The sequence below is a fragment of the uncultured Porphyromonas sp. genome, from assembly GCF_900541275.1.
Taxonomy (GTDB): Bacteria; Bacteroidota; Bacteroidia; order Bacteroidales; family Porphyromonadaceae; genus Porphyromonas_A.
Genome location: NZ_UQJH01000008.1, coordinates 1 through 57,671, shown reverse-complemented (window position 1 = coordinate 57,671; position 57,671 = coordinate 1). Strand labels below are relative to the sequence as shown.

The following is a 57,671-nucleotide window of genomic DNA, read 5'->3' as shown; positions in this document are numbered from 1 at the left end:
TATTGGTCTTGAAGAGCAGCACGCTGTAGTGGGCCTTGGCCTCGGGGCTCTTGGCCCACTTCTCCGCTTTCTCCAGCTCGGGACGCAGTCTCTCGAGTGCGGCGAAGAAGTAGATGCTCGACCGGTCGATGTCCTCCAGCCGGATCTGAGGGTAGGGGCTTCGGGTCGGGTCACCGAAGGAGACCTCGGAGCGGTACCCCTTGAGTGCTGTGGGGACCATCACGGTGGGGACCTTGGTGTCGGTGACTACCGCCCGACCGAGGTTGATGAACCCTCTCTGCAGAAGGATCTCTGCTCGGGTGGGGTCGCGATGCTCGGTGAGCGAGGCAAAGACCTCCTTCGTCAGGTCCTCGAAGTACTCCTGCTGAGAGTAGCTGCCGGGGACGAGGTGCTCGGCCGTGAGGACGCGCATACGGGTGTTGTAGAGGTCATTGATCAGAAACTCGTAGAGCTGATCGTAGTAGCTGATGCGGATCTGACTCCTGCACTCAAGCTCTCGATTGGCATACTTGTCAAAGTCCTTGATCTGGTCCACCACCCACTTGAGTGAGGCTCTCTGAGTCTCGCGGGGGAGCACGGTGTAGATGGGGTGCTCCGCGTCGGGGATCGAGGGATTGACGTAGATGCCACCGATCTGGTGCATCACGTTCTTCACGAGGGAGTGGAAGGTCTGTGAGATGGCGAGGTCCAGCTTATCCTTCTTGCGGGTGTCCTCGTCATCGGTGATCCACTTGGGGAAGTCGTGAGAGATGCGGGCGAGATTTTTCATCCCATAGTCGCTGCTCTTGATCGGGTCGTCTCCCAGGTCGCCCGAGATAACCCGCGGATCGTAGACATTGGTCTGCTCCGGGAGGTAGCGGTAGATCGGGTCATTTGCCTTGGAGGAGACAAACTTCTCCAGCACCTCTGCCTGAGCGTAGATGTCCTGTGAGAAGAGGGGGAAGTAGCGGTAGAGCCACTCGACCACATAATCATCGTAAGGACCGATCTCGGGGAGGGTCATTGGGACATTGTCCCCCGGCTGTGCCACATAATTGAGCCGGACATAGTCCATGATGCTCGGGGTGACACCGTGAGCTTGTACGTAGGAGGCGCTCCTGAGGGAGTCGGTCGGGACAGCCGCCGTGGCGATCATATTGTGCGACAGACCGAGGATGTGCCCCATCTCGTGCTTGACGGAGAAGGTGAGCATCGCATCCCGCTTCTCCTTAGGGAGAGGGAAGTTGCGGATCGAGGGGTCTACAAGGGCACTCTGGGTGAAGTACCACTTGTAGAAGAGCTGCTCGATGTTATTGAAGATGAAGAGTGTCGAGCTGATGATCTCTCCCGTCCTCGGGTCGACCCACGAGGGGGCGTAGGCATTCTCTCCCTGATTGGGGATGTAGCGGATGCAGGAGTACTTGAGATTGTCCGGATCAAAGCCGGTAGAGGGGTCGGGGAAGTCCCTTACCTCGATGGCGTCCTTAAATCCGATCTTCTCAAAGGATGTATTCCACGCCAGGATACCGTCTCGGATCGGCTGCTTCCACTCCTCGGGGAATGCGGGATCGAGATAGAGGACGATCGGCTCCTTGGGCTTGGAGAGTCCACCGGAGGCGTAGGTGGCGGAGTCTGCCGGCTCGAGCCGCTGTCGGTGGGCGATGTAGATGTTGTCGGTCTTGTCCTTGAGAGTGGAGAAATTAAGCCGCCCGGTGGTGAAGGTCCCGACGCGGGTGTCGGCGATGCGTATCGGCATCGTCTCCTCCGGCAGTCGGAGCAGGGTAAAGGTCGCCTCGACCGTCGTCGGCACATCGCTCGCCACGGAGACCATGCCGAGGAAGGTGGCGGAGAGCTTGTAGTTAAGCTCCACACGCACCTGAGCATTGTCCTCATAGGACTTCATGCCCTTGATGAAGGAGAGGGAGGAGACCGGTGAGGCGCTCAGCTTGAGGTCGCCGGACTCCTTCGGGATCACCCGCACGAGTGTGCTCTCGCGCGCCATCAGAGAGGTGGCGTCGAAGACCACTGCGCTGCTGTCCGGTGTGAAGGCGAGGACGGAGTAGGCCGCTACGGAGGGGTCGCGGTAGCTGAGGGCGAGCGCCTGCTTCATCGGCTCGTCTGCCTCCTTGGAGTAGACGATCGTGTTATTTTTCTTGACCACCACGGTGCTGTCTTGCAGCTCGAAGCGCATCAGCAGGGGCTCCTCGCTGCGGTCGCCTATCGTGAGGATCGATCCGTCAGAGACACTGGAGAGCGTAGCTCCGAGGAGCATATCCCGCCCGATCTCCGAGATGGGCAGCTCCATGTAGAGCTTGTCTTCCACTTTGTGGAGGGTGACGAGGCCACCCTTGACGGTCTCGACCTTCTTGTCTCTGAAGAGCTGACTATACTTATCCTTGCTTGTCTTGGCGTAAGACTCGTGGATGGGTGCCAGTCCCAGCATCGGTAGGAGCGTGAGCAGTAGTAGTCTCCGCATCCATCGCTCCACTGGGATCTTAGGGGTTGAGTGCATGTCTGTTCCTTTGCAGTCTTGTATTAGTTATTGATCGGGTAATCCTCGCGGAGTGCGATGGCAGTGATGGGGAGGCGAAGGTCCTTCCACTCGCGTACAACGGGGTAGCTGTCCTTAGTCAGGTCTATCTGCCGGATGCTCGAGGTGGAGCCCGACCGACTATTCAGGGCAATGTAGAGGAAGTGGTCATCCTTGTCCACCACCATATCGACTACCACCTCGTCCTTGCTGAGTGAGATGAGGGGGGTGGTGGGGAAGTTGCCCTGCGACATGGTGTTGTAGGCATAGATGCCGCTGCCGTCAGCACCGCTGTAGAAGACTAAGTTCCGCGTCGGGGCAGAGGTCATCACAGAAGAGGCATCGAGGTGAGCCTCAGCAGGCACCTCCTTGGAGAGGAGGACCTCCTCTCGGACTCGCTTAGCCTTTGCTACATTGTGAGTACCCGGATTGATCAGCAGATGCTTGATCGTCTCGTCGCTCTTGCTCTTGAGGAAGAGTGTCACCCGTAGCCGGTCCCCGGTAAGGACCATGTGGGTCAGGCTGTAGCCCTTTGTCTCGTCGGGGAACCAGACACTGTACTTGGTCAGCGCCTCCTTGTATTTCGCCACGATCTTCTCAGCTCCGTTATCGTAGGCGAGATAGCCGTCGATCTTCTTCGGGTCATCCTTGTCGGTGAGCCAAGAGGCGGTCATAGGAGCCAGGCTGAGCTTCTCCCGTGCGATGCCCAGCTTCGACGCGATTGACTTAAGGTCGCTGTTGAAAGCATCTTGTGTACTGATATTGAAGTCTCCGAACCTGCCGTTGTAGAAAAATTGTCCCTTGGAGTCCGCCCATGTACCCTGTAGGGTGGTGATCTCCGACTTTAGGGGCAGAGTCGTGGCAAGCTCCATCTGATCAGGCTCGATCATATAGAGGTTGCTGCCACAGGCGAGTAGGAAGCCCTTATAGCCATAAGTGACATTGGTCACAAAGGCGAGATCGTGGGGTGTCCCTACAAACGTGCCGGCAGGATTATTGAGCGTCAGCACATCGTAGTCCACTTCCTTGTCGGGCTGCGAGGGCTCCACAAAGCCGATCGTGGCAGCATCGCTCTCCTCACCGAGGAGGTAGAGCCCCTGGCGGAAGCGGTACTGTACGTTGATCGTGGATCGCTGGACGAGAGTTGTCTCGCCATTGGAGATCAGGAGGCGCACCGGATAGAGACCCGCCTTGGAGCAGTGATACTTGAGCGTTGGCTCCGTCGATACCTCCTCATAGCCCACCTCCCAAGAGTACTTGACATCCTTGGATGGACCATTGAGTGTCAGCTTGGGTGCCGGTATCTCCAGCAGTCGCCCCTCATCGGCAGTGTAGACCTCCTTGAGTTGCTCAGAGGTTGTGATCTCGGTGACAGGCTGCTCCGGGTCGGTCGAGTGGTCCTTGAAGCACGAGGTGAGCAGCGAGCAGGTCAGTAGTCCCGGCAGGATAATCCGGGAGATCCTATATATAGTGTGTGTCATAATTAATTACTCCTCGAAGCTAATGGATGTAGATGGATCAAGGTCCGGTAGTGGCACCTCCAGCTCGGGGTGGGCCTTGAAGTAATCATACACCTTCTTGAAATTGACAAAAAGCTTGACGCTCTTTTTTGGATCACTGAGTGCTGCCTCCAGTACTGCCGGGTCGCTGTCGTAGTACTCCAGCAGCTTGAGGTACTTAAGACGGTGGTAGGGACCAAAATAATAGGTGTAGTAGACCCACCAGTAGGGCTCCGCAACATAGTTGTCGAAGGTGATCACCTGGAGGTTGTCTGACTCAAAGGCGATCTTCAGATCCTCACTGGACTTGAGTCTCAGCACAAGTCGTAGAGCCTCTGACTCCTCCGGTGATATGCCACTTCGGAGTAGCTCGACTCGGAGTGTATCAGTCACCGCACCGGAGCGGAAGTGGTAGGACGTCTCTATGGGCGTATAGTGTGCCCCTGACCGGGCGGTAGATGCCTCAGGGTCTGCCTCGACGTGATAGGTAAGGTCCTTGGTGGGGATATCACCGACGATGCGTAGAGGAATCTTGACTATATGCGTCTCCACCTCTGCAGGAAGTGGTCCGAAGGAATAAGCTTGCAGCGTGTCAGCCTGTTGCTTGTGGTCAAAGTAAATGGCTGAGGAGCCGATGTACTGACCATCGGGGGTGAAGTCCCCCTCGTATGTGATCCTATTGCAGCTCGTGCCAAGCAGCCCGAGGAGGGCGAGTGGGGCGAGCAGTCGTATGGCGCTTCTCATAAGATAATCCTTTTGTCTCATTTCTTATTGGTCTCAGCGGTGAAGCCAAATTCTCTCTCCTTCTCCGGCCACGGGAGGATGTAGATCTCATTAGAGGCCGGGATGGACTCCTTGCCTCTACGGTCGAGGATCGGCAGGTTGTAGTGCTTGTAGGCAAAGAAGATCTGTCCCTCGCCCGGCATCTCGCGCATCCGCTCTCGCATCATCTCGCTGATGTACTTCTCCTTGGTGTCCACCTTAGCCGGATCGATCTCGGCGAGGCCGCGGCTCTTGCGGACGGCATTGAGCAGCTCAAGAGACTGGGTGCGGTCGCTGTCGTAGAGACACTCGGAGAGTATGTAGTACATTTCCGGCAGGCGGATCAGGGTCAGACCCTCAAAGTCTCCCTTATTCAGCTCAGCCTCATTGGACAGCAGGCGGGTAAATGCAGTGAGTCCACCGGAGAGCTCCTTGTAGTAAAGCCCATACCGCAGGTCTACGCTGGTGGCGGTAAACTTGTCCGTCTCGTAGAGCTCCTTGAGGTCCGTCCTCGCCTCGGTGAAGCTGCCGGAGGTGGTATTCTGGAGGAAGGTCTCGTAGACGGTCTTCGCTATACGAGGCGCATAGAGACCGAAGAGCAGCTCTCCCTGAGCCGGATAGCGCTTCACTCTCTCGAAGTCGCCCTTCTCGGCCAGCCTGAGCTTCATCGTCCCCTCCGGTGCATCGGCAGTGGTGGCGGTGGCATCAATGACCTTGCGGGCGTAGGCGGCTGCCTCCGTGAGGTCTCCCATCGTGTAATAGATACGCGCCTTGAGTGCCGAGACGGCGTACTTATTGAGGTGCGCATACCGCTCGTCTAAGTAGACATCGACGGAGGTGCCCATCGGCAGGTAGAGGCTGACATCCGAGGCAAGGAGCTTCTCTGCCTTGTCGAGGTCGGCAAGGATATTCTTATAGCTGTCCTTGATGGAGTAGAGCTGCTTATTCTGCAGGTCGGCCTTGTAGGCATAGGGGATGCCACTCTGTCCCGCACGCTGAGCATAGTCGGCTGTATAGAGACGGAGCAGGTCAAAGTGGAGGAATGCCCGCAGTGCATACGCTTCGCCCCCGATCATATCGAGGGTGCTCCCCTTGAGATCCGTAGTCTCATAGGCATCGATCAGCTCATTGACATACGAGATCACTGCGTACTGATTGGTCCAGATCTGGTCGATCGTCGGACGTACCTTCAGATTCATGTAATCATACCGGAGGATATAGGTATCCTCATTCTCGGTATTATTGTACATAAACATCTGCCCCAGCTTGTCGACAAAGCCATAGGTGAGGTTGCCCCCATAGAGAGACGCATCCGCCATGGAGGCGTAGATGCCGTAGAGCGCATCCTTAAATCCCTGCTCATCCCGGAAGAGCACCTCCTTGGGCATCGTGCCCTTGGGCTGTATGTCGAGGAATTTATCGCAGCTGGTCGTCAGGAGTGTCACCGGCACGAGGGCGAGCATCGTCGCCAGCGCCTTAGATAGGATATTCTGTGTAGTCATGATTTCAGAGTGTAAAGCGGATGGTCATCTCGATGGATCGCGCGTAAGGGTAGGAGAGCCCTCGCTCCCTACGGATGGTGGAGAAGTGGTAGAGGTCGTTGGCAAGTAGCTCGAGCCTCATATTCTTCAGACTAAAGTACTTCAGGTCTATCGGCTTGAAGTCGTACGCCAGCGAGACAGAGCTCAGGTCGAGGAAGTTATTGACTGCCACGAAGCGGCTCGTCTGCATCGGCACGGAGGCATCGGCGATGTTCTTGTAGGAAGCATGATTTCCAGGCTGAGTCCAGCGGTCGGAGAAGACTCGCTGGTCGGCATTTTTCCTCGGGTCAGCTCCCTCGACACGGCTTGCGAGCGTCAGGTTGTAGTCCATGGCGCCGAGCTGGTAGCGCAGACCGGTGGTGAGGGTAAAGCCCTTGTAGGTGAGGTAAGAGCTGACCATACCGGTAGCGAGAGGGCTCGTGTCGCCAAAGGTGACCTTATCACTCGGGTCGTAGTCAAAGGTGTAGCTCCCGTCACGCTTGATATAGATCTCCCGACCTGTCGCCGGGTCGATACCGGCAGAGGGGACGACCTTCAGCGTCGTGAGAGACTCACCCTCCACGTAGATCGGTAGAGGCATGCGGCTGTTCTTATCTGAGAGGCTCTTCTCATTCTGTGCCTTGAGGGCATCGCTGATCTTGCGGATCCTATTCTTATTATAGGAGTAGGTCATGGCGACGGTCCAGTTCCAGTCCTTGGTCCTCACCGGCACGATCCGCGTGCTGAGCTCGATACCCTTATTCTCGATCTCTCCGACGTTTTCCTTAGCGGTTGCGACACCGACAGAGGGCGCCTTGGTGACATCGAGGAGGAGGTTGTCGGTGATCTTGAGGTAGAGGTCGAGCGAGAGGTCCCATCGGTTGTCGAGGACATTGAGGTCGAGACCGATGTTATTATTCTGAGTCCGCTCCCAGCGCAGATCAGGGTTCCCGATCGTGATCGGCACGGCGCCGGCACCCTTGACATACGTGAGGTCCTCGCCGTAGCGGTAGGTGGTCAATGCCTGATAGGGGGAGAAGGAGACATTGCCCAGGTAACCGGTGCTGAATCGGAGCTTGAGGAGATTGACATTCAGGTCCTTCATAAAAGGCTCCTTGTGGATGTTCCATCCGATACCGGCACTCCAGAAGGGGGCGAAGCGGGAGTTTTTCCCGAAGAGAGAGGACCCCTCGTAACGGTAGATGAAGTCGAGGAAGTACTTCTCCTTATAGATCGCATTGAGATTGGCAAAGAAGCCCACTCCGGCGATGATCCTATCCTCACTCACCGGACGACCACCGGCAGGGTAGCCGGAGGAGAAGCCGGGGTTGGGCAGCTTGTCTGAGTAGTACCCGACAGAGCTGTAGCGTGACATCTGGTAGGTGCGATACTCGATGTTGCTCCCCGCCATGGCGCTGAGGAAGAGGTCCTCGAGGACATTTTTATTGTATGACAGCATTAGCTTGCCAGAGAAGTCGCTCGACTTGGAGAAGGTCTCCGAGAGGCTTCCTCGCTGACTTAGCTTAGCCTTCTCGAGCTCCTTACCGGAGCGAGGGGAGACGAAGTTGATCCGCTCCGACTTCCCTCTCTGGAGAGTGGCGTCGGCATCGATCCGGAAGTCTGCCAGCCACATACGGAAAGTGAGGGTGTCGAAGAAGTCAAAGTCGCTTGACCGGCTGACGTTGCCAGCCGTCGCCTCGTAGAGCGGGTTGATCAGCTTGTGAGTCAGCAGATGGCGGAGGTTGCCGTCCTTGTCGTAGGGGCTGTCGTAGGGATTGGCGTCGACGAAGCTCTTGAAGTCTCCGTAGGGAGAGTCCTGGCCATTGACGAAGCTCACGCGAGCGAGGTTGGAGATGAAGAAGAGCTCGTCCTTGCTGTAGGAGAGCTTGAAGGTCGTATTGAGGCGATCACGACCGGAGCCGCGCATGACTCCCTGATCCTTGCCGTACCGCAGTCCGAGGCTGTAGCGGGCGTAGTTGTCGCCTCCGTCGATATTGATGTTATGGTTCTGAGACAGCCCGACGCGAAGTGGCTTGGCCATCCAGTCGGTATTTACCCCGCGGGCGATCTGCTCGCGGATGGCGGCATACTCCAACTCCTTCTTGTACCGCTCCTCGGGATTGTCGTCGGAGAAGACCCCGGCAAGGCGCTCATACTCCAGCTTCTGCTCCGCGTCCAGCAGGTGGTAGTCGGAGAGGTCCGGTATGGAGCTCCGGATGGTCCCATTGTACCTCAGCTTGAGCTTACCGCCCTCCATCGGGCGTGTCGTGATGACGACGACACCGGCAGAGCCCTTGGCTCCGTAGAGTGCGGTGGCGGAGGCGTCCCGGAGGACGGTGACGGACTGGATGTCATTCATATCCATATCGAAGACGAAGTCCGAGGTGACGATCGACCCGTCAACCACGAAGACAGGCATATTGGCCTTGCCCTCAAAGGTGGCGCGCCCGCGGATATTCAGCTCCGGCTTCGCATTGGGGTTGGAGCCCATCAGGGAGTTGTCTATCGAGACGACACCGGGGACGAAGGCCTCGATGCCCTGCATGATGCTCTGGGTCCCCATGGCCATCATCTTCTCCTTATCGATCGTGGTGGAGGAGCCGGTGAAGCTATTCTTGCTCTTTGTCTGAAATCCGGTCACCACCACCTCCTCGAGGAGCTCGGAGTCTTCCTTCATCACCACGGTGATGTTATCCCCCGCCTTGACCTTCACTTCCTGGGTCTTGAAGCTGATGTAGGAGAAGACCAGGGTGGCAGTCCGGGACTTGATATTGATCTCAAACTTTCCCTCTCCATTGGTGCCAAAGGCTCCCTCCTGTCCCTTGATGTGGATCCCGACACCGGGCAGTGTCTCACCGGTGGCATCCTTTACCACACCGGTGACGATAAACTTCTCTGCCTGGACCTCGCTGTCGGACGACGAGGTCTCTGCCACCTCCGCTCGCAGGGGAGTGCTGCCGAGCATCAGGGTGGCACAGAGAGCTGATAGAGTCAGCGACATACGGGCTGTCGCTCTGAGTGAATTGGTCATATCTCTATTACGTTGGTGACTGTATGGGTGTGAGTAGATGGGTGATGAGTAAGCGCAGCGGGGAAGCGTCTCAGGTCGGTCCTACGACGCTTCCCCGCTATTGCTGTGGTCCTACTCTACTGAAGCAGCAGATCAGTATGCGCGACGGACGATCCAGGCGTCGCTGAAGGCGGGCGCGTACTTCTGCATAATTGCATCACGCGAGCGGACAGCGGCCTCCTTGGTGTCGTGACCGGTGACGAGGACACGGTACATACCAGACTCGTTCTGAGCCAGGATCGCCTCGCCATATCCCTCACTGATCATACGCTCGCGGAGTGAGCGGGCGTTGGTGATGTTCTTGAAGCTGCCGATGCAGACGCTGAAGGTGCGGATGCCATTGGGGGCACTCTCGCCCTCGGGGACGGAGAGCTTCTCCTCCCGGACGTCCGAGTTGTCGGCTACGACGATCGGCTCCTCCTGAGGATAGGTGCTCTGCTGGGCCACCTCACGCTGCTTCGCTTTCTCATACATAGAGCGGTAAGCGCTCTTCTTGGGCTTGCAGGAGGTCATACAACTGCCGATGAGCAGGAGCCCGAGGGCTGCTACGAGTACATTCTTTTTCATCATGATTCTTATTTCTTTCTATTACTTGTTTCTGAAGCAGTCTACAAATGTACCTATTCTTAGGAAAGTTCACCAATTATTTTAGCTTTACTCGCTCATTTCTAATACCGATATTAGTCATCGCTAATACCGATATTAGTGTGTACTAATACCGGTTTTAGTTCGAGGGCTGGTCCTGAGGGCGCTTCTCTGAAGAGGGCTATTTGGGCTTATTTGAGAATTAAAACAATTGGTATCTTTGCCGTTACCAATGGCAAAGCCTTGGCGTGCTTTCACACTACTACTTACGCATGAGACAGCTTAAGATCCAAAAGTCTATCACTAACCGCAACTCGGATTCTTTGGAGCGGTACCTTACTGAAATCGGTCGGGAGAAGTTGATCACCCCGGACGAGGAGGTGCAGTTGGCCCAGCTTATTCATCGAGGTGGGCGAGAGGGGAGTCGTGCACTGGATAAGCTGGTGAGGGCTAACCTTCGCTTTGTCGTCTCTGTCGCTAAGCAGTACCAAAATCAAGGGATGGAGCTGCCGGACCTCATCAATGAGGGCAATATTGGTCTCATCAAGGCTGCCGAGAAGTTTGATGAGACTAAGGGCTTCAAATTCATCTCCTACGCCGTCTGGTGGATCCGCCAGAGCATCCTCTCGGCTCTTGCCGAGCAGTCAAGGATGGTACGCATCCCTCAGAATCAGGTCGGTAACCTATCCAAGGTGATCAAGGCGCGTAATGCCTTTGAGGCAGATAATCAGCGTAAGCCATCCGTCTCAGAGCTGGCTGCCGCCACCGGTATGGATGAGGATAAGGTCCGGGAGGTGTTGGAGCTGGATAGTCGCGATGTCAGCGTGGATGCCCCCTTTGAGCAGGGCGAGACAAGCAGTCTACTGGACGTGCTGCCGGATGATGACTCTCCTGTAGCCGACCACTCGCTGATGCATGAGTCACTGGCGACAGAGATCGAGAGCGCCCTCACCATGATCCCTGATAGGGAGGCTGAGGTGCTGAAGATGTTCTTCGGACTTGCCGGTCAGACAGAGATGACCCTCGAGGAGATCGGTATGAGGCTCAATGTCTCACGTGAGCGCGCTCGACAGATCAAGGAAAAAGGCCTCCGGCACCTCCGAGAGGCCAGTGAGGAAACTCACCTTAAGACCTACTTGGGTTGAAGTCTTTCTGCACCATTGCCAACCTTTCGGGGACGGACTCTGGAGAGCCTGCCTCAAGGCTTAGGATGGGGAGAAAATATGTCAGCACAAGAGCTTTGGCTCGCTATTTGTCGAGACTTAGTGCGTGGAGAGATGTAGATAACACTGGGAGAATGAGTCAATAATGAGACAGCTTAAGATAGAAAAGTCCATAACCAGCCGTGACGATGCGGTCATGAATCGTTACATGAAGGAGGTGGCTAAGGAGGAAATGATCACTGCCGACGAGGAGGCTGAGCTCGCAATGCGGATTCAGCGCCACGATGAGCACTCTCACGAGGCTGTGGATAAGCTAGTCCGAGCAAACCTTCGCTTCGTCATCAGTGTGGCTAAGCAATACCAGGATCTTGGCTTGCCTCTCATTGACCTGATCAACGAGGGAAACTTGGGTATGATCCGCGCCGCACAGGGCTTTGATGGGTCGAGGGGATTCAAGTTCATTACCTATGCTGTCTGGTGGATCCGCCAGAGCATCCTCAAGGCCCTCGGGGACCAGGGGCGTATCGTTCGCTTACCCCAAAACCAAGTAGGCAATGTCACCAAGCTGAAGAATGCCCGCGATCGATTTGAGCAGATCTACCAGCGTCAGCCCTCCCCTGAGGAGCTCGCTGACGAGCTGGATATGGACCTTGATAAGGTGATCGACATCATCCAGATCGACAAGGGAGAGATCAGTGTGGACAAGACCTTTGAGGAGGGGGAGACCAATACCCTCCTCGATGTGATGACTGATGACGAGGCCCCCGAGGTCGATCATCGGCTCATCGACGAGTCCCTCTCCGATGAGATCAGTGTGGCGATGAATTGCCTCAATGAGCGTGAGCGCTTTGTGCTGGTGCACACCTTCGGCCTCGGAGGGCAGCCGGAGATGAGCTTGGATGAGATCGGGGCGGCCATCGACCTTAGCCGGGAGCGAGTACGCCAGATCCGGGAGAAGGCCATTCGTCAGCTCCGCACTGACTGCGATAAGACCAATCTCAGGAGCTACTTAGGCTGACAGCCGGCAAATCTTCTTGCCGGATAGATAATATTTAGTACCTTTGCGCCACGTTTGCGGGGGCAAGGGAGACATACTGGAGAGGTGGCAGAGTGGTCGATTGCGGCGGTCTTGAAAACCGTTGAAGTGCGAGCTTCCGGGGGTTCGAATCCCTCCCTCTCCGCTTTAAGTACTCTGACAGCACCGCCAGAGAGCACTACTGAAAAGTATAAGTATCGTAATTCCAACGAGTTACGATACTTTTGTTTTATAGTCCTCTACCTCTTCAGAGTAGTTACAGAGATAGCCGAAACGCCCAAAATACGCTCCAATGGCTACAATCTGGCTACACTTTTTTCTCGCAAAAAATAATTGTAGCCAAGAGTACGTAGAGAGTCTGTTTAGAGTACTTGTACATTGCTGTAGTTCAAATAATTATGTGCAACTTTGTAGGCGAGTTGTAGAGAGTTATTAGCACCGTAAATGTGTATGAAAAAGAGATAACAGTTGTTTGCAAAAAATAAAGATTTCGCTTTGTTAGAATGGAAAGCAACCTTTTCAAAATGAAAGGGTATTACAAGGATGTTGTTTATTTAGTAAAGTCATATCTTTCTGATTATCTGCTGTTTGTTGCCATCCTTAGTTCTTTGGTACTCCATTTGTATATAGTGATGTAAGTATAATAAGTGACATTTATGGATATAAAGCAATACGGGGTGAGTCCCAATATGGAAAAGGAACTCAGCTATCGGTTTATTGTCTATCTGATAGGTTTGCTCTTGGCATTCGAATCGATGCTGCTGCTAGCATGCTTCTGCGTGTCCCTGATGTATGGCGGGAGAGATTTGATAGCCTTCGCCGTTTCGTGTTCTGTATGTCTGGCGGCAAGCATCATGCTGTTAGTCTATGGTCGGAAAAAGAAGTCTGCTTCCCTCACGCTATGAAGCCTATATCGTGGTGGCTCTTTCCTGGGTGTTTTTCACGGTTTTCGGAATGTTCCCCTACCTGTTGGGCGGCTACATCCCGAATATTACCGACGCTTTCTTTGAGACAATGTCAGGTTTCACCACCACAGGAGCCACCATATTGGACAACATCGAGAGCATGCCTTATGGCATATTATTCTGGAGAAGTCTGACGCAATGGATAGGCGGCTTGGGGATTGTCTGCTTTTCCATAGTTCTCTTGCCTGAGTTCGGTGTCAGCAGTCAGATGCTCTATCTCTCTGAGGCAACGGGAGTGACTCACAACAAGATTTGTCCCAAGACACGTGTCATGGCACGGTATATATTCTTGGTTTATATCTTGTTGACTGTCATCGAGAGCGCACTCTTGAAGGTTGGGGGCATGAGCTTATTTGATGCCGTGTGTCATTCCATGGCCACCATAGCCACAGGAGGCTTCTCTACCAAACAGGAAAGCATTGCCTATTGGCATTCTCCGTATATAGAATACGTGGTGTCGTTGTTCATGTTGCTTTCTGCCATCAATTTCTCGCTCTATATTGTTGCCTTAAGGGGAAGTTGGAAACAACTATGGCAAAACGTGGAACTCAGATGGTTCGCCTCCTCCGCAGGTCTGCTTACCCTGATTATCTCGATGGCACTCATCCTGAACAACGGCTATGGCGTGGAGGAAGCATTCCGCAAATCCCTGTCCCAAGTGGCTACTTGTCACACCTCGTGTGGCTTTGCCACTGACGACTACAACCTGTGGCCGTCATTTACATGGATGCTGCTGATTTTTGCGATGCTGTCGGGTGGATGCACAGGGTCAACCAGTGGAGGTATTAAAAATCTCAGAATGGTAATAGTCGCCCTTTGCATACGCAACCAGTTCCGTCAGATACTGCATCCGCGTGCCGTATTGCCTATAAGAGCTGGTAGTATGTTTGACAATAAGCTGGTGACAATGGTTCTTGTATTCTTCGCCGCCTATATGTCAGTTGCCTTTATCGGCTGGACACTGCTGATGGCATTCGGAGTAGGACTTACAGAAGCCATGAGTACCGTGATTTCTGCAATGGGTAATGTAGGACCTGGGTTAGGCAGCTTCGGTCCTGCCTTCTCATGGGCAGCATTGCCCGATGCCGCCAAATGGATACTCTCATCACTGATGCTCATAGGCAGACTTGAAATTTTCGGTTTCCTTCTCATATTCTACAAATCGACGTGGAGTGGCAGTTGGCCATAGAGAAATATGGTTGCCCCTAAGGGCAATAAATGTATTATAATAAACGTTATATATATGGAAGAAAATATACAGCAATTTCTTGACCTGATACGACGGTCACATCGGGGACGGTTCAAGATATACATCGGAATGATTGCCGGAGTGGGCAAGACCTTACGCATGCTTCAGGATGCACGAGAGATGCTACGGTGCGGCACAGATGTACAGATAGGCTATGTGGAGACACATGGTCGGGCAGACACGGTGAGGGCACTGAAAGGACTGCCCGTGATTCCCCGCAAGCGGGTGTTCTACAAAGGCAAGGAGATTGAAGAGATGGATTTAGACGCTATCCTTCAGATTCATCCTGAGATTGTAATTGTTGATGAGTTGGCACACTCCAACGTGGAGGGACAACGCAATGCCAAGCGATGGCAAGATGTGATGGAACTGCTTGATGCCGGTATCAACGTGCTCTCTGCGGTAAACATACAACATATAGAGAGTCTGAAAGATGAGATAAAGGAGATGGTAGGCATCGATGTGAAGGAACGCATTCCAGACCGAGTGTTGCAAGAAGCCGACGAAGTGGTGAACATTGATCTTACGGCCGAAGAGCTTCTGGAACGTCTGAAATCCGGGAAAATATATGCCAAGGACAAGATACAAACAGCCCTTGACCATTTCTTTCAAGCAGGGAATATCCTGCAACTGCGAGAACTGGCACTAAGGGAAGTAGCCTTTCGAGTAGGGAAAAAAGTAGAGGAAGAGGTACTGCCACGAACATATAGGACTAAAGGGATGTCAAGGATTGTGGTATGTGTAAGCAGCAATAGCGAAACACAGCAGCATATCATCCGCAAGGCTGCACGAATGGCGGACAGTTTTGACGCTGACCTATTGGCACTATATGTTCAGACACGTGGCGAGAACAACGACCTCATTCCTTTGGACTCACAACGTCATCTGATGAGCCATCTGGAACTGACTATCCAGCTTGGAGGACAAGTACATAAGGTGGTTTCCGACAACATTCCGCAGAGTATATCAGAGTTCTGCCGACAGCAGCATGCCACACTGCTTTGTATGGGACAACCATCATTCTCCTTTCCCCGCTTGCTGATGCGTGCAGGAAGTTATCGGAAATTGTTGTCTGAATTGAAAGAAATGGGCGTAGATTTAATTATTTTCGCATAAAAAATTAAAAGGATATGACTGCAAAAGAAAAACTTACACTCTCGGTGGGTATTCTAGTGTCGCTCATCATCGGTTTGGTGGTGCTTTCCGTCATCAGCCTGCAGATACTCACAGCCACAGAACCTACTTCTCCTGTGGCAGACTATGGTCTGACGAGAGCCTTGACTCTGTTGTTGCTGTTTGGCGGATTGAGCATCGCCGTGGGAGTATGGATGCTTCTGAAATTGCCGGAGTATATCACCCGCCCTTTCCAGGAACTGACCAAAAGCATCAACGAGATTGCCAACCACAACTACGATACTCAGTTGCACCTCCATGGTGGTGAGGCCATGGAGCAGTTATCCACCAATTTCAACCAAATGGCATGCCGTCTGCGTGATTACCACAACTCATCGCTTTCGAAACTGAAGGTGTCAAAACAGTACATAGAGACCATCATCGACTCTATCGACGAACCTATCGTCTGCTTAGACCATAAACTGACACTCTATTTCATCAACAATGAGGCACTCAGCATTCTCAATCTCCGACGTGAGGATGTCGTGGGAAAGTCAGCACAGGAAACAGCCATGCGCAACGACCTGCTGCGCCGACTACTGGTAGGGATGGACAGACATAAGGTACATGAGACCGACGAGAAAAAGACAGAGCCACTGAAAATCTATGCCGACAACAAAGAGAGTTATTTCCAGGTGAAATATCTGCCTGTAAGAATGACAGACCACGAGGGAAGCATAAAAGAAAGCGGTACAGTGATTATGCTGAAAAACATCACCGAGTTTCACAAACTAGATGTGGCAAAGACAACATTCATCTCAACGATATCCCATGAATTGAAAACCCCGATATCAGCCATTCTGATGAGCGAGCAACTGCTTGCCAACAATCGTGTGGGCGGTCTCAACCAAGAGCAAAAAGAATTGTCGGACAGCATCCGTGAGAATGGAGAACGGCTGCTCAGAATCACGGGCGAATTGCTCAACATGACACAAGTAGAAAGCGGAGTATTGCAGCTCAAACCTCATATCACAAGGCCAATAGAGCTGATTGATTATGCCATAAAGGCCAACCAAGTACAAGCAGACAAGTTCCATATCAACATAGAGGTGGATTACCCAAAGGAAAAGATAAACAAGCTCTATGTCGATAGCGAGAAAATAGCATGGGTACTGACCAATCTGCTGAGTAATGCTATACGATATTCTTCGGAAAATGACCGGGTGACTATAGGAGCCTTGCAACAGGACGAGCACCACGTAATGCTGTATGTACAGGATTTCGGACGAGGCATAGACCCTCGTTATCATGATAGCATCTTCGAGCGGTATTTCCGTGTACCTGGTATCAAGATACAGGGCAGCGGACTGGGACTTTCCATCTCGCGCGACTTTGTCGAGGCGCATAATGGCACACTTACAGTTGAAAGTGAATTGGGTAAGGGCAGCAAGTTTGTCGTTTCCTTGCCAGTGTAAAAAGATATATAAAAAACTATGAACAAGATACTTATTATTGACGATGAACCAACCATCCGTATGCTCCTCTCACGCATGCTGGAACTGGAAGGTTATGAGGTACTAAAAGCAAAAGACCGTGCCACGGCTATATATACCTTAAAGAACAATGAAGTGCAGGTGGTGCTCTGCGACGTGTTCCTGCCTGATGGCAACGGCGTGGATATGGTGCAGGAACTGCAATTGTTGGCTCCTGAAGCCAAGATAATTCTCCTCACCGCCAACGGCAACATTCCCGACGGCGTGCAGGCCATCAAGAATGGGGCTTTTGACTATATTGTCAAGGGTGATGACAACCGCAAGATTATCCCTATCGTGAGCCGTGCAATAGATGTCATTGCGTCAGAAAATAAGAAAAAGAAGCCAAGTGCCACAACGGCAAAATCGCATACGTTTGACACTATTGTAGGAAAATCAACTGCAATCTCTGACGTCCTCCGACAAGCCCAAAAGGTGGCTACAACAGATGTTACCGTGCTCATCAACGGTGAGACCGGTACTGGCAAGGAAGTCTTTGCCCAAGCTATCCACAATGCAAGCCAGCGAAGCAGTGAGGCATTTCTTGCTCTTAACTGCTCGGCATTTAGCCGTGAATTGCTGGAAAGTGAGCTTTTCGGCTATAAGGCTGGGGCATTCACTGGTGCTGTGAAGGATAAGAAAGGATTATTGGAGGAAGTCAATCATGGTACGGTGTTTCTCGATGAGATTGGTGAAATGGCGCTTGAGTTGCAGTCGAAGCTACTGCGTGTGCTTGAGACTGGAGAATTTGTGAAAGTTGGCGACACAAAGACTACCCACGTAGATGTGCGCATCCTTTCAGCCACCAACCGCAATCTGAAAGAAGAAATAGCCAATGGGCGATTCCGCGAAGATCTTTATTTCCGTCTTTCCGTGTTTCGCATAGAACTTCCACCATTGCGCCTGCGCAAGGAGGACATACTGCCGCTTGCCCAGCATTTCATTGAGCGTTATGCCAAGCAAATTGGTTGCCCACCCCCTGTGCTGTCTTCCGAAGCAAAGAAATTGTTCTTGTCTTATCCATGGCCAGGTAATGTGCGAGAAATGATGAATTCCGTAGAGCATGCCATCATCGTATGCGAAAGCGAAATCACTAATCATGACCTGCCTATAGACATGCTTTCGGGCAGTACATCCGCTGTAGCCAATGATTCCTTTGACCTGAAGAGTGTGGAGCGCAACCACATCATCAAGGTTCTCCACCATACTCACGGCAACAAGACAGAAACGGCTCGACTGCTCAAAATCGGACTTACCACTCTCTATCGTAAGATTGAAGAATATGGGATAACCGTATAAATGCTCCACACTGTCATTCCCGCCCTTCCAAAGTGAATGTGTTTATTTCATTTTGGAAGGGTTTTTATTTGCTACATTTTCAATCTTTATCTTTGTATGATATTGATACACAGCATAATATATGATTAAAAACATATTTGGCACATCCATTGCGATACATAAGGTGACAACGATTTCGTTAAGCCATATGAACAAAGTCGAGTTTACTCGAGCTTTGCCAGGGCGAGAATTCGCACTTTTAAAAACATTTATGTGTAACTTTTAAAAACAGAAAGAAAATGGATTTGTTTACAATCGGTTTCGCAATTTGCTTGTTGAGCGGCATAGGCTGCTTCTGGCTATTCTTCAAATGTATCGACTGGTTCGAGAAAATCTAAAAAGGAGGTAGAGATTATGTACACAACATTATTTATCATCAGCTTGGTGGTTTTTGCGTACCTAATGTACGTACTCATCAAGCCCGAAAAATTCTAAATGACGTATGAATACGGAAGTTTTGGGAGTAATCCTACAGATTGTCCTTATGGTGGGACTCGCCTGGCCACTTGGCAAGTATATTGCCCGAGTGTATAAAGGCGAACGAACGTACCTCGACTTCATGAAGCCGGTGGAACGCCTTATGTATAAGTTGAGCGGTGTGAATCCCGACGAGGAGATGGACTGGAAGAAGTTTCTCCGTGCACTGCTTGTGGTGAACCTCTTCTGGTTTGTGTGGGGTATGGTGCTCTTGGTAGCACAAGGAGTATTGCCTCTCAACCCCGACGGCAACATCGGACAGACATGCCACCAGGCTTTCAATACCTGTATCTCGTTTATGGTTAACTGCAACCTGCAGCACTACAGCGGTGAGAGCGGTCTGACTTATTTCACGCAACTCTTTGTCATCATGCTCTTCCAATTCATCACAGCCGCTACAGGTATGGCAGCAATGGCTGGTATCATGAAGGGTTTGGCGGCAAAAACAACGCAGACTATTGGTAACTTCTGGCGTTATCTGGTGTTGAGCACTACCCGCATCTTATTGCCATTGTCTTTAGTTGTAGGTATGATTCTGATAGTGGAAGGTACACCCATGGGCTTCGACGGAAAGATGGAGCTGACCACCCTTGAAGGTCAGAAACAGGAGGTGTCGCAAGGCCCTACGGCAGCCATCGTGTCCATCAAACAACTTGGAACGAATGGTGGCGGTTATTTCGGCGTGAATTCATCGCATCCGCTTGAGAACCCCACTTACCTTACAAATATAGTAGAGTGTTGTAGTATCCTGATTATCCCGATGGCATTGGCTTTTGCATTCGGCTTCTATCTGAAACGCTGCAAGTTGGGCTATAGCATCTTTGGAGTGATGCTCTTTGCCTATCTTGTGGGTGTGGGCATCAACATGTATCAGGAGATGAACGGCAATCCACGGATAGGTGCCATGGGGATTGCACAGAATGGAGGAGCTATGGAAGGCAAGGAAGTGCGCATAGGTTCGGCCGCTGGTGCATTGTGGAGTGTCACTACCACTGTCACCTCCAATGGCTCGGTCAACTCAATGCACGACTCCACCATGCCATTGTCGGGAATGATAGAGATGCTGAATATGCAGATAAACACTTGGTTTGGCGGTGTTGGTGTTGGCTGGATGAACTATTTTACCTTCCTTATCATTGCAGTGTTCATCAGTGGACTGATGGTGGGACGAACTCCTGAATTCTTAGGGCATAAGGTGGAGGCACGCGAGATGAAGATAGCCTCGATGGTAGCTTTGCTCCATCCGTTTATTATTCTCGTCGGCACTGCATTGGCGGCATACCTCTTCGTTCATGCTCCTGAGTTCGTTGCAAGTGAGGGCGGATGGCTCAACAATCCCGGCTATCACGGACTGAGCGAGATGCTTTACGAATACACATCGTCGGCCGCCAATAATGGTTCCGGCTTTGAGGGCTTGGGTGACAACACCTGGTTCTGGAACTATTCGTGTGGCATAGTGCTTATCCTTGGACGTTTTGTGCCCATCGTAGGTCAGGTGGCAATAGCTGGTATTCTTGCTAAGAAAAAATATATTCCCGAAAGTGCAGGAACGCTGAAAACTGATACCGTTACATTCGGTGTGATGACCTTTGCCGTCATCTTCATCGTGGCAGCCTTGTCGTTCTTCCCCGTACATGCACTAAGTACAATCGCCGAACACTTAACATTGTAAGTTATGAACAATCTATTTGAAAAAGAACTTGTTATAGCGAGCATCAAACAGTCGTTTGTGAAGCTCGACCCGAGGCAGATGATAAAGAACCCCATTATGTTCACGGTGGAGATTTGCACTGCCGTTATGCTGCCCGTGACCATCTATTCGGCGTTTAGCAGCGAGCAAGGCTCGTTTGCCTACAACGCATGGGTTTTGCTTATCCTCTTCGTCACCCTGCTGTTTGCCAACTTTGCCGAGGCCATAGCCGAAGCACGTGGTAAGGCTCAGGCTGACAGCCTACGCAAGACGCGCGAGGAGACGCCAGCAAAGCTGTATGTGAACGGTAATATCAAAACCGTCAGCAGTTCTTCTCTGAAGAAGGGCGACGAGTTTGTGTGCGATGCCGGCGATGTTATTCCTGCCGATGGTGAGATTGTTGAGGGACTTGCCTCCATCGACGAGAGTGCTATCACAGGTGAGTCTGCCCCAGTCATCCGCGAAGCCGGTGGCGATAAGAGCAGTGTCACTGGTGGTACAAAAGTGCTTAGCGACCATATCCGTGTGGTTGTCACTACGCAACCTGGCGAGAGTTTCCTCGACAAGATGATAGCCCTCGTGGAGGGTGCATCACGTCAGAAGACCCCTAACGAGATTGCACTTACCATTCTGTTGGCAGTGTTCACATTGGTGTTCTTGATAGTCTGCGTCACTTTAAAGCCCTTTGCCGACTATACGGGTACAGTGATCACCATAGCCTCGTTCCTCTCATTATTCGTTTGCCTGATACCAACAACCATCGGCGGCCTACTTTCTGCCATCGGTATTGCCGGTATGGATCGTGCGCTGCGTGCCAATGTCATCACTAAAAGCGGTAAGGCTGTGGAGACAGCGGGTGACGTGGATACGCTGTTGCTTGACAAGACAGGAACCATCACCATTGGCAACCGTAAGGCCACTGCGTTCTATCCTGCCGAAGGGGTGGATAAGGCCGAATTTGAACAGGCATGCCTCCTTTCCTCAATTGCCGACGATACTCCCGAGGGAAAGTCAATAGTAGAGCTTGGACGAAACGACGGATTCAGGATGAGGGCATTGCACACCGAGGGTGCCCACATGATAAAGTTTACTGCCGAGACGAAGTCGTCGGGCATCGTGTTGAAGGACAGCACAGAGATTCGCAAGGGAGCCTTCGAAACCATGCGTCATATTACCGAGGATGCCGGCTACACCTTTCCCGAGCATATCTCTTGTCTCGTGACATCCATAAGTGGCAATGGCGGTACACCTCTTGTTGTGACTGTCAACAAAAAAGTTGTTGGAGTCATCGAACTACAGGACATAATTAAACAAGGAATCCGTGAGCGTTTTGAGCGTCTGCATAAGATGGGTGTGAAGACAGTTATGGTGACTGGTGACAATCCACTGACTGCCAAATATATCGCAGAGAAAGCTGGAGTGGATGATTTCATTGCCGAGGCTAAGCCAGAAGACAAAATGAACTATATTAAAGCAGAGCAGAAGAACGGCAAACTCGTTGCCATGATGGGCGACGGCACCAACGATGCTCCAGCATTGGCACAGGCCGACGTGGGTGTGGCCATGAACAGCGGTACTCAAGCGGCCAAGGAGGCTAGTAATATGGTAGATCTTGACAACGACCCGACAAAGCTCATTGAGATCGTTGAGATTGGCAAGCAATTGCTCATGACACGTGGCACACTCACCACCTTCTCCATCGCCAACGATGTGGCGAAATACTTTGCCATTGTGCCTGCCCTCTTCATGGTATCCATACCAGAACTTGCAGCTCTGAACGTCATGAATCTTCATTCTCCCGAGAGTGCCATTCTCTCGGCCGTCATCTTCAACGCCATCATCATCCCGCTGCTCATCCCCTTGGCATTGCGTGGCGTGAAGTACAAGCCGATAGGGGCAAGCGCTTTGCTCCGACGCAATCTGCTGATATTCGGAGTGGGAGGTATCATTGCTCCATTTGTGGGTATCAAACTGATTGATTTAATCGTAGGTTTATTCTTTTAATTGAAATACAGATATGAAAAATTTTATAGTAGCTTTCAGGCTAACGATGGTATTGTGCATGTTCCTGTACCTCGGTTATGTAATGGTATTATGGATTTTTGGCAAAGTGGCAGGTCCGGGAAATGGTAATGCCGAAGTTGTGGAAGTGGATGGCAAAGTGGTAGGTGTAGCCAACGTAGGGCAGTACTTCACCAAAGACATATATTTTTGGGGACGACCCTCGTGTGCAGGCGATGGATATGATGCTGCCAACTCGTGTGGCAGCAACAAGGGACCTACGAATCCCGAATATCTTGTCGACGTGGAGACACGTATAGACTCTTTCCTGATACATCATCCATACCTTGAGCGCAAGGACGTGCCGGCTGAAATGGTGACGGCGAGCGGTTCGGGACTCGACCCCGACATCACTCCGCAGTCAGCTCGGGTGCAGGTGAAACGAGTAGCTGCCGCAAGGCATCTCGATGAAAAGCAAGTTGCAACATTGGTTGAGAAATCCATTGAACGTCCGTTGCTTGGCCTATTCGGTCCTGCAAAGGTAAATGTATTGAAACTGAATGTAGCTCTTGATAAACTTAAACCAATCTTGATTTCACAAAAATGATGAAGATAAAAATTATTTTCGCATCTATTTTGGGAGCGGTCATGACCTTATCGTCAGCCGCTTCCGCACAAGACAAAGTAACCGTGAATGGCAACATTGACTTGGTAAATAACTACGTATGGCGTGGAATGGACCAGAACTCCGGCTTTTCGGTGCAGCCTAGTCTTGGCTTGTCGTACAAAGGATTGTCCCTGTCGGCATGGTGTAGTCAGAGTCTGACAAATAATGCTGACCGCGACGTTCAAGAACTGGACATTAATCTATCTTACTCCATTGGTGGATTATCAGCCACATTGACAGATTATTGGTGGGGCGGATTGCATAATCCTTATGGTTACTACAAGCAAGGTCCAACAGACAATCCCATAGATGGAGGCCATCACTTTGAGGCGACTGTTGCTTACAACTTCAGCACTAAACTGCCTCTTACTCTCAGTTGGTCAACATGGTTTGCCGGAGCCGATATGCGTACGGACAGCGACAAGCGTTGCTGTTCAACTTACATCAATGCGTCATACGACATCGCTTGCCCGGCCGAAGTGACGTTGACGCCATCAATTGGCTTTACACCATGGAAAGGCTACTATAACGGCAAGGCCGCAATAACCGATGTATCGCTGAAAGCATCGAAGAGTTTTGGAATATCTGGTAAATTCTCGATACCACTCTTTGTTCAAGCAATAGTCTCACCCACCAACGACCATGTCTATCTCGTTGCCGGTGCAGGTATAGGATTTTGATGTGCCCGAAATTATGACGACCGTGCCATAATCATCATCGACTATGGCAGAGATGAATACTCCTGTTTTCGAGGAGTTTCTCTTTATCTCTCGGCTGACGGTAGAAGGACTAACTCCGATCAGACGTGCAATCATACGGAGTGGCACGTTCTCCTTAAGTCCATTCTAAATTACGTACCTTTGTGATGAAGTGAGTTGCTTATACATAAATAGAAATATTTGGGATAATGTAAAAGTAACTCATTTTGAGGAGACTTCGGTCTCCTCTTTTCATTTGGGGGGATCGAAGAGGTGAGTCTGGTCGACGCGAGAGTCCCCCTCCACCCCCAAAGGGGGGATGGGGGCGGGGGACTCTCGCCAAACTTTTTCCTCTAGTGTTGCACTTCGAAGTTGAACCTAGGAACTTTCACGCTGCTGGAAATAATTGGCTAATTCGCATTTTGGCTAATTCGCATTTTGATGTGCTGGGAGGGGGGGTGAGAGAGTACCTTTGTTGAGGGGAGGGATTCAGGAGAAGTGAAGGGCGACTCGGTAGAGGAAGAAGTCTGTGTTACCTGCTTTGTAGTTGACGCTAATGAGGCGATGTGCTTTAGCCTTAGCGTTGCTCTACCTGTGACTGAAATACCTCAAGATGGGGTGCGACCTGACGGGGGTAAGGTTGTGAAATCATGCACGTCCCTCTCCCTCCACCTCCAAATACGACTTAGCCAAATACTGCCTTATACCCTTATGTGTCCATTATTTGACCTATAAGTCCAATAGGATTGAGCGGGAAAAGAGGGAAAAAAGAGAGCCGCAGCGGGGCGGGTGCTCCACTGCGGCTCAGTGATTGATTAGGGGTGTGTCTCCTCGCGCGATCAGGCAGCGGGCTTAGCGGCAGCCTCCTTGGCTGCGGGCTCGCCGATGGCGATCATCTCGAGGTAGGTATTGTCGGTCATGAGACCCTTGAGGTACTGGCGGACATCCTCGATGGTGATGCTGTCGAGTGTCTCGAGTAGCTTGTCATTGGTATTCCGGTCACGGAGTACCTGCATCTCCAGCTGGTTCATCCAGTAGCCGTTCTTGTGCTGGTTCTCGTCAAATTGCTTCTTCATATTGAGGACAGCCTTCTCGAAGAACTCCTTATTCAGCCCCTTCTCGACCATCTCCTTCATCTCGTCCTTGACTCTCTGATTGAGGTGCTCGGCCTGCTCCTTATTGGTCTGGAAGACGATCATCATCTGTGAGGTGGGGGTGGGGAACTCGTCCTCGGAGCCCATGGCGGAGACGCCGTAGGTACCGCCCTCCTCCTCACGGATGGAGACGAGGTACTGCTGGTCGAGGATCGAGCTGAGGATCTCGGCCATGAGGATGTTCTTGAGGTCGTAGGTGGCGTTGTCCTTGATCAGCATGTCGATGACAAAGACAGAGGGCGTACTCACCTCGTAGGTGAAGTGGTGGTCGCTTGACTTCTTAGCCATCGGGAGGGCGAGCTCACGCTGCCAGGTCTCACCGCGGGCGGTATTGGGCAGGGTGGCGATGTAGCGCTCTACGAGAGGCTTGATGGAGTCGAGCTCGAAGTCACCGACGATGAAGAAGGTGAAGTCGCCCATATCGGAGAAGCGGCTCTTGTAGGTCTCTAGGATCTTGTCGTAGTCGAGCGCCTTGATCTGGTCAATGGTGAGGGGAAGTGCCTCAGGATTGCCACCGTAGATCATAGAGGGGAGAGAGTCGCGGAGAATGGTCTTGGTGGGGTTGCTCATGGCCGCCTCCAGCATCGCTACCTGACGGTCGCGGGCAGCGCTGAAGAGCGCGGTATCCTTACGGAGGTCAGTGGTCATGAGGTGGATCGCCTGGAAGAGCTGCTCAGCGTCGCTCTTGGCAGCGTAGCCGGAGATCGTCTCGCTGGTGCGACCGATGGATGCAGAGACGGAGACCTTGCGCCCTGTGAGGATCTTCTCGATCTCATTGGGCGTGTGGCCGCTGTAGCCACCTACTTCGGCAAAGTCATTGGTGGCGCGGACGTTGATGTCCTTCGGATCCTCGCGGACGAGACCGCCGGGGCTGACGGCACGGATGTTGATCTCATTGTCAGCATAGTCGGTCGGGAGGAGGTAGACGCTGATGCCATTGGAGAGCTCCCACTTGGTGGACTTGAATGCCTGGTCAGCCTTCGTGGCTACGACAGCACCGGGCTGGGGCAGCTGCTCCATCAGGCTCTCGGAGGAGACGGTCTCCTTGTAGGGCTCCACCTCCTGCTTCATCCCCTTGTCAAACTCCGCGAGCAGCTCCTCGGGGGTCGGGTAGGTGAGGCCGTCCTTCTGCACCGCCATGATGGAGATGAAGAAATTCTTCCCCGCCTGCTCGGGGATCATCTGTGCCAGCTGCTGATTGATCGCCTGGACGTTGATCATCTGGGCCATCTGCTGGGCGAGCATAGCCTCGGTCTCGATGCCGGGGATGTAGCTGCCGCGGGTGAAGTAGGCGGAGTACTCGATGGCGTAGTCCTCGTTGGTCCTATTCTTTTTCTCCTTGACCCCGTTGTCGAAGTCGGCGAGGACTTTCTTGATCACACGGCTGTACTCTCCCTCGGTGAAGCCGTACTTGCGGGCGCGAGCCAGCTCGGCGGTCAGAGCCTCGAGGGCACGGGCGTACTTGCCCTCCTCGGCGACCACATCGGCTTGGAAGGCGTCCTCCGTCTGGGCGACGATGAAGGATCCGATGCCGACAGAGGCGTGAAGGAAGGGTGCATTGGGCTGCTCGAGGATCTCATCAAAGCGGTTGGCGAAGAGCTTGCTGATGACGTTGGACATAAAGTTATTGAGGAAGCCGACGGCGGTAGCCTTGAGCTCCTTAGGCATCGCATCGTAGGTCTGTGCGATAGAGATCTGGGTGCCGGTGACCTCGGGATTGGTGATCACAGCCGCCTTTGGCTGGGGATTATCCGGTACGTCGAAGTAGACGCGCTCAGCGGGATTCTCCGGCATAGGGATGGAGGAGAAGGTCTTCTTGATCTGCGCCTCTACGTGGTCCACATCGATGTCTCCGACGACGATGATTGCCTGGAGGTCGGGGCGGTACCACTTGTGATAATACTTGCGGAGGGCATCGTAGGGGAAGTGCATCACGACGTCCATCGTGCCGATCGGTAGACGATTGCCGTAGCGGTGTCCCTCGGGGAAGGCTGAGACGAGCAACTGCTGGAGGGCACGCATGGAGCCGTTGTCTCTCGTGCGCCACTCCTCCTGGATCACACCGCGCTCGTTGTCGATCTCCTCATCGGTGAGGTCGAGGTAGCCACTCCAGTCGTGGAGAATCAGGAGGCAGGAGTCGACGAAGTTCTGATTCGTCGTAGGGGCGTTCATGATCTGGTAGACCGTCTCGTCGATGGCGGTATAGGCATTGAGGTTGGAACCAAATTTTACACCATTCTTCTCCAGATAGTCGATCATGCCCTTGCCGGGGAAGTTCTTGCTACCCTGGAAGGCCATGTGCTCAAGGAAGTGAGCGAGACCGCGCTGGGTGTCCTCCTCGAGGACGCTGCCGACGCGCTGAGAGATGTAGAAGTGCGCTCTATCCTTGGGCTTCTCGTTGTGACGGATGATGTATGTGAGCCCGTTGTCGAGCTTGCCCATCCGCACATCCTTGTCGATCGGCAGCGGTGGGGTCTGCTGCTGTGCATCCTGCGCTCTACCGGGGAGTATTGCCACAGCGGCGAGACTCATCACTCCGGAGAGGAGGGTAAGAAAGTGGTTACTCATGTGTTGATTGATTTTGTATATAAGTTTTGTAGTTTTATTTGTAGGCAAATTTAGGGGAAAAAGTTGGTAGTCTCAAGTCCTAAGGTACTCGCTTTACGCGCTTCTCTTACCAGACCACCAGCTCATCAGTAAAGAGGAATTGCCCCCGCTGCGCCTCCTCATACTGGATCCGGAGGTACCGGCAGGTGGTATGAGGGTAGAATGTGAAGGTCTCGAAGTGGAGCTTCCTATCCGCAGGGTCGAGCGAGGACTCGATGCGATCCACCACCGTCCACTCCTCGCCATCGCTGCTGACGGAGAGCTCCACCCACTCGGGGGCGTAGATCCCCGGGATGGTATTGTGCATGCAGCGGGTGGTGACCTTATCGATCAGCATCTTCTCGCCCATGTCGAGTATGCCGATATTGGATGGGGTGACGATGTTGCCGTACCAGCGTCCGTCGCCAAAGGAGACTGACCCGCGGTAGCCGTCCGTCAGGACGGTCTCAAATCCTCCCCCGCTGTACTTGCCCTCCACGGGCGTCTCCCACCGGATCGGCTTGCCTATGGCGCGGTGGTGGTCCACCCGGAGCGTGACGGGATCGCCTACCGGCTCGCCGTTGCGGAACTGCCGGACGACGATGTCAGCGCTGTCACGCACCTCGATCGTCTGGTCCTCCCGGATCTGCGGGTCACTCATCTCGGGCACCTTGCCATCGACTCGGTACCTCATCTCGCAGGGGTCCAGCTCTGTGGTCCAGCGGATGCGGGTGAGACCGGCATCCTGGTCGACCTCGGTCTCGGGCCGAAGCCCATTGGTCAGATCATATGCCTGTATGTCCCGCTCGTGGAGCATGGGGATGTGCCGATTGATCCGTATGCGGAAGTCCTCCCACGATCGCTTCTCCTGCGGTGTCCAGCCGATCTCGGCGATGGCGAGGAGGCGGGGGAAGATCTTGTACTCAAGAGCTTCATTCGTCTTGACATACTCCGTCCACATATTTCCCTGCACCCCGTGTATCAGGGCACGCTCCTCAGGGGTAAGCTCCTCCGGCACCGGGTCGAGGGCGTAGGTCTGGGCGAGGTCGCAGTAGCCCTCGTTGCTCTCGTAGTCCACGGAGAGAGGGTCCTCCTGATAATAGTCGAGGTAGCACTGTGGGCTGGGGGTCATGATCACCTGATGCCCGCTGCGGGCGGCCCGGAGACCACCCTCCATGCCTCTCCACGACATGACGATCGCTCCGGGAGCCAAGCCTCCCTCGAGGATCTCGTCCCAGCCGATGAAGTGTCGACCGTCCTTCTCAATCATCTCGCCCATACGGTGGATGAAGTAGCTCTGCAGCTCATCCACGTCCTTGAGCTTCGCACGGCGCATCACCTCCCGACACTTGGGGCAGCTCTTCCATGCCTGCTTGCCCGCCTCGTCCCCGCCAAGGTGGATGTAGGCGGAGGGAAAGATGTCGTACACCTCGCTCAGCACGTCGCGGAGAAACTGGTAGCTCATCGGGTTGCCGATACAGAAGTCACTCTCCCCTCGCCGAGCTCTACCGCTGCAGCTCAGCACCGGGTAGGCATGCAGCACCTCCTCGCTGTGGCCCGGCATCTCGATCTCCGGGATCACCGTGATCCCTCGGGCGGCAGCGTAGGCGACGATCTCCCGTGCCTGCTCCTGGGTGTAGTATCCTCCGTAGGCACCGGGCGTCCCCTCCTTTGCATAGCGCCGGTCGCCCTCTATCCACCACTTCACCCAGTCGCTCTCGGTGCGATAGGCGGTTCGCTCAGTGAGGAGTGGGCGGCTCTTGATCTCCAAGCGCCAGCCGCCGGCATCGGTGAGGTGCCAGTGGAGGCGATTGAGCTTGTACCGCTGCATCTCATCGAGCAACTTTTTCACCTCCTCCACACCGAAGAAGTGGCGGCTCTCGTCCAGCATCAGTCCGCGATACTCGAGCCGAGGCTTGTCCTTGATCTCCACCATCGCGATCCCTGTCGGCAGGATCAGCTGCCGAAGAGTCTGGATGGCGTAGCCTATCCCGTCCTCGTCGGCAGCAGTGATCCGGATACCGCCACGCTTGACAGAGAGGGTGTAGGCCCCGGGGGTGGTCAGCTCCTTGGCGTCAATCGTGCAGACGACCGAGCCGTAAGTGTACTCCGGTGTGAGCTCCAGAGTGGGCAGGCCTGCCTTGCTGAGATCCGCATTGAGTCCTTCAACGAGGATGCGGTTTCGCTCGTCCGCCGAGGGGAGGACGATCGTGTGCCCCTTGGTGAGTGGCACCACGCCACCATCCTGCCAGACCACCTCCTCGGGCATCGGGAGCAGGGCAGGGTAGTCGGAGGACTTGCCCCCTCCCAGGTGACAGCTCGATAGGATGAGGAGAAGGAGGGTGAAAGTGATCGCTGGGTGTCTCATGGTCTCTGTGGTATGGGGTGTAAAGCTAAAAAAGAGTGTACACTCCTGTCCACCTAAGGTCTCTCGCCTTACGGTCGGGGTGTACACTCATGATATGGTCAGTCTCGTCGTCTCAGAGCGTCGCGTGGTCTGCCTCAGCCCAGCCTCTGAGCCCCTCGATGAGGGCGTCATTCTCCGCCTGATGGGGGAGGGGGGCGATGCGTAGCTCGTTGCCATGGATGTCGATCCCCTTGGCTGCTGTACCGACGAGGATGTGGTGCTCCTTGAGCAGGTACTCCGCCACCTGCTGAGCGGGACTGCTGCACTCTACTATGAAGAATGGAGCATCACTGAGCCTGCTCTCGAAGCCCTCGATCTTGTCGATCTCCTTGGCGAGCAGTCGTGCGTCCCTCAGCCACTTACGGATGGGGATCGTGAAGGATGCGGGGTGCACCAGCACGTAGTGGACTGCCTCCAGCGCGAGCGAGCTGATCCCGGTAGGGACGTAGTCCTCCCTGAGACCATTGATGAAGTCGGGCCGGGCGCAGATGTAACCGACGCAGAGCCCGGCGAGGTTGTAGGCGCGGGAGAAGGAGGAGAGCACCACGAGATTGGGGTACTTCTGGATGTCTGACACCTTCAGCGTCTCCTCGAGGACATACTTCCGCATAGAGAGGTCGACGATGATCGTCGTGTCGGGATGCTTCTTGAGGAGCGCGAGGAGGTCTCTGTGACGATAGACCTTGCCGTCCGGGTTACTCGGCACGGAGATCCAGACGAAGTCGACACCCTCTGTGACTAAGTCTGCCAGCTGGGTCCCCTCCGGGGCTTCCCTTACCTCATGGCCGGCGTGGTGCAGTGCCTGCCGAAACTCCATCCCTGTGGGAGGGAGGATCAGCGAGCAAGCTCCTCGGTGTGCATCGGCGATCAGTCGTACGGCCCCATCACCGCCATCGGTGATGAGTAGCTCGTCCTCGTCGATCTCCAGCCGTCGGGAGAGTAGCCGGGCGATGCGGGTGCTGCTGTCGCCGGGTGACTTAGAGATGAGGTCGATGTGATTGACCAAATGCTCCCTGATCGGCTCCAGACGCGCTCCCTGCCACTTGAGGGTACTAAAGTCGAGCACCACTTCGGGCTCCATGTCCTGCTCCTTGTGAGCGGACCCTTTTACCGTGTGAGTCATATATAGCAATGAGTTCTATTTTTCCAAGACCAAAGGTACCAATAATCGCCCACACCCCCGTTCCGCTTCGAGAGCATGGCAGGGGGAGGCCAGACGAATTTTCTTTATCGGTATTAGATTCGTCTAATATCGGTATCAGTTTTCTCTAATACCGATATTAGTCTCCGCTAATACCGATATTAGTTCGGAGGGGGATATGGATGGTATCGGAGGGCAAAATGGGGCTCTCTCAGCAGCAGATGTCCCTCTGCTTCTTGATCAGGTCGAGGTGAACCTCGGTGCCCCGGATGAGTGTCTGGGCGATGGGGCAGTGGGCTTCGGTCATATCCAGCCAGCGGCGCTTCTGGTCGGCATCGGCCTCGAGGTCTGCCTCCATACGGATGTCGATCCTCCGGATAGCCGGTCCTAGCTCAGGCTCCAGCTCACCGATGACCGTCAGGCGAAGACTCCTGAGGTCGATGCCGATGCGCTCAGCAGCTCGGTGTGCGACGACATTGACGCAGCCGGCGAGGGCGCCAAGGAGCACCTCGACCGGATTGGCAGCCTTATCGGTGCCGCCTTCGTTGGTCGGCTCATCGGTGAGGAAGGTGAACTTCCGCACCTTGATCTCCGTGCGGCAGTCGGTCTCTGAGGTGGCTCTCGCCACCAGCTTGATGGTTTTCTTTTCACTCATATTTGTGTGATTGCTCATTTATTTCTGTCTCAAACATACCACATATGTTTTAATTGTGTCTGCGTGGTGACATAAATAGCAGGGGTGACGCATTTGGATTTGCTCAAGGTCTCCCCCAGGTAAAAGGCGAGCACGCCTATCGGGGTGCTCGCCCTGACGACCTCCTTAGGGTCATCGGACAGGAGCGTATGTGAAGACCGCTACATAGGAGACTCTCCCGCATCCGAAGGATGCACGCTCCATAGGCATCGGTCGAGGCACGAAGTGCCGATGACCGATGTATAAGCGTACACATCATCCCTCGACCCCTTGCGGGTCGCCGGCATTGGAGATGTCTGCTCGGCGACCCACAAGGGGTCGAGGTGGTAGGCTGGGGCTCTGTACATCGGTCACCGCTTCGCGGATGACCGATGCCTATGGAGCGAGCACCCCTGTCGGGGTGCATCGTTCACCACTCTTCACAGTGAGTTGAGTGGCTTCTGTAACGCTCAAATGCGTCAGCCCTGACATAAATAGTGGTGGCTCTGCGTCATTAGATTAGATATATTCAGCACATCTTATGACGTTACTCGACAGATGGAGTAGAAACAGATATTTTAGGTAATATTGCTTGCCATTATCATTCACACCTAAGAATAGTAAAGATATGAAGAGACTTGTGCTTCTACTGAGTTTTCTAGTCATCTGCAGCAGTGCAATTGGGCAGACGACACTTGAAAGTCGTGTCACTGACCTTGAGAAGACCATTGCAGATCTCTCAGCTCAGCTTTCCACCCTCTCGCTACGACTTGATCAGCTTGATCAGCAAAACAATCGTCTGCGGAAGGCTGTGGATTATGGAAAACCAACTGTATCACAGGTTGGTAAAAGTGGGGTGGAGTATCGCCTTTTGTCCCTAGCTGGTGATGTCGAGAGTGGAACTGTTACAGCTCAATTCCAGATAGTGACATCAGCGAAGAAAGCAAGTGTCTCTATGGGGACATCTTACCCTCCTCATACTATAATAGACCTATATGGAAATCGTTACGTTTGTTCCAAAGGTGAAGTTGGGGGAGAGGAGTCTTTCCTTGATATCTATAAAGGCATAGTCGTCAAGGCATCAGTCACCTTTGACGATCTAAGTCCTGAGAAGTTACAGGAAGCTCAGGTGCTAATATTGACACCTCAAGTGGGCTTCTCTATTGATGAGATCCAGTTCAAAAATATCAAGGTCGAATGGCATTAAGTGTTTTCAAATTCAATTGGTTATAATGCTTCGTCAGATGGGGCAAATAGACCATAGACGACTCGTTCCATTGATAGAGAGCAATAATCCGGCTTTTGCTTGATGTGCGAAGAGAGCACCGTAGATGGTCGTCTGCGGTGCTCTCTTCGGCTTTTGGGGAGGAGGTTATTTCTTCTCCTTTGTAAAGATGACCTTAACCTTCTTGGTGAAAAGGTAGCCTGTGAGCGTCTCCTCTGAGGTCCTGGTGAGGTCAAAAGAGAGTACTGTCGGCTGTGCGTCCCAAGCCTTGTCGAGGCTGAGGGTTACCTTGGGGTGCTTGTAGATGTAGGTGCCGGAGTGACTCACGGCACCCAGACTGCCCGCCTTGCTCGTGAGGGTAAAGCGGTTGTTGCCATCAAAGGTGAGGATCCACGCCACGGGGTCGATGTCGGTCTTATTGTCCTTGACCTCTGCCACCCACTTGGTGTTGGCAATGGAGGAGGCATTCTCGGGGATATTTCCGTCATCCTCCTTGCACGAAGATGCGAAGAGGGTGAGACCTACGAGTGCCGCTGCGGCGATGAGAATATTCTTGACTTTCATAATCTTGCTATTTTGGTTTGGTGAAACATTTAGCATCACAAAGTTCTAATATATCGGTGATTGAACCAAATTTTCGCCGTTAATTAGTCTTTTTCTTTGTCACAAAAGCTTGTCGAAAATGGACGGGAGGAGCTTTTGTGTCAATCCTGATGGCTACGCCACTATATTGCGACCAATCCAGAAGAGCAGGATCACCACCAAGATCAAGACCGATGCGCGGTAGCCCACGAGGAGGTCCCTAAGTCTGGCGCAGCGAGGGGAGCGGTGTGCGAGTGGCTGGAGGAGCAGTACGAGAGCGAGGTAGGGTAGGGCGATGACGAAGAGGGGGTTCATTTGCCAGGCTCCGGCGAGGTCGAGATTGAGCAGATGGTGGATCGCCCGTTGGGACCCACAGCCTGGGCAGAGGTACCCCGTTAGTAGCCGAAAGGGACACCTCGGGAAGATCGGTGCCACGGATGGGTCGAGGCACTTGTAGCCGACAGCTGCCACCACAAGTGCCAGTACTATGAGGAGATACCTGATGCGGGGGCGCATCTCAGCTTAGGGATATGCCTGAGGCGACACCAATCATCATAAGGAATAGGTAGATCCCAGCTACGGCAATGCCGCTCCAGAAGCCGTAAGTGACCCACTGCTTCGCCTTAGCGGAAAATTCGTTGGCTGCGGCGACGTTTCCGCTCGAGAAGGCACTATTGGCCTGCGCGGAGTAGACGATCCCCAGGATCCCGAAGACCATACAGCAGAAGATGGTCACCAGGATCGACTCCACGAGATAGTCCTTGGGCTTAGTGGTCATAGTCTGCCCTTGTGTGGGTGGAGGTACAGCCCCCTCAGGGACAAGTAGTCCTGAGAGCTCAGGGAGGTTGATCGCCTGGACCCAGTCGGCAAGTCCCTCTCTCCACACATAGGTCTGTGGGGTCACTCTCCCCCTGAGTTGGTCGATGGTGTATGGTCCTTGTTGCTCAGATCCGTTCAGTATGTAGTACTCTGACATAAGTTTTGTGCTGGTAAGCGTGGTTGTGTCTAAGAGCAAAGTTATGTAAAAAACACCACCGGTGCCACGAGGGAGAGTGCCGGCTCACACCGGCTTGGAGAAGCGCTTATCCGTCTGCTGCATCAGGGGATCGAGTGAGGCGGCCACGTAGCGTACGTAGGGAGAGCCGATAGGCAGCTCGATACCCTCCGGGGTCAGATTTATCAGCCCGTCAGCCGCCATCTCGTGTAGCTTGTCCCGGTCGTACACCACTGCCTGCATAGTCTCCTCTGCAGTTATGCCGAGCCGCTCAGCCACTTCGCTCCACCGGAGGCGGTAGTTACACATCAGCGTCTCGATCACCTCACGGACGATCTGCTCCCTCGGGGAGAGCAGGTAGCCTCTCTCGGTGTAGAGTCTCCCGGCACTGAGGGTGTCGATGTACTCGGTGATGTCTCGCCCGTTTTGCGCATAGGCGGTGCCGAGCTGGCTGATGCCGGTGACGCCGAGAGCGTAGACCTGCGCCGTGGTCCTGAGGGTGCAGTACCCTTGGAAATTTCGTCTCAGTCGTCCCTCATCAAGCGCTATGCTGAGCTCGTCAGACGGGAGGACAAAGTGATCCATCCCGATGGATCTGTAGCCCTCACCGTGGAGTATGTCGGCAGCACGGCGGTACATAGCCTGCTTCTCTTCCGGCTCCGGGAGCCCTGCCCGCTCTAAGATCAGCTGCCGCTTATGCACCCATGGCACGTGACCATAGCTAAAGGTGACTATCCGCTCCGGATGGATCTCTGCCGCCATCCGGACTGACCTCGCAAAGCTCTCTACCGTCTGGTGCGGCAGACCGAAGAGGAGATCCATATTGACCGTCGCCCCCGCATCGTGTAGCATCGACACGATCTCGCTTACGGGGAGGAGTGGGGGCTCACGATGGACGATCCGGAGCACCTCCTCGTCAAAGTCCTGCACCCCGAGGCTGTAGCGACTGAAGCGGCAGTCAATCAGCTCTGCCCATGCATGCTCATCGAGGTAGCCGGGATGGCACTCGATCGCAATCTCCGGTCGGTCGATCGTCTCCATGAGGGAGAGGAGGTGCTCATTGAGCTCGCGGAGGTAGTGGACCGGTATGGCAGTGGGACTGCCGCCGCCATAGTGGATCTGTGAGATCTTGCGTCCCGGGGTGAGGTGTCTGGCGATCAGGTCGATCTCTCTATGGAGCGCCTCCACATAAGCCTCTATGCGATCCGGGCGAGCCATCGGGTAGGAATTGCAGGCGCAGAAGTGGCAGAGCTGGCGGCAGAAGGGGATGTGGATGTAGAAGGAGACGTGGTTGTCCGAGGCACTATTGGATGCCTCTACGGCAGCGAGGAAGTCCTTCGGCTCTATGCTGTGGAAGAAATTGGCAGGCGGGTAGCTGGTGTAGCGGGGGACAGGTTGATTGTACTTCTCGAGGAGGGTATCGCTATTTTTCATTCTTAAAGACAAGGTGTATATAGATAAGTGAGATGAGCGCCAGCAGTACCGCAAGGGCAAAGAGTCCACTGTAGCCGGTATGGTCTGCCACCACGCCACCGAGGATAGCCATCCCCATGCCGCAGAGGTGGGTGATGACGATCTGCACCGTGAAGTCTGTCCCCTCGCGGCCCGCACGCAGGGTCTCCATGGAGGAGACATAGACGACGACCGTTGCACTCCCGTAAGCCGCCCACAAGAGCATCACACCGATGCTTACGAGGAGCGTGCTGACCTCGACCTGCGTCAGCGTGAGGAAGTAGAGTGTGGCGACTAAGATCAGTGTGGCGAAGTACTTCCGCGCCCGATAGATCCCGATGCGACGGACGACGAAGCCCGAGGCGAGGGAGCTGACAAAGGCGGTACCGGTGCCGAGCAGACCGCTCAGGATGCCTATGGAGCCCATATCAAACCCCTGGTCCACCAGCCACGGACGTAGCATAGGCAGTATCGCCATCAGGCCCGAGTAGAAGAGTAGGAGGAAGAGCACTTGGCGCCAGATCCCCTTCCGGGAAAAGAAGAGGGCGAAGTCACCGATCCCGGCACGTCGCTTGGGATCTTTTTTCTCAAAAGAGATCTGCCGCTCCAGCCCTAAGGGTACTAGCGCCAGCAGCACGAAGAGTGCCAGGCAGAGCAGGACTACCTGCCAGCCGTAGCGGTGTAGGACGACCAAGAGCAGCCCGCTACCGACCAGTGTGCCGGCAAAGCTTCCTGAGGACTGCATCGTATTGACGAGACTCTTGTCGCGCCCTCCGTAGCTCAGCGCTGCGAGGGAGTCGGTGGCGATGTCCTGTGTCCCGGAGGCGATCAGCGCTAGAATGATCAGCCCGAGGATCAGGTAGATGTCGCTACTTACCTGCAGCAGACCTATGGCGCAGAGGAGCCCGGCGTAGATCACCTCCGAGACGATGATGCAGCGCTTGTAGTCCCGCACCGTCAGACAGTGCCGGTCCACCAAGGGTGCCCAGAGGAACTTCAGGATCCACGGGAGCTTGACCAGCTGGAGGAGCCCGATGGAGGAGAGGGAGAACTGCTGCTCCCGCATCATCACCTGCAGTGCTGTGGAGAGGAAGCTCGAGGGGATCGACTGCGCCACGTAGAGGCAGAAAAACGTCCCCAGTGTCAGTGCTTCAGCTCGGTATAGAGTGTTATCTTTCTGTCTCATAGGGTGATGACGGAGGGGAGGAGGTGGTATCGTCCTGAGGAGGTGCGGGGTAGCCTCTGCTCCTCGGGGCTGCGGAAGATCGGTCCTCGGGATACGTCGTATCGCCCATAGCGGTAGTACCCATTGGCCCGACCACCCCAGCCGTAGTTGCAGTGGAGATAGAGTGCATCCTCCGTGCGGAGCAGTCCATCCACGATCCAAGTGTGGAAGGTGAGGTCCTCCCGCCCGGCAGTGAGGATCACCGGCAGTCCCTCTCGAAGGCTCCGCTCGATCATCTCTCTCAGCCCCCACCAGTGGAGCCTCGCCTGATGAAAGCCCATCCGAGTGAGGAGAAGGCGGATACGCCACGGCCAGGTGAGACCAAAGTCGGTCGTGTAGATCGTCGAGAGGGCGGTGCCTATCTCCGAGAGAAATCGGCCTGCCATCTCCCGCTCGGAGGCGGTGGAGGTGACCCGGGGATCGAGGGCGGAGACCCGCTCGAGGGAGCGGAAGAGAGGATTTCGGGAGCCGCGGTCTACCGCTACTTGCGTGAGTAGCTGAGCCAGCGCCACGGGTGCACAGCCGGCCGGGGAGCGACCGATGGGTGAGGAGTGCCGCAGTCCTCTTCGGATCGGAGTATGGAGGTCAAAGGGGGTACCCTGGTGCCATATCGTGCGCACCATCATCGGGATGTACTCGGTCACCTCCTCGGGCGTGATGAGATCAGAGCCGCTGAGGAGTGCCCTGAGGCTTTCTCTTCTCTCCATCTCAGACATCCTCCTTCTCCATATGCTGTCGGATCGCCTCTATCACCTGCTCCGCAGCCTCGCGCTCCTCCTCCGCACTCCTCAGGTGACCAATCGGCACCACCACCTGTGCTCGAGAGTAGTAGGGCTCCCTTTTCTCCGACACCATCTCGAGGTAGTCGCGCACCTCGCTCCGCGTCTTCTCTGCCACTGCCGGCCGGGTCGCTCGGACGCTGTAGAGCCTCTCGGCGAGTAGGTCCAGCGGTGATCGGAGGTAGACTACCAGCCCATGGGCGAGCATGCGGTCCATATTGTCCTCCCATATAGGTAGCCCTCCACCAGTGGCGATGAGGGTGTCCTCCTCCTGTAGCAGCTCCAGCAGAGCCACTCGCTCTCTCTTGCGGAACTTGTCGATCCCGCAGCAAGCGATCATCGATGAGATGGTGGCGTGGTACCGACTCTCGACGAAGAGGTCCGTATCGACAAATGTCAGCTCGAGCCTCTCGGCAACGATCCTGCCGATGGTGCTCTTGCCCACTCCGGGGAGTCCTATGAGGAATAGTGGTCTCACGCTGCTGTTGCTCTTACCTTACGATACATAACTCCATAGAAGACGAGGGCAATCCCCTCCGATACAGCGGTGAGGATGATGATGACCATTGTCAGCCCCTTGTCGTAGAGCAGCCCGCTGAGAGCTGATCCGGCAAGCAGTGCCAGCCCGTAGAAGGTATTGAAGAGCCCGAAGCCGAGTCCGCGCTTCTTGTAGGGCGTCAGGTCGGCTATCGCTGAGCGCATCACGGTCTCGTGAGCGCCGAGGATCACTCCCAGGACCACCATCCCGGAGATGACCACCGGGACTGAGGTGCTGAGGGTGAGGATAGGCAGCAGCAGGGTGAGGAGTGGCACGATGAGGAGGACGAGGATGCCCCCCGTCTTGGAGCCGGTCCGCTCCTTCAGTCGGTCGTACATTCGCCCGATGAGCAGCGCCACCAGGGCATCGACACCCATGGCGCCAGCGTAGAGCATCGTGATCATCGTGTCGGACATAACGGACTGCACCTTGAGGTGATAGCCGATGATCCCAAAATTGAGCAGACCAAAGGCGGTGAAGAAAGTGAAGGCGGAGTAGATCCAGAACATCCGGCTCAGCCTCCCCGGCTCCCCCACCGGAGCGACAGCGCCATGCTCACGCTCTAAGCGTGACACCCGTCGCCAGACGTATACGAGGAAGAGCATCAGCACAACGAAAGGGATCGCCAGTAGCTTGTACCCGAGCTGAAACTCCCCCACGCCACTCTGACCAGCGTAGTAAAAGACTGCGGTGAAGATCAGTGGACCGAGAAAGGCGCCGAGCTGATCCAGTGCCTCCTGCAGCCCAAATGCGAAGCCCAGTCCCACCTGCCGCTCGGATATCCCGGAGAGGAGCGTGTCCTTGGCCGGGCTGCGGAAGGCCTTCCCGATCCGCTCTGTCAGGATCAGGACGATGAGTACGCCCCAGCTGGTGGTGCAGCCCATCAGTGGTATCACGAAGTGGACCCCGTAGCCGAGGAAGAGGAAGAGCCAGTACTTGCCACTCTTGTCGAGGATGACACCGGAGATGAGACGGAGCGCGTAGCCGATGAATTCGCCCAGACCGAATACCAGCCCCACCTGAGCCGCCGACACGCCGAGGAGACTGAGGTACTGACCATTGACACTGCGAGCGGACTCGTGGACGACGTCTCCCAGCATGCTGATGATGCCGAAGAGGACAATCACTGAAAGCACCTGACGGCGGACTGAGGATTGATCTTGGGTATGATTTTCAGTCATGACTTTTGCTCTTTGAGCCACAAAGGTACACAATCGCGCCCCTTTGCGTGGTCCTTTTGCCTGAGATTTTCACAGTCAGCGCATCATACAATTTTGATGTGTGGTCTCGCTTTCGCTCTTAGCAAAAAAAGCGGGCACTGATCCGGAATAGGATCAGTACCCGCCTTTTTTGTACTAATGTGATCGCCTTACTTGGCTGCAGTCACCTCGATCTCGATCACGCCACCTGCCGGGAGGGCGCTAACGGCGAAGGCGCATCGTGCCGGGAAGGGAGCAGAAAATTGCTCCGCATAGATCTTATTCACGGAGGCAAAGTCTCCCATATTGGTCAGGTAGACGATGCACTTGACGACGTTGTCCATCGTCATACCGGCCTCGGCGAGGATCGCCTTGATATTAGCAAAGGACTGTCTGCACTGCTCCTCGACAGTGTCACCGGCGAGCTTGCCGGTCTCGGGGTTGAGGCCCAGCTGGCCTGAGATGAAGAGCAGATCACCGGTGCAGATCGCCTGTGAGTAGGGACCGATGGCTGCCGGTGCCTTCTCTGTAGAAATAGCTTTTTTAGACATGATTGGTTTGTATAAGTGATTGGTTTGGGATTAGTCTTCGGTGTGTGTCAGCAGCTCTCTGGCGTTGTCAAGAGCTGCCTCAGTCTGAGCGGCACCGCTCAGCATTGCAGCGATTGCTGCGACTCGCTCCTCGCCCTCGACGGGTCGGAGTGAGGTGTTGTAGGTGTCTTGGCCCTCCTCCTTCTCGACCACCACCTGATGGTCCGCCTGTGCGGCGATCTGTGGCAGGTGAGTGATAGAGAGCACCTGGAGGTGCCGGCTGAGTCGCCTCATGATCCGCCCGAGTTGCTCGGCGGCCCGACCGCTGACCCCGGTGTCTATCTCGTCGAAGATTATCGTCGGGAGGATCTGCCGCTCAGCGATGATCGCCTTGAGAGCAAGCATGATCCTGGAGATCTCTCCGCCGGAGGCGATCTCATCGATCGGCTGGAGAGTCGTCTGCTTATTGGTCGCTATGAGGAATTGGATCTCATCCTCACCGGTGGGGCTCAGATCCTTGGTCTTGGTGAGACTGACCTTGAAGGAGGCACCCGCTATGCCGAGCTCATCGATCGCCTCCATAAGGGAGGGGACGAAGGACTTGATCCCTCGCTCTCGGCTCTTCGTCAGCTGCTGTGCCAGCTCCGCTGCATCGTGGCGAGCTCGCTCCACCTCTCGGCGTAGCTCCTCTATGCGATCGTCCGCCGAGGTGATGGAGTCCAGCTGCTCCTTATACTGGTCACGGAGCTGGATCAATTCGTCCCCATCCGATACGTTGTGCTTGTACATCAGAGACTGCAGGAGGTTCATCCGATCCTGGAGCCGGGCGACCTCCTGTGGGTCGATCTCTATCTCGTCCAGCTGACGAGACGCATCGCTACTGATGTCGGCAAGCTCGATGTAGACCGCCTCCAGCCGCTCCCCGTATCCCCCTGCGGGGGCAAAGGTATCGGCAAAGCCCTTACAGTCGTGGGCGAGGGTGTGCAGTCTCGACAGCACCGAGACCTCCTCCTCGCGACCATAGCCGTCAAGCCCTGCCAGCTCCTGCATCAGTTGGGAGATCTCTGTGGCATGCTCCGCCATCGTGAGACGCTCACGAACCTCTGCCTCCTCGCCCGATGTTATGTGGGCATCGCTCAGCTGCTTGTACTGGAAGGAGATGTAGTCCTCTTCCTCTCGCTGCTTGCGCACCCGCTCCTGCTCCAACGTGAGCTGAGCGGACAGTCTCCGGTAGAGTGCGTACTTCTCGGCGTAAGCCTCTCGCTCCCCCTGATTGTCCGAGAGGGTGTCTATCACGGAGCGCTGGAAGTCCGGATCCCCGATGAGCCTATTGTGGTGCTGTGAGTGGATGTCGACCAAGTGATCCCCGATCTCCTTGAGTAAGCCAGCTGATACCGGTGTGTCATTGACAAACGCTCGGCTTTTCCCGCTCTTGAGCACTTCGCGCCGTAGGATGCAGGTGGAGCTGTAGTCGAGATCGTTTTTCTCAAAAATAGGCTTCAGGCCAACCCGCTCCTCTAAGCAAAAGGAGGCCTCGACCACCGCCTTTGAGGCACCGGAGCGGAGCATCTTGCGGATGTCTGCTCGACCTCCGAGGAGGAGCTCGATGGCTCCGATGATGATGGACTTACCGGCACCGGTCTCACCGGTGATCGAGGTAAAGCCCCCTCGGAGGTCCCACTCGAGGTGGTCTATGAGGATAAAATCCTTGATGTGCAAGTGTGTGATCATATACTCCTTCTATTCTCTGACCCAGGGGATAAGCTCCTCTAATAGACTCCTCACCTCTGGGTCTTTGCTCCACTGCTGCAGCTCTCCCGACTTAGTCTCGCTGATCATCTGGATCAGGCGGGGCGCCTGCATCGAGAGACGGAGCTTATTCATCTCCTTGAGCCAGTAGGTCAGGCTCTCTCTGCTCCTCGACTCCATCGGCTCATCCAGCACCTCTCTGTGGTACAGGCAGTAGAGCTCTCGCCCGCGAGTGCCCTCACCGGTGCGCAGCTCGGGGAGTAGCCGATCCGGGCTGAGGGGAGCCGAGCGGAGGTCGCCACTCTCCCGCCAGACGTCACCGAGCTGCTCTGACCTCTGCTGCAGATGATCGAGGAAAGGCTGACCGCCGAGGGTGTCAAAGGAGTCATAGTAGAGCAGCATCGACATCGTCAGGTAGTAGTAGAGTCGACGCCCGAGGATGCTCTCCGGGATCGAACCGGGTAGGGGAAAGTAGGTCCCCGCCTCGCTTGTGGAGATGGGTATCTCGCGCTCCATCACCACGAAGAGCGGACTCTGCCGCTCACTCCCGTAGATCGGTCTGTAGGCGGTGAGCGTGAGGTCTCCCGTGAAGTGCTGTCCCGACCCGGCAGTGAGCCGAATGTAGATTGATACCGAGACAGGCTCCTTGGGGGTCATGCTGAGCCGAACGTCGGGGCTGAAGCCGTCGGCAAATCGCCGTACCCGCTCACTCAGTCCCTCAGCGTCCTTGGCGGCTGTAGATCCCAGCGCAGAGGCGTCGACCTCTACGTGTGAGGTGACCAACTGCTGAGCCGAGAGCGGCACCACCACCGCGCTCAGCAGGAGTGTGGCGAGGAGGGCAATAGGGCGCGCGAAGATCTGCATAAGGAGAAGTGGGTAGTGGCTCCGATTAGCTGAGCTGTGGAAGGGTGTGGAGGATCTCGAGTGCTACCTGCTCCTTCTCCATCAGTGGCAGAGAGCGCTCGATAGAGCCGTCCCTACTGAGTAGTGTCACTCGATTGGTGTCGGTGCCAAATCCTGCTCCCTCGTCCTCAAGGGTATTGGCGGCGATGAGGTCAAAATTCTTCCGCTCCATCTTGTCCTTCACCTGCTCGAGATCAAGGTGGGTCTCCAAGGCAAAGCCTATGTGTATCTGCTCCTTGTCCTTTTCCTTGCCCATAAGTGCGGCGATGTCGGGATTGGAGACCAGCTCGATCGTCATCGAGGGTCGACTCTCCCTCTTTACCTTCTGCTCCTCGGGATGAGCCACCTTGTAGTCTGCCACGGCAGCACAGAAGATGGCTATCTGGTACGAGGTCACTGAGCGGCAGGCCTCCAGCATCTCATCCGCACTCTCGACCCGGATCACCCGCAGTCTCTCGTGGGGAGTCGGGAGGACCTGGGCGGGCCCGGTCACCAGGGTGACCTCTGCACCCATCCGGATCGCCTGCTCGGCGAGTGCCTTGCCCATACGTCCGGAGGAGTAATTGCCGATGAAGCGGACTGGATCAATCCGCTCGTACGTTGGTCCCGAGGTGATCAGTAGCCGCTTCCCGGCAAGTATCGTTGCCTCGGCCATGTCCTCCTCTATCCTGCGGACGATCTCCTCCGGCTCGGGCAGTCGACCCTTGCCTATGAGGTGGCTCGCCAGCTCTCCCTCCTCCGCCTCGAGTATCGTCGCCCCCATCTCTCTGAGGCGGTCAGCGGAGGCGATGGTCGATGGGTGGCGGTACATATCGAGGTCCATTGCCGGAGCGATGTAGACCCGTCCTCGTGTGGCGAGGTAGCAGGTGACGAGGAGATTGTCAGCTATGCCATACGCCATCTTGGCCATCGTGGAGGCGGTGGCCGGGGCGACTATGAAGAGGTCTGCCCAGAGCCCCAGCTCCACATGGCTGTGCCACGTGCCGTCGCTGTGGTCAAAGAAGTCGCACAGCACCGGTCGACCGGAGAGGGTGGAGAGGGTGAGCGGGGTGATGAATTCCCTCGCCGCTGCCGTCATCACCACCTGCACCTCAGCGCCTGCCTTGACGAGGAGTCGGATCAGTGGAGCAGCCTTGTAGGCTGCGATGCTCCCGGTGACCCCGAGGACAATGTGCTTACCGCTTAGGTTAGGCATGGTCGGGCTTTTCGCTATTCAGGTCGATGGCTTTCTTGATCTTCTGGAGCTGAAACTTCGTGTCCCCTGGGAAGTCGCCATTCATCATCCAGCCGAAGTAGCCGGGCTCTCTGGTGAGTACATCGGAGACCCGTTGTCCCTTGTACTTTCCGAAGTTAAATACCACCTCGTCCTTATCGTTGTAGATGAATCGCCCGGCGAAGTCCACCACACGGCGCTGCGTGGTGTACTCGTCCAGACGATCGACATCATTGGGGAGGTCATCGTACTTGGCAAGCTGACCGCGCAGGACATTGTAGGTCGCCTCGGTGTCAGCCAGCGCTCCGTGTGCTCCGTCAAAGGTGCATCCGCAGTAAAACTCATGGGCCGCGGAGAGCGTCCTCGCCTCGCGCTTGTGGTAGATCACCTGCACGTCGACCACCTTCCGGCTGTGCAGGTCGACCGGTACATCAGCACGATAAAACTCCTCGCTCAGCATCGGCATATCGAAGCGGTTGCAATTGTATCCCGCAAGGTCGCACCCCTCGATGAAGCCGGCCACACGCTTCGCTATATCAGCAAAGGTGGGTGCCTCAGCCACATCCGCATCACTGATGCCGTGGACTGCCGTCGTCGACTCAGGTATGTGGCACTGAGGATTGACACGAGAGGAGAAGGTCTCCTTGCTCCCGTCAGGCATCACCTTGACGAGGGCGATCTCTACGATCCGATCCCTCGCCGGGTCCGTCCCGGTCGTCTCGAGATCGAAAAATACAAGCGGGCGCTCCAGTCGAAGCTGCGGAAGGGTATCAAGCTCGCTCATATCAGCAGAGGCATATCTACGGCAATAATCGTCTCCTCCTCATCCCGCTCCTGTGGCGTGATGATGGCGGCGTGAGCGCGATCTCCAAGCAGAAGCTCCACTTCATTTCCGGGGAGTATATTGAGGATCTTGATCAGGTGGATGGCGCTGAAGGCGATCTCAAACTTCTCCGTGCCGCTGTAGTTGACCGGCAGTGTCTCTTGTGCAGAGGTCGAGTAGCCGAGGTCTTTTGCATCCAGTTGCAGCTGATTGGGCGTCAGGACTAAATTGATCAGCTTGGTGGCGTCATTAGCAAAAATCGAGACGCGCCTAAATGCAGCCAGCAGCTGCGATCGGTCGGCGATGATGCTCTTGTCATTGTCCTGAGGGATGACGCTCTCGCAATTTGGGTACTTGCCATCGAGCAGGCGACACTGGAGGCGCATATCCTCGCGCTCAAAGGTGGCGTAATTGACATACACGGTCACCCGGATCGTATCCTCAAGCGTCGGCGAGGAGATCTCTGTCTCACTATCGGTCCCCTCCGCCTCCGGTGCGGAGTCGTTGCCTCGGTGAGTGAAGAGGAGCTTGATCAGCGATACCGGCTTGCCCGGCAGCGTGAAGGACTTGCTCTCGAGAGCGTCCGTGAGCTGCACAGAGCGATTTTTGTACAGCGCCATCATATAGCCGTCGGTGGCAGAGAATGCGATCTGCTCCTTATTGATGTCAATGTGCACTCCGCCTAAGAGGGGCCGGGTGTCCTCCACCGATACCGCATAGTCGGTGTAGGTCAGTCCCCTGCTGAATACACTCGTGGGCAGATCCAGGACAGTCGACTGATCGTCCAGCGCCTCTACCTCGGGGTAATTCGTGGCGTCCTGTCCGACGAAGTCGAAGTGGCCGTTATTGTACCGGACGTTGATGTGCTGATTGTCTGTATCGATGTCGAAGGTGAGGTCCTGAGCGGGAAGCTCCTTGAGTGGGAGCAGGAGATGCTCCGGTCGGATGCAGATGGTGTAGTCCTCGCCCTCGTGCGACTGAGTGCGGAGCGACAGGGTGAGGCGCGTCTCGCCGTCTGTCCCGGTCATACGGATGATGCCTCCCTTGATCTCAAAGAGTATGTCGTTGATGATGGCTGACGTGCCACCGGTCTTGCCGGAGGAGGGGATCACGCGGCTGATGATCGATAGTCTGCTGCTGAGCTGCTGACTGCCTACTGTAAATTTCATAAGTGATCGGATAAGAGTATCGTTTATACTTAGGGGTAAAAGTACCAAATTGCCCAGATATGACCAATTGTCTCCTCGAAGTTATCTCGGAAAAAGGAGATCAAGGATGATGCCAAACTAATACCGATAATAGTGATCTCTAATACCGATATTAGTCGCGACTAATATCGGTATTAGAGATCAGCGAGAGCCACTCGGGCGACGGCTCTCATTTCCCTGGGCTTGCTGTGCGGCACGCACGTGCTCTCTTCTGTCCGGGATTTTGCTCAGTCGGTCTCCGGAAGTCCGGTGATGTGGAGCAAAAAAAGAGCTGTCAGTCTAGGTGACTGACAGCTCTCGTATACTATGTAGTCCGTATGAGAGTCGAACTCATCTTTCAAGAATGAAAATCTTGCGTCCTAACCGATAGACGAACGGACCAAATAGCTTGGGCCGAGATCGTTTCGAGGGCGATGACTTCGGCTTCTTAGGCGTTAGCCTGCTGACCCTTGAGGCTATTAACCTTCTCTGCGAGGGAGTGCTTCAGGTTGGCAGCCTTATTCTTGTGGATGTGACCCTTGCCGGCCATACGATCGATCAGTGATGTGACCTTCGGGAGAGTCTCCTCTGCCTTGGCTGCATCGTCGAGGGCACGGAAGTCGCGAACTGCATTACGCATCGTCTTACCATAGTAGCGATTGCGCGTGCGACGAGCGCTGGCTTGTCTGATTCTCTTAAGTGCTGACTTATGATTTGCCATGATTGGATTATTCTATCTGCACCCTTAGGAGAGTGTGTCCCTGCAAGAAGTCGGGATGAATAGTAGTCCGTAGGGGAATCGAACCCTTATTTCAAGAATGAGAATCTTGCGTCCTAACCGTTAGACGAACGGACCAAAAACTTTCGTGCTATTGCTCTGCAAAGGTAAGAAAGTTTTTTACTTCTTGCAAGCTTTGTGGGGTTTTGACCTTACTTTCGTTGATTATTGACCCCGGACACCCTCTCTTGGGTGACAATGATTATCTGCGGATGTGTAGTTTCTCGATGATGGCGCGGTAGCGATCAATGTCGTTGCGCATCAGATAGTCGAGCAGGTGGCGGCGCTTACCGATGAGGAGCTTCATAGAGCGAGAGGTATTGAAGTCCTGCGGGTGCTTCTTGAGGTGCTCCGTGAGGTGAGAGATGCGGTACGTAAAGAGAGCGATCTGGCTCTCTGCTGAGCCGGTGTCCTGGTCTGACGTACCATACTCACCGAAGATTTCCTTCTTCTTAGCTGTATCCAGATACATAATCTAGTAACAATGAAAATGAGTGTGAATAATGACGCATAATCACCCCGTACGTCCGGGTGACATTTGCGACTGCAAAGGTAGTACTTTTAGTTGGTTGCTCCAAGTGCCTTCCCCTTTTGGCCTTTTGGCGTGACGGGCGTTTTTTTACTCCTCCTTGCGTTGGTAGATAGCTGCCCCACCGGGGATGTAGGCTTCGAGGCCGGTGTGGAGGTCGTAGCAGCTGATCTCAAGGGTGACGAAGCGCTCTCCATCCTGACTCCTCGGTAGCGTGATCGTCGCCGACTGCTCTGTCGTCACTGCGACGAGGTCCCGACCTGTCGTGGTGTCGGGTAGGGAGTCGGTCGATAGGTAGATCGCATAGAGGCAGGGGTGGTCGCGATTGGCACCGCACCAGGTGAGCTTGGCGCTGTCCCCCTGGGTGGTGATCGTGAGGTCTCGTGGGTAGAGCAGCGTGCTGTCGGCACTTACTATCGGAGCGTGCGGGAGGACCGGCTGACGAAAGCACTGCGCTACCAGCTGATCCCTCAGCCCGTGGCTTCGCTCGGTGAGCTGCCGGGCTCGGAAGAGTGCCACTCCTGCGATAAGGCTGTCGCTCTGCACCTCGGCAACCTGATCGATCACCTGCTGTGCGGGCCAGCCTCCCTCCTCTCGTAGTGTGCGGAAGGCTCCGAGACCGATGACGACCGGGATACTGAGCTTGTCCCTCCAGTCCTTGAGTATGGGTCCGAAGGTGGATCCCCGGCTGTAAGTCATGGTGGCGATGAAATCAATGGCTCCCGCCCGCTCCCACGCCACAGGATCCTGATAGACGTCTCCCCTCGCCGTCCAGCCGATGTGGGAGACTCCGGAGATCTGGTCGTACGCTCCTATGGTCGCTGCACTGAGTAGCACGGTGCTGTCTGTCTCCTGGAGAGCATCGTGGATCCGCCTGACGATGGCAGTGATGTTATTTCGCCGCCACTCCGCCTTAGGGAGCAGTGTGTGAGCCTGCCGGTAATCCCGGTCATCGGGAAAGCGTGCGGGGAAGTCGGGGTAGCGGATGTAGTCGAGCTGGATCCCCTCCACAGGGTATCTCTCCGCTATTTCGCGAGCGAGAGAGGCGAGGTGGATACCTGTGAGGCTGTCTGCCGGGTCCATGAAGTCCTTTCCCCTATGCCGCTTGGTGTGCCCCTTGTGCTTGTCATAGAAGGGGGTGACCCCTCTGAGCCTTCGTCTGTAGCTCCGGTCCTCCAGTGGTAGTGTGGTGATCCAAGCGTGGATCGTCATCCCCCTCTTGTGGCACGCCTCCACGGCATAGGCAAGCGGGTCGTACCGCTTACCATAGAAGCGCGGGTGCATCGGCTCTATCGCCGAGGGGTAGATCACGTCCCCCCGGCCTCGGACTTGGAGGAAAATGGTATTGATTCCATTCGCCCGCAGCAGATCCAGCTGCTCATCCAGCTCCCTCTTCTGCGCCTCCTCCGACGAAGAGCGGGGCCAGTCCAGCCCCCAAATGGTGGAGAGCCAGACGGCGCGCATCTCGTACTTGGAGCGAGGAGCAATGGTATCCGTCTCCCCTGCCAGTGTGCCTTGCAGGGTGAGGAGACTAAGGAGGATCAGTAGGAGGTGTCGTCTCACGGGCGGCGGATCAGAAGAAGTCTATATGGTCGATCAGCCTCACCTCTCCGTCGTAGACAGTGATGGCGCCGACGGCATGCTCCGTCTCGCTCCAGTCGCTGATCTCTCCCAGCGTGTCCTGGTCGACGATGCTGAAGTACTCCACTCGGAGCAGAGGCGATGCCTCGATCTGACGGACCACGAGGTCATGCACCTCGCTGACGGAGCTTCCCTCCCTCTGCGCCCTCACTCCCTCGGTCAGTGCCCGGTAGATCATCGGTGCTGCCTGTCGCTCCTCGGGAGAGAGCCTATTGTTTCGGCTGCTCATAGCAAGTCCGTCCGGCTCGCGGACGGTGTCGCAAGAGATGATCTCCGGGTCCATATCGTCTGAGAGCTCGATCATCCGCTTGATCACCGCTATCTGCTGGAAGTCCTTGAGGCCAAAGTATGCCTTATCCGGCTGCACGAGCCTGAAGAGCTTCCCTACGATCCAGACCACTCCCCGGAAGTGTCCCGGGCGGTAAGCACCCTCCATCACTTCTGCCACCTGTCCGAGGGGTAGGTCGGGCGCCTGCTCTCCCTCAGCGTACATCTCCTCGGGGGTGGGGGTAAAGGCGAAGTCTACCCCGAGTGACTCCAGAGCCCTCAGATCCTCCTCCATATCGTGAGGGTAGGTGGCGAGGTCGGTGGGGTTATTGAATTGGGTCGGATTGAGGAAAACACTCACTACCGTGCAGCCGCACTCCCTGACGCAGCGACGTATGAGGCTAAAGTGTCCCTCGTGCAGTCCGCCCATCGTGGGGACGAGACCGATCGTCTCTCCCTTATGCTCCTGCCGTACTCGGCTGAGAGCTTCCCTCAGCTGCTCCTGACTGTTGATTACTTCCATAGCGTTACCTATTTCTCTCACTGCAAAGGTAGCGAGAGATTGGCGAAGAATATCTTCTTACTAAAGGTCAGGAGCGAAGTCCGGCGGGACATGCTCCTGACCTTTTTATGCTAAAATCTACGATTGACTCCCTTATCAGAAAGAGAAGGAGGCACCGATGTTGAGGACACTCATCCCGTATCCTGCCTCTACGAAGAGGCCCCAGCTGGGAGCTACCATATAGCGCAGTCCGATACCGGTATTGTAGCCGAAGCCAAAGGACGATGCCTTGCTCTCGTTGCTGTGGTCGCCTCTGAAGCCGAGGGCGACAAAGCAGTAGGTGTCCAGTGCGGGGATGAAGTGATAGTGCAGTCCGGCGCGTGGTCCGAGGAAGTAGTCCGTGCCACCGCTGTACATATTGATCACCGCCTGACCACCGAGGGTAAAGGCGCTGTTGTCGTCCCAGATGTGCCCATTGAGGCAGTGATCGGCGGCGAGGTTGATCGTCATAGATCCTGTCTGCTTACCAGCAGCGTTGGTATGGAGGCTGGCCCCCAGTCCTACGCTGGCGATGTTGGTCCCGGTCTCGAAGACATTCTGAGCCTTGGCCTCCGTCTGACCGGCGACGCATAGTCCCAGAGCTACGAGAGCGGTAGCGAGAGTTTTTTTCAGTGAAATCATAATGCTACAATTGATATTGTGTGAGTCGTTTCCTTGATTGGGGTCAAAGGTACACAAATGGTGTCAGATCTCCTTTTCCTTAATCGTGATGTGGAAGCAGGCTTGCTTGCGCTCGTGCTTGATGTAGCAGCGTCCATCCTCGTGGAAAGCTCTCAGTACCCTTGCCAGCAGGTGCTTCAGTTCCTCAGGCTCTATCGTTCTCGGGTCCTCAGGGTCGATCTTGTCAAAGCGCTGCCAGGAGATGTCGAGTGTGGTCCCGTAGCAGTGGGTGCTGTTGGGTGAGGCATTCCCATTTCGCTGTCTCAGCTCGCTCATATCCTCCTCTGTCCTCGTGACGCTGGTGACGATCAGTCGGTAGAGTGGCTGCCCATCCGCCTCCAGCTGGTACCGAAAGGCGGCCCCGATCTCCTGAGCCAGACGCACTGCCTCAGGCACCATCAGTGGCACGGAGTGAGTCAGGCTGTCCAGCTTAAGCCCCGGTGTCTCCTTGAGTGGGACGAGGCGGTCGATCCGGAGGAGGTCCTCACGGCACTTCGCAGGAGTGATCCCGAGGCTCTGAGCGGCCTCAAGTTGTATGGGATTGAGGTCATCGAAGTCCCTCCTGAAGCTCCCCATGTAGCGGTAGGGACGCTCTCCCGGGACGATGCTGTAGGACCCGGTCTCCGGAGCTGTGGCGTGGGACTCCCTCGGCGGCGTAAGGCTGATGAGCAGTGTCGCCAAGAGGGTCATCGCAAGGAGGGGAAGGTAGTAGTGGGTAACGACCGGCCTGGATAAGGGACGGAGAAAGGCTCTCAGTCGGCTCCAGAGGCGGGCAAGAAACGCTCTGCCTCTCTTGCCTGTCGAGCGGACGGCAGTCCCTGCGGATCGCTCCGTCCGCTCCTTAGTCCGCGGACTCGAGGAGCGACTCCGGATGATCTCCTCCAAGCAGAGGTCTGCACGAGTCTTACCCCGCTCCGAGAGCGGGGTATCGGGTGATGAGTTGTGATCCTTTTCCATTCGTGATGCAAACTTAGCCAATTCCTCTGCAGGGACCATGGTCAATAGGGCTCAATCTCACGATCGGCATCGCTCCCTCAGTGGCTTACTTCGTTGGGATCGTGAGTGTGGCGGTGTGGAGTCCCGGTGCTGATGCGGTGAGGGTGATGGTCCCCAGCGTGCCTGATGGTGCGACGATAGTGGTCAGCTGACCGCTGAAGGCGGGCATCGTCTTGCTCTGGAAGGGGACAATGCAGGTGGCATCGCCATTGGCGCTGGCAACGTAACGCCCTGCACCACTGACCTCAAAGGTTACCTCAGGTGTGGCGGTAGCGCAGAGGTTGCCCTGCTTGTCGACTACGGACACACGGACGTAGACGAGGTGCTCCCTATCCCCCGCCGGCACGACCTCTGCCGGCTCCTCGAGGGTGAGCCGCAGTGTGTAGGGCGTGCCGGAGGTGCAGAGACGCTTCTCCTCCCGGGGCATGCCATCCTTGTCGTACGCCACGACTCTCACCTCGCCCGGCTCATACTTCGTGTCCATCCACATGAGGCGGTAGCGAGGTAGGCGCGAGAGATCCTTGTCGGAGCTGTTATCGACCGTGATGGTGGTGTCCTTCGTCCGCCGTCCCTGGCTCTTGCCGTTTATGAATAGCTCGGCCGTGGGGTAGCTGGTGTAGACGAAGATCGGGGTCACCTCACCCACACGATCAGGCCAGTCCCAGTGGGGCAAAATGTGGATGGTGGGGCTGTCCGCATTCCAGTGCGATCGGTAGAGGTAGAAGCGATCCTTAGGGATGCCGGCGAGGTCCACCGCTCCGAAGAGCGATGTGTGGGAGGGCCAATTGGTGTAGTACGGGGTCGGCTCTCCGATGTAGTCGATACCGGTCCATATGAATTCACCGATATTGTAGTGGAAGTCATCGTGCCGGATGAAGTTGTCCTCCGGTAGTTCGCTCCAGGCGCAGTGCTCCACGTCGTAGCTACTCGCCTGATGATCGGGGTAGATCGCCATCGACTTACGCTCGACCGGGAACTTGTAGACTCCCCTCGACGAGAGCGTGGAGGCGGTCTCGGTACCGAGGATCAGTCGCTGAGGGAGCTTGGCATACGCCTCGGGGTAGTGCCAGGGGCGGTAGTTAAATCCTGCGACATCCATAATGGCGGCAAAGTTATTCGCTGTGGCAGGCTTGGGATTGTCCATCCCCTGGGTGACGGGGCGGGTGGGGTCCTCTCGGTGAGCAATCTCCTGGAGGAAGTGAGCGACCTTATTGCCACCCTCTGCGCCCTGCTCGTAGACCTCGTTGCCGATGCACCACATCACGATGGAGGGGGCGTTTCTGTAGTGACGGATGAGGTTGACGAGGTCGCGCTCCGCCCAGTCGTCAAAGAGGGTGCTGTACCCATTCTTCACCTTAGGGATCCGCCACTCGTCGAAGCTCTCCGCCATGATCAGCATCCCCATCTCGTCTGCCAGCTGGATCAGCTCCGGGGCGGGCATATTGTGTGAGGTGCGGATCGCATTGACACCCATATCCTGCATCTGCTTGATCTGTCTGCGGATGGCTACCTTATTCACCGCCGCTCCGAGTGGACCAAGGTCGTGGTGGAGACAGACGCCCTTGAAGGTCACCGGCTTGCCATTGAGGAAAAAGCCCTCATCGGGACGAAGCTCTATCGTTCGCACTCCGAAGGTGGTGCGGTAGGCATCAATCACGTGGCCGTTGTAGAGTAGCTCGCTCTTGGCGGTGTAGAGGTTGGGCTGCTTGATGTCCCAGAGGTGGGGATGCGGGATGCGGAGGTTTTGTTCAAGGGCGTTGTCGAAGATCTCGGCTCCGCTGTTCTCCCGGCTGTCGATCGCCTCGCCCTTGTAGAGAATGGTGGTGCGAAGCGTCAGAGCGTCGCTATCGGTGGGGATGCCCTTCAGCTCGGTGCGGACCCTGACCTGGGCGTACTCCTCGGAGACAAAGGGAGTGGTGATGAAGGTCCCCCAGTCATCGATCCGGGTCTTGGAGGGCGACACCATCAGGTACACATTGCGGTAGAGCCCCGCTCCCGGGTACCAGCGAGAGAAGTCGGTCGGGTTGTCGAGCCGGATGGCGATCACCTGCCTTGTCTTGGAGGCATCCAGATAGGGCGTGATGTCGAGGTGGTACGAGCTGTACCCATAGGGCCAGCCTCCGGCGCGGTGACCATTGACATACACCTCGGAGTGGCTCATCGCCCCATCGATGTAGAGGGTGATGTCTCCGAGCGTGGCGGGATCCTGATAGAGGTCAAAGTCATAGCGGTACCAGCCCACGCCGACGAAGGGCAGTCCTCCCGTGCGACCGGCATGCTCGAGAGCCTCCGTCTGCCCGTCCTGCGTGATGGCGACATTTTGGCGGTCGTTCTCGGGCGAAAATGGTCCGTAGATAGCCCAGTCGTGTGGCACCGTGACGCTCTGCCAGCTCCGGTCGTCGTAGTCGGGGCGGACGAAGTCTGGACTATCCTCTCTCGTGAAGCGCCAGCCGTCTGTCAGGCGGAGCGCTTCGCGTGGGGCAGCTATGCTCTGGAGGAAAGACTGCGCCGTCGCACTGAGAGACATAAGGGTCGTGAGTAGGGCGGGTAGAGTTCGTCTGATATTCATCTATAGGTGTACTGATTATACGATGTACGGGGTATCCATTTCTATTGCGGGAGCAACGTTTCCTCAAATCTACACTAAATATATGCAATGCGCACTATTTCCGGTGTGGACTTTCCGAGGCGAGGGAGGGGCAGGGGAAAAGCCTCTCCCTGATGAGTCATCTCTAATACCGGTAATAGTTGAGTCTAATATCGGTATTAGTCTTCACTAATATCGGTATTAGATAGAGGCTTTACTCGTGACCTGTCTGACTTGTCCTCTATGTCGGCTTGTTTTCTACTGAAATCCACCTCTTTGTGACCATCTGTCGTCAGAGTCGGAGTACTAAGGTTCTCGCAGGTGGTTTTGGCACGATGGTCCTTTTTAGGATTGGTCTTGCCGGGGAGGGACCGGTCGGACCCTTTTTTGTATCTTTGTTGAGATTGAAAAATTAGAATAGCTCATTTATGTCATCAACTGATACCATCCCCTTTCACCCTGTCACCCTTGAGGATCGACCGATCTTAGAGTCCTTCTACGAGGTCAATCCCTACTTTTCCTGTGACTATACTTTCTCCAATCTCATCGGCTGGACTCATATCTACCGGACCGAGATCGCGGTCCATAAGGGATTTCTCTTGATCCGCTTCTGGAATGAGGAGAATAAGCGGCACGCTTACCTTATGCCTGTCGGTGCCGATGCCTCCCGCCTGCGCGAGGTGCTGCTCGATATGGAGCAGGACCAGGCACGGCTGGATGAGAAAAACCTGACGATCATGGGGGCAACACCCGAGGGGGTACAGGCGCTGGAGGCGATCCATCCGGATCAGATGGTCACCCTTGATAATCGAGACTTCTCCGAATACATCTACCTTCGGGAGAGTCTGGCGTCCCTCTCGGGCAAGAAGCTGCAGTCCAAGCGCAACCACTGTAACCGCTTTGAGCGGACCTATCCCGACTGGATCTACGAAGAGATCACGGAGGAGTCGCTGAAAGAGTGCATGGCTGTGGAGAACGAGTGGTACCGCGAGACAGATACCACGGAGGGGATGTCCGACGAGCGGAGGATGATCCGCTTTGCCCTTGAGCATATGAGCGAGATCGGTCTCACGGGCGGGCTCCTGAGGGTCGAGGGGAAGGTGATCGCCTTTACCCTCGGCATGCCTCAGAGCAGCCGTTGCTTCGACGTCAATATCGAGAAAGCTGACGTCTCCTACGATGGCGCTTTCACGATGATCAATCGGGAGTTTGTCCGCCGGATCCCGGAGCAGTACACCTACATCAATCGTGAGGAGGATATGGGGCTCGAGGGTCTGCGGAAGGCTAAGCTCTCCTACAAGCCAGAGATCCTCCTCGAGGAGTACACCGTGGTCCTCAACCTATGATCCGCCTGCGCCCCTACGACGCCTCCGATGATGCGCTCCGAGCCTCCATTCTCGACCTTCTCTCCGATGCCTTTGGGGAGGAGGGGATGCCCTACTATGAGCTGGCGATGGACCATCTCTACGACCCGGACCACACCTTCCTCCTAAGCGAGGAGGATGCATCTCTCGTCGCAGTGGCGCTGGTGGTGGACTATGTCGATCCCACCGATGGACGCTGGGCGTACCTCTACAGCCTCACCACTCGGGAGGATCATCGGGGCGAGGGGCTGATGACCCGTCTCTACCGAGAGACACTTGAGCCAAGGCTGATCGAGCGAGGCTACCGAGGTGCCTGCCTCGTGCCGGCGACCTCCTCGCTTGTCGGCTTCTATAAGGGGTGGGGGTTTAGTCTGCTACGAGCTGCAGACGAGTCTACGCCGATCACACCCGGTAAGCGGGCGACAGACTATCTCCTCGCTGCCTATGGAGAGCCCTGCATTGATAACCCGTTGCCCTTCCAGATGATCAAGCCCTTTGGTCATACTGAAGTCTCTTACCGCTTGATTTCACCACTGGACTGAGAGCCCTTTCTTTTTGGTGCGAAAAGCCTACCTTTGCAGAAATTGAACGAACATAACGACTTATGAACTTTATCAAAGAGCTTGAGTGGCGCGGGATGATCCACGATATGATCCCCGGCACAGAGGAGGCGCTCCAGAAGGGGATGGTCTCCGGCTACGTAGGCATTGATCCTACTGCAGACTCACTTCATATCGGTCACCTGGTGGGCATCATGATGCTGCGACACCTGCAGCGCTCCGGTCACCGACCCATCGCACTCATCGGTGGCGCTACCGGTATGATTGGTGACCCCTCGGGTAAGTCCAAGGAGCGTAACCTCCTCGATGAGGAGACGCTGAGGCACAATCAGGCCTGCATCAAGAAGCAGCTGGAGAGGTTTCTTGACTTTGACAGCGATGCCGAGAATGCAGCGGTGCTGGTCAATAACTACGACTGGATGAAGGACTACAGCTTCCTCGACTTCATCCGCGATGTCGGCAAGCACATCACGGTCAATTATATGATGGCGAAGGAGTCTGTAAGGAAGCGTCTCGAGGCAAATGCCATCGAGGGGCTCTCCTTTACTGAATTCTCCTACCAGCTCCTCCAGGGGTACGACTACCTGCACCTCTATCAGACGGAGAATGTCCGTCTCCAGCTCGGTGGCTCCGACCAGTGGGGCAATATCACCACCGGTGTGGAGCTGATCCGTCGCGTCCTCGGTGTCAGTGATGCCCTTGCAGTCACCTGCCCGCTGATCACTAAGGCGGACGGGGGTAAGTTTGGCAAGTCGGAGAGCGGCAACGTCTGGCTCGACCGTCGCTACACCACGCCGTATAAGTTCTACCAGTTCTGGTTCAACGTCTCCGACGAGGATGCCAAGAAGTACATCCGGATCTTCACCGACCTGACTAAGGAGGAGATCGAGGCGCTGGAGATGGAGCACGATAAGGCTCCCCATGAGCGTCTCCTGCAGCGACGTCTGGCGGAGGAGATCACCGTGATGGTCCACTCTCGCGAGGACTATGACACAGCGGTGCGAGCGAGCGAAATCCTCTTTGGCAATGCCACCAAGGAGACGCTCAGCAGCATCGATGAGGAGACGTTCCTCTCGGTCTTCGATGGCGTGCCGATGGCGGAGGTCTCCAAGAGCGACCTTGATGGCACGACCGGACTGCTTGACCTGCTGGTGAGCAAGTGTGGGTTCTTCAAGAGCAATGGAGAGCTCCGCAAGCTGATCCAGAGCGGTGGTATCAGCATCAATAAGGAGAAGGTCAGCGACCCGCAGTACATGCCTACCACCGATGACCTCGTCGAGGGCTCCTATATGCTGATCCAGAAGGGCAAGAAGAATTACTTCCTCGTCCACGCCGTCTAAATAGCTACTAAGACCTGAGCTTACGCTCGTCACGATTACCAAACAGTTTTTTTGTAAGATGAATATGTACAGGAGAGTTGCTTTTTCGCTACTTCTTTTCGCCCTGTCGGCATTGAGTTGCTTTGCCGACGAACCCACTGCCCCGCGCTCAGC

General features: G+C 55.2%; 46 protein-coding genes, 3 tRNA genes and 1 pseudogene (1 of these 50 running past the window's edge). 16 read left to right on the top strand and 34 right to left on the bottom strand.

Features of this window, described 5'->3' with window-relative positions:
* The 6 genes from QZR17_RS05220 to QZR17_RS05195 all read right to left on the bottom strand — a co-directional run.
* Positions 1-2,455, bottom strand: partial view of a zinc-dependent metalloprotease gene (locus QZR17_RS05220; protein WP_297128556.1) — the 5' portion only. The gene continues 20 nt to the left of window position 1, outside the view; the window shows 2,455 of its 2,475 coding nt (coding positions 1-2,455); the start codon lies at positions 2,453-2,455; the stop codon falls past the left edge of the window.
* A gap of 59 nt (positions 2,456-2,514) precedes the next feature.
* Positions 2,515-3,990 carry a hypothetical protein gene (locus QZR17_RS05215; RefSeq protein WP_297128553.1) on the bottom strand — a complete coding sequence of 492 codons (1,476 nt, stop codon included), beginning with the start codon at positions 3,988-3,990 and terminating at the stop codon, positions 2,515-2,517.
* Between the two features lie 6 nt (positions 3,991-3,996).
* Complete coding sequence (locus tag QZR17_RS05210) at positions 3,997-4,773, bottom strand: DUF4843 domain-containing protein (protein WP_297128550.1); 777 nt, start codon at positions 4,771-4,773, stop codon at positions 3,997-3,999.
* Complete coding sequence (locus QZR17_RS05205; protein ID WP_297128546.1) at positions 4,770-6,272, bottom strand: RagB/SusD family nutrient uptake outer membrane protein; 1,503 nt, start codon at positions 6,270-6,272, stop codon at positions 4,770-4,772. Before QZR17_RS05205 ends, QZR17_RS05210 begins: the two co-directional genes overlap by 4 nt.
* Positions 6,273-6,276: 4 nt before the next feature.
* A complete protein-coding gene (locus tag QZR17_RS05200; RefSeq protein ID WP_297128543.1) occupies positions 6,277-9,321 on the bottom strand; it encodes a SusC/RagA family TonB-linked outer membrane protein in 3,045 nt (1,014 codons plus the stop codon).
* A gap of 132 nt (positions 9,322-9,453) precedes the next feature.
* The gene (locus QZR17_RS05195; RefSeq protein ID WP_307983354.1) at positions 9,454-9,930 is read right to left on the bottom strand and encodes an SPOR domain-containing protein; all 477 of its coding nucleotides are present in this window, start codon (positions 9,928-9,930) and stop codon (positions 9,454-9,456) included.
* Between the two features lie 287 nt (positions 9,931-10,217).
* Here QZR17_RS05195 and QZR17_RS05190 point away from each other — a divergent pair, with 287 nt between their 5' ends.
* From QZR17_RS05190 to QZR17_RS05135, 12 genes and pseudogenes are all read left to right on the top strand, one after another.
* Entirely contained in the window at positions 10,218-11,090 is an 873-nt protein-coding gene (locus QZR17_RS05190; RefSeq protein ID WP_297128539.1) for a sigma-70 family RNA polymerase sigma factor, read from the top strand.
* 163 nt (positions 11,091-11,253) lie between these two features.
* Entirely contained in the window at positions 11,254-12,126 is an 873-nt protein-coding gene (locus tag QZR17_RS05185; RefSeq protein WP_297128536.1) for an RNA polymerase sigma factor RpoD/SigA, read from the top strand.
* Positions 12,127-12,204: 78 nt separating this feature from the next.
* Positions 12,205-12,289 (top strand) — tRNA-Ser (locus QZR17_RS05180).
* 511 nt (positions 12,290-12,800) lie between these two features.
* Positions 12,801-14,298, top strand: a pseudogene (locus QZR17_RS05175) (TrkH family potassium uptake protein).
* Positions 14,299-14,352: 54 nt separating this feature from the next.
* A complete protein-coding gene (locus QZR17_RS05170) occupies positions 14,353-15,474 on the top strand; it encodes a universal stress protein (protein ID WP_297128533.1) in 1,122 nt (373 codons plus the stop codon).
* Between the two features lie 14 nt (positions 15,475-15,488).
* Positions 15,489-16,946, top strand: a complete 1,458-nt coding sequence (locus tag QZR17_RS05165; protein ID WP_297128529.1) for an ATP-binding protein — start codon at positions 15,489-15,491, stop codon at positions 16,944-16,946.
* Between the two features lie 18 nt (positions 16,947-16,964).
* Positions 16,965-18,302, top strand: coding sequence for a sigma-54 dependent transcriptional regulator (locus QZR17_RS05160; protein WP_297128526.1), 1,338 nt, complete (start codon positions 16,965-16,967; stop codon positions 18,300-18,302).
* A 393-nt stretch (positions 18,303-18,695) separates the two neighbouring features.
* Complete coding sequence (locus tag QZR17_RS05155) at positions 18,696-18,776, top strand: potassium-transporting ATPase subunit F (protein ID WP_004347514.1); 81 nt, start codon at positions 18,696-18,698, stop codon at positions 18,774-18,776.
* Positions 18,777-18,783: 7 nt separating this feature from the next.
* Positions 18,784-20,490: a potassium-transporting ATPase subunit KdpA gene (kdpA, locus tag QZR17_RS05150; protein ID WP_297128523.1), complete on the top strand. Its 1,707-nt coding sequence runs from the start codon at positions 18,784-18,786 to the stop codon at positions 20,488-20,490.
* A gap of 3 nt (positions 20,491-20,493) precedes the next feature.
* Positions 20,494-22,512: a potassium-transporting ATPase subunit KdpB gene (gene kdpB, locus QZR17_RS05145; protein WP_297128520.1), complete on the top strand. Its 2,019-nt coding sequence runs from the start codon at positions 20,494-20,496 to the stop codon at positions 22,510-22,512.
* A 13-nt stretch (positions 22,513-22,525) separates the two neighbouring features.
* Positions 22,526-23,116: a K(+)-transporting ATPase subunit C gene (locus QZR17_RS05140; RefSeq protein ID WP_297128516.1), complete on the top strand. Its 591-nt coding sequence runs from the start codon at positions 22,526-22,528 to the stop codon at positions 23,114-23,116.
* 41 nt (positions 23,117-23,157) lie between these two features.
* Positions 23,158-23,856 carry a TorF family putative porin gene (locus QZR17_RS05135; protein WP_229039390.1) on the top strand — a complete coding sequence of 233 codons (699 nt, stop codon included), beginning with the start codon at positions 23,158-23,160 and terminating at the stop codon, positions 23,854-23,856.
* Here QZR17_RS05135 and QZR17_RS07915 read toward each other — a convergent pair.
* From QZR17_RS07915 to QZR17_RS05115, 5 genes are all read right to left on the bottom strand, one after another.
* Positions 23,803-23,991 (bottom strand): helix-turn-helix domain-containing protein, encoded by a 189-nt coding sequence (locus QZR17_RS07915; RefSeq protein ID WP_363171395.1) that lies wholly within the window; start codon positions 23,989-23,991, stop codon positions 23,803-23,805. The genes QZR17_RS05135 and QZR17_RS07915 overlap by 54 nt on opposite strands.
* 722 nt (positions 23,992-24,713) lie before the next feature.
* Positions 24,714-27,596 carry a M16 family metallopeptidase gene (locus QZR17_RS05130; RefSeq protein ID WP_297128514.1) on the bottom strand — a complete coding sequence of 961 codons (2,883 nt, stop codon included), beginning with the start codon at positions 27,594-27,596 and terminating at the stop codon, positions 24,714-24,716.
* Between the two features lie 106 nt (positions 27,597-27,702).
* On the bottom strand, positions 27,703-29,982 hold the full coding sequence (locus QZR17_RS05125) for a family 20 glycosylhydrolase (RefSeq protein ID WP_297128512.1): 2,280 nt from the start codon (positions 29,980-29,982) through the stop codon (positions 27,703-27,705).
* Between the two features lie 112 nt (positions 29,983-30,094).
* Positions 30,095-31,144, bottom strand: coding sequence for an aminotransferase class I/II-fold pyridoxal phosphate-dependent enzyme (locus tag QZR17_RS05120; RefSeq protein ID WP_297128510.1), 1,050 nt, complete (start codon positions 31,142-31,144; stop codon positions 30,095-30,097).
* Positions 31,145-31,373: 229 nt separating this feature from the next.
* A complete protein-coding gene (locus QZR17_RS05115) occupies positions 31,374-31,817 on the bottom strand; it encodes an OsmC family protein (RefSeq protein WP_297128507.1) in 444 nt (147 codons plus the stop codon).
* A 646-nt stretch (positions 31,818-32,463) separates the two neighbouring features.
* Here QZR17_RS05115 and QZR17_RS05110 point away from each other — a divergent pair.
* Positions 32,464-33,042: a hypothetical protein gene (locus QZR17_RS05110; protein ID WP_297128504.1), complete on the top strand. Its 579-nt coding sequence runs from the start codon at positions 32,464-32,466 to the stop codon at positions 33,040-33,042.
* A 165-nt stretch (positions 33,043-33,207) separates the two neighbouring features.
* Here QZR17_RS05110 and QZR17_RS05105 read toward each other — a convergent pair whose 3' ends face one another.
* The 23 genes from QZR17_RS05105 to QZR17_RS04995 all read right to left on the bottom strand — a co-directional run bounded on the left by QZR17_RS05105 (position 33,208) and on the right by QZR17_RS04995 (position 54,236).
* Complete coding sequence (locus QZR17_RS05105; protein ID WP_297128501.1) at positions 33,208-33,624, bottom strand: hypothetical protein; 417 nt, start codon at positions 33,622-33,624, stop codon at positions 33,208-33,210.
* Positions 33,625-33,777: 153 nt separating this feature from the next.
* Entirely contained in the window at positions 33,778-34,158 is a 381-nt protein-coding gene (locus QZR17_RS05100) for a DUF2752 domain-containing protein (protein ID WP_297128498.1), read from the bottom strand.
* 1 nt (position 34,159) lies between these two features.
* Positions 34,160-34,618: a CD225/dispanin family protein gene (locus QZR17_RS05095; RefSeq protein ID WP_297128495.1), complete on the bottom strand. Its 459-nt coding sequence runs from the start codon at positions 34,616-34,618 to the stop codon at positions 34,160-34,162.
* Between the two features lie 84 nt (positions 34,619-34,702).
* Positions 34,703-36,070, bottom strand: a complete 1,368-nt coding sequence (gene hemN / locus QZR17_RS05090; RefSeq protein ID WP_297128492.1) for an oxygen-independent coproporphyrinogen III oxidase — start codon at positions 36,068-36,070, stop codon at positions 34,703-34,705.
* Positions 36,060-37,274 carry an MFS transporter gene (locus tag QZR17_RS05085; protein WP_297128489.1) on the bottom strand — a complete coding sequence of 405 codons (1,215 nt, stop codon included), beginning with the start codon at positions 37,272-37,274 and terminating at the stop codon, positions 36,060-36,062. Before QZR17_RS05085 ends, hemN begins: the two co-directional genes overlap by 11 nt.
* Positions 37,271-38,020: a C10 family peptidase gene (locus tag QZR17_RS05080; RefSeq protein WP_297128486.1), complete on the bottom strand. Its 750-nt coding sequence runs from the start codon at positions 38,018-38,020 to the stop codon at positions 37,271-37,273. The genes QZR17_RS05085 and QZR17_RS05080 overlap by 4 nt, the downstream gene beginning before the upstream one ends.
* Before the next feature lies 1 nt (position 38,021).
* On the bottom strand, positions 38,022-38,570 hold the full coding sequence (locus QZR17_RS05075) for a shikimate kinase (RefSeq protein WP_297128482.1): 549 nt from the start codon (positions 38,568-38,570) through the stop codon (positions 38,022-38,024).
* On the bottom strand, positions 38,567-39,811 hold the full coding sequence (locus QZR17_RS05070) for an MFS transporter (RefSeq protein ID WP_297128479.1): 1,245 nt from the start codon (positions 39,809-39,811) through the stop codon (positions 38,567-38,569). The genes QZR17_RS05075 and QZR17_RS05070 overlap by 4 nt, the downstream gene beginning before the upstream one ends.
* 188 nt (positions 39,812-39,999) lie before the next feature.
* Positions 40,000-40,380 (bottom strand): RidA family protein, encoded by a 381-nt coding sequence (locus QZR17_RS05065; RefSeq protein ID WP_296158807.1) that lies wholly within the window; start codon positions 40,378-40,380, stop codon positions 40,000-40,002.
* A gap of 30 nt (positions 40,381-40,410) precedes the next feature.
* On the bottom strand, positions 40,411-42,090 hold the full coding sequence (recN, locus tag QZR17_RS05060; RefSeq protein ID WP_297128475.1) for a DNA repair protein RecN: 1,680 nt from the start codon (positions 42,088-42,090) through the stop codon (positions 40,411-40,413).
* Between the two features lie 9 nt (positions 42,091-42,099).
* Entirely contained in the window at positions 42,100-42,972 is an 873-nt protein-coding gene (locus tag QZR17_RS05055; protein WP_297128472.1) for a DUF4835 family protein, read from the bottom strand.
* 25 nt (positions 42,973-42,997) lie between these two features.
* Positions 42,998-44,206, bottom strand: a complete 1,209-nt coding sequence (gene coaBC / locus QZR17_RS05050) for a bifunctional phosphopantothenoylcysteine decarboxylase/phosphopantothenate--cysteine ligase CoaBC (RefSeq protein WP_297128470.1) — start codon at positions 44,204-44,206, stop codon at positions 42,998-43,000.
* Positions 44,199-45,008 carry a 3'-5' exonuclease gene (locus QZR17_RS05045; protein ID WP_297128468.1) on the bottom strand — a complete coding sequence of 270 codons (810 nt, stop codon included), beginning with the start codon at positions 45,006-45,008 and terminating at the stop codon, positions 44,199-44,201. Before QZR17_RS05045 ends, coaBC begins: the two co-directional genes overlap by 8 nt.
* Positions 45,005-46,216, bottom strand: coding sequence for a DNA polymerase III subunit beta (gene dnaN / locus QZR17_RS05040; protein ID WP_296158802.1), 1,212 nt, complete (start codon positions 46,214-46,216; stop codon positions 45,005-45,007). Before dnaN ends, QZR17_RS05045 begins: the two co-directional genes overlap by 4 nt.
* A 348-nt stretch (positions 46,217-46,564) precedes the next feature.
* A tRNA-Glu gene (locus tag QZR17_RS05035) sits at positions 46,565-46,636 on the bottom strand.
* A gap of 46 nt (positions 46,637-46,682) precedes the next feature.
* Entirely contained in the window at positions 46,683-46,955 is a 273-nt protein-coding gene (rpsT, locus tag QZR17_RS05030; protein WP_070467353.1) for a 30S ribosomal protein S20, read from the bottom strand.
* Positions 46,956-47,018: 63 nt separating this feature from the next.
* A tRNA-Glu gene (locus QZR17_RS05025) sits at positions 47,019-47,090 on the bottom strand.
* 124 nt (positions 47,091-47,214) lie between these two features.
* A complete protein-coding gene (rpsO, locus tag QZR17_RS05020) occupies positions 47,215-47,484 on the bottom strand; it encodes a 30S ribosomal protein S15 (RefSeq protein WP_070467351.1) in 270 nt (89 codons plus the stop codon).
* A 147-nt stretch (positions 47,485-47,631) separates the two neighbouring features.
* Positions 47,632-49,104 carry a family 10 glycosylhydrolase gene (locus tag QZR17_RS05015; RefSeq protein WP_297128465.1) on the bottom strand — a complete coding sequence of 491 codons (1,473 nt, stop codon included), beginning with the start codon at positions 49,102-49,104 and terminating at the stop codon, positions 47,632-47,634.
* Positions 49,105-49,114: 10 nt separating this feature from the next.
* Complete coding sequence (gene panC, locus QZR17_RS05010; RefSeq protein WP_297128462.1) at positions 49,115-49,972, bottom strand: pantoate--beta-alanine ligase; 858 nt, start codon at positions 49,970-49,972, stop codon at positions 49,115-49,117.
* 135 nt (positions 49,973-50,107) lie between these two features.
* Positions 50,108-50,632 (bottom strand): hypothetical protein, encoded by a 525-nt coding sequence (locus tag QZR17_RS05005; RefSeq protein WP_296158886.1) that lies wholly within the window; start codon positions 50,630-50,632, stop codon positions 50,108-50,110.
* Positions 50,633-50,695: 63 nt separating this feature from the next.
* Entirely contained in the window at positions 50,696-51,628 is a 933-nt protein-coding gene (locus QZR17_RS05000; protein ID WP_297128458.1) for a DUF5715 family protein, read from the bottom strand.
* An 85-nt stretch (positions 51,629-51,713) separates the two neighbouring features.
* Positions 51,714-54,236, bottom strand: a complete 2,523-nt coding sequence (locus tag QZR17_RS04995; RefSeq protein ID WP_297128455.1) for a glycoside hydrolase family 2 TIM barrel-domain containing protein — start codon at positions 54,234-54,236, stop codon at positions 51,714-51,716.
* Positions 54,237-54,682: 446 nt separating this feature from the next.
* Between QZR17_RS04995 and QZR17_RS04990 the strand changes: the two genes are divergently transcribed.
* The 3 genes from QZR17_RS04990 (at position 54,683) to tyrS (ending at position 57,518) form a co-directional block, all read left to right on the top strand.
* Positions 54,683-55,600 (top strand): phosphatidylglycerol lysyltransferase domain-containing protein, encoded by a 918-nt coding sequence (locus QZR17_RS04990; RefSeq protein WP_297128453.1) that lies wholly within the window; start codon positions 54,683-54,685, stop codon positions 55,598-55,600.
* The gene (locus tag QZR17_RS04985) at positions 55,597-56,160 is read left to right on the top strand and encodes a GNAT family N-acetyltransferase (protein WP_297128451.1); all 564 of its coding nucleotides are present in this window, start codon (positions 55,597-55,599) and stop codon (positions 56,158-56,160) included. The genes QZR17_RS04990 and QZR17_RS04985 overlap by 4 nt, the downstream gene beginning before the upstream one ends.
* A gap of 62 nt (positions 56,161-56,222) precedes the next feature.
* Positions 56,223-57,518 carry a tyrosine--tRNA ligase gene (tyrS, locus tag QZR17_RS04980; protein WP_297128447.1) on the top strand — a complete coding sequence of 432 codons (1,296 nt, stop codon included), beginning with the start codon at positions 56,223-56,225 and terminating at the stop codon, positions 57,516-57,518.
* The last annotated feature ends 153 nt before the right edge of the window (positions 57,519-57,671 follow it).

What these genes read in the sequence shown, in the direction of transcription:
- QZR17_RS05205 (WP_297128546.1), bottom strand. Translation starts at nt 6,272, where the DNA reads ATGACTACACAGAATATCCTATCTAAGGCGCTGGCGACGATGCTCGCC.
- QZR17_RS04995 (WP_297128455.1), bottom strand. Translation starts at nt 54,236, where the DNA reads ATGAATATCAGACGAACTCTACCCGCCCTACTCACGACCCTTATGTCT.
- panC (WP_297128462.1), bottom strand. Translation starts at nt 49,972, where the DNA reads ATGGAAGTAATCAACAGTCAGGAGCAGCTGAGGGAAGCTCTCAGCCGA.
- QZR17_RS04990 (WP_297128453.1), top strand. Translation starts at nt 54,683, where the DNA reads ATGTCATCAACTGATACCATCCCCTTTCACCCTGTCACCCTTGAGGAT.
- kdpA (WP_297128523.1), top strand. Translation starts at nt 18,784, where the DNA reads ATGAATACGGAAGTTTTGGGAGTAATCCTACAGATTGTCCTTATGGTG.
- QZR17_RS05070 (WP_297128479.1), bottom strand. Translation starts at nt 39,811, where the DNA reads ATGACTGAAAATCATACCCAAGATCAATCCTCAGTCCGCCGTCAGGTG.
- QZR17_RS05110 (WP_297128504.1), top strand. Translation starts at nt 32,464, where the DNA reads ATGAAGAGACTTGTGCTTCTACTGAGTTTTCTAGTCATCTGCAGCAGT.
- QZR17_RS05095 (WP_297128495.1), bottom strand. Translation starts at nt 34,618, where the DNA reads ATGTCAGAGTACTACATACTGAACGGATCTGAGCAACAAGGACCATAC.
- QZR17_RS05190 (WP_297128539.1), top strand. Translation starts at nt 10,218, where the DNA reads ATGAGACAGCTTAAGATCCAAAAGTCTATCACTAACCGCAACTCGGAT.
- QZR17_RS05135 (WP_229039390.1), top strand. Translation starts at nt 23,158, where the DNA reads ATGACCTTATCGTCAGCCGCTTCCGCACAAGACAAAGTAACCGTGAAT.
- QZR17_RS05130 (WP_297128514.1), bottom strand. Translation starts at nt 27,596, where the DNA reads ATGAGTAACCACTTTCTTACCCTCCTCTCCGGAGTGATGAGTCTCGCC.
- QZR17_RS05085 (WP_297128489.1), bottom strand. Translation starts at nt 37,274, where the DNA reads ATGAGACAGAAAGATAACACTCTATACCGAGCTGAAGCACTGACACTG.
- QZR17_RS05155 (WP_004347514.1), top strand. Translation starts at nt 18,696, where the DNA reads ATGTACACAACATTATTTATCATCAGCTTGGTGGTTTTTGCGTACCTA.
- recN (WP_297128475.1), bottom strand. Translation starts at nt 42,090, where the DNA reads ATGATCACACACTTGCACATCAAGGATTTTATCCTCATAGACCACCTC.
- QZR17_RS05000 (WP_297128458.1), bottom strand. Translation starts at nt 51,628, where the DNA reads ATGGAAAAGGATCACAACTCATCACCCGATACCCCGCTCTCGGAGCGG.
- rpsT (WP_070467353.1), bottom strand. Translation starts at nt 46,955, where the DNA reads ATGGCAAATCATAAGTCAGCACTTAAGAGAATCAGACAAGCCAGCGCT.
- QZR17_RS05195 (WP_307983354.1), bottom strand. Translation starts at nt 9,930, where the DNA reads ATGATGAAAAAGAATGTACTCGTAGCAGCCCTCGGGCTCCTGCTCATC.
- QZR17_RS05100 (WP_297128498.1), bottom strand. Translation starts at nt 34,158, where the DNA reads ATGCGCCCCCGCATCAGGTATCTCCTCATAGTACTGGCACTTGTGGTG.
- QZR17_RS05120 (WP_297128510.1), bottom strand. Translation starts at nt 31,144, where the DNA reads ATGACTCACACGGTAAAAGGGTCCGCTCACAAGGAGCAGGACATGGAG.
- QZR17_RS05105 (WP_297128501.1), bottom strand. Translation starts at nt 33,624, where the DNA reads ATGAAAGTCAAGAATATTCTCATCGCCGCAGCGGCACTCGTAGGTCTC.
- QZR17_RS05215 (WP_297128553.1), bottom strand. Translation starts at nt 3,990, where the DNA reads ATGACACACACTATATATAGGATCTCCCGGATTATCCTGCCGGGACTA.
- QZR17_RS05080 (WP_297128486.1), bottom strand. Translation starts at nt 38,020, where the DNA reads ATGGAGAGAAGAGAAAGCCTCAGGGCACTCCTCAGCGGCTCTGATCTC.
- QZR17_RS05165 (WP_297128529.1), top strand. Translation starts at nt 15,489, where the DNA reads ATGACTGCAAAAGAAAAACTTACACTCTCGGTGGGTATTCTAGTGTCG.
- QZR17_RS05200 (WP_297128543.1), bottom strand. Translation starts at nt 9,321, where the DNA reads ATGACCAATTCACTCAGAGCGACAGCCCGTATGTCGCTGACTCTATCA.
- QZR17_RS07915 (WP_363171395.1), bottom strand. Translation starts at nt 23,991, where the DNA reads ATGATTGCACGTCTGATCGGAGTTAGTCCTTCTACCGTCAGCCGAGAG.
- QZR17_RS04985 (WP_297128451.1), top strand. Translation starts at nt 55,597, where the DNA reads ATGATCCGCCTGCGCCCCTACGACGCCTCCGATGATGCGCTCCGAGCC.
- QZR17_RS05160 (WP_297128526.1), top strand. Translation starts at nt 16,965, where the DNA reads ATGAACAAGATACTTATTATTGACGATGAACCAACCATCCGTATGCTC.
- rpsO (WP_070467351.1), bottom strand. Translation starts at nt 47,484, where the DNA reads ATGTATCTGGATACAGCTAAGAAGAAGGAAATCTTCGGTGAGTATGGT.
- kdpB (WP_297128520.1), top strand. Translation starts at nt 20,494, where the DNA reads ATGAACAATCTATTTGAAAAAGAACTTGTTATAGCGAGCATCAAACAG.
- QZR17_RS05140 (WP_297128516.1), top strand. Translation starts at nt 22,526, where the DNA reads ATGAAAAATTTTATAGTAGCTTTCAGGCTAACGATGGTATTGTGCATG.
- QZR17_RS05125 (WP_297128512.1), bottom strand. Translation starts at nt 29,982, where the DNA reads ATGAGACACCCAGCGATCACTTTCACCCTCCTTCTCCTCATCCTATCG.
- hemN (WP_297128492.1), bottom strand. Translation starts at nt 36,070, where the DNA reads ATGAAAAATAGCGATACCCTCCTCGAGAAGTACAATCAACCTGTCCCC.
- dnaN (WP_296158802.1), bottom strand. Translation starts at nt 46,216, where the DNA reads ATGAAATTTACAGTAGGCAGTCAGCAGCTCAGCAGCAGACTATCGATC.
- QZR17_RS05185 (WP_297128536.1), top strand. Translation starts at nt 11,254, where the DNA reads ATGAGACAGCTTAAGATAGAAAAGTCCATAACCAGCCGTGACGATGCG.
- QZR17_RS05045 (WP_297128468.1), bottom strand. Translation starts at nt 45,008, where the DNA reads ATGAGCGAGCTTGATACCCTTCCGCAGCTTCGACTGGAGCGCCCGCTT.
- QZR17_RS05065 (WP_296158807.1), bottom strand. Translation starts at nt 40,380, where the DNA reads ATGTCTAAAAAAGCTATTTCTACAGAGAAGGCACCGGCAGCCATCGGT.
- QZR17_RS05170 (WP_297128533.1), top strand. Translation starts at nt 14,353, where the DNA reads ATGGAAGAAAATATACAGCAATTTCTTGACCTGATACGACGGTCACAT.
- QZR17_RS05055 (WP_297128472.1), bottom strand. Translation starts at nt 42,972, where the DNA reads ATGCAGATCTTCGCGCGCCCTATTGCCCTCCTCGCCACACTCCTGCTG.
- tyrS (WP_297128447.1), top strand. Translation starts at nt 56,223, where the DNA reads ATGAACTTTATCAAAGAGCTTGAGTGGCGCGGGATGATCCACGATATG.
- QZR17_RS05005 (WP_296158886.1), bottom strand. Translation starts at nt 50,632, where the DNA reads ATGATTTCACTGAAAAAAACTCTCGCTACCGCTCTCGTAGCTCTGGGA.
- QZR17_RS05210 (WP_297128550.1), bottom strand. Translation starts at nt 4,773, where the DNA reads ATGAGACAAAAGGATTATCTTATGAGAAGCGCCATACGACTGCTCGCC.
- coaBC (WP_297128470.1), bottom strand. Translation starts at nt 44,206, where the DNA reads ATGCCTAACCTAAGCGGTAAGCACATTGTCCTCGGGGTCACCGGGAGC.
- QZR17_RS05115 (WP_297128507.1), bottom strand. Translation starts at nt 31,817, where the DNA reads ATGAGTGAAAAGAAAACCATCAAGCTGGTGGCGAGAGCCACCTCAGAG.